General features: G+C 70.8%; 52 protein-coding genes and 2 pseudogenes (2 of these 54 only partly in view). 30 read left to right on the plus strand and 24 right to left on the minus strand.

What is annotated here, in order from left to right; all coding sequences use genetic code 11:
• Positions 1-410: the final stretch of a DUF2786 domain-containing protein gene (locus ACWEFL_RS17150; RefSeq protein ID WP_451712837.1), read on the plus strand. Its footprint begins 823 nt before the window's first position; the window shows 410 of its 1,233 coding nt (coding positions 824-1,233); its start codon lies off the left edge, out of view; it ends in the stop codon at positions 408-410.
• A 115-nt stretch (positions 411-525) separates the two neighbouring features.
• Here ACWEFL_RS17150 and ACWEFL_RS17155 read toward each other — a convergent pair whose 3' ends face one another.
• The 4 genes from ACWEFL_RS17155 to ACWEFL_RS17170 all read right to left on the minus strand — a co-directional run bounded on the left by ACWEFL_RS17155 (position 526) and on the right by ACWEFL_RS17170 (position 4,556).
• Positions 526-1,803, minus strand: coding sequence for an FAD-dependent oxidoreductase (locus tag ACWEFL_RS17155; RefSeq protein ID WP_451713038.1), 1,278 nt, complete (start codon positions 1,801-1,803; stop codon positions 526-528).
• 103 nt (positions 1,804-1,906) lie between these two features.
• Positions 1,907-2,560: a maleylpyruvate isomerase N-terminal domain-containing protein gene (locus ACWEFL_RS17160; RefSeq protein WP_451712840.1), complete on the minus strand. Its 654-nt coding sequence runs from the start codon at positions 2,558-2,560 to the stop codon at positions 1,907-1,909.
• Positions 2,557-3,396 (minus strand): fumarylacetoacetate hydrolase family protein, encoded by an 840-nt coding sequence (locus ACWEFL_RS17165; protein WP_451712842.1) that lies wholly within the window; start codon positions 3,394-3,396, stop codon positions 2,557-2,559. Before ACWEFL_RS17165 ends, ACWEFL_RS17160 begins: the two co-directional genes overlap by 4 nt.
• On the minus strand, positions 3,393-4,556 hold the full coding sequence (locus tag ACWEFL_RS17170; protein ID WP_451712844.1) for a cupin domain-containing protein: 1,164 nt from the start codon (positions 4,554-4,556) through the stop codon (positions 3,393-3,395). The genes ACWEFL_RS17165 and ACWEFL_RS17170 overlap by 4 nt, the downstream gene beginning before the upstream one ends.
• An 83-nt stretch (positions 4,557-4,639) precedes the next feature.
• On the opposite strand from ACWEFL_RS17170, the gene ACWEFL_RS17175 reads away from it, so the two are divergent.
• On the plus strand, positions 4,640-5,431 hold the full coding sequence (locus ACWEFL_RS17175; RefSeq protein ID WP_451712847.1) for an IclR family transcriptional regulator: 792 nt from the start codon (positions 4,640-4,642) through the stop codon (positions 5,429-5,431).
• An 83-nt stretch (positions 5,432-5,514) separates the two neighbouring features.
• On the opposite strand, the gene ACWEFL_RS17180 is transcribed toward ACWEFL_RS17175, so the two are convergent.
• The gene (locus ACWEFL_RS17180) at positions 5,515-6,357 is read right to left on the minus strand and encodes an IclR family transcriptional regulator (protein ID WP_451712850.1); all 843 of its coding nucleotides are present in this window, start codon (positions 6,355-6,357) and stop codon (positions 5,515-5,517) included.
• Between the two features lie 120 nt (positions 6,358-6,477).
• Between ACWEFL_RS17180 and ACWEFL_RS17185 the strand changes: the two genes are divergently transcribed.
• The 8 genes from ACWEFL_RS17185 to ACWEFL_RS17220 are packed head-to-tail and all read left to right on the plus strand — an operon-like array spanning position 6,478 to position 12,430.
• Positions 6,478-7,890: a Rieske 2Fe-2S domain-containing protein gene (locus ACWEFL_RS17185; RefSeq protein WP_451712852.1), complete on the plus strand. Its 1,413-nt coding sequence runs from the start codon at positions 6,478-6,480 to the stop codon at positions 7,888-7,890.
• Positions 7,891-7,892: 2 nt separating this feature from the next.
• Entirely contained in the window at positions 7,893-8,522 is a 630-nt protein-coding gene (locus ACWEFL_RS17190; RefSeq protein ID WP_451712854.1) for a 3-phenylpropionate/cinnamic acid dioxygenase subunit beta, read from the plus strand.
• Positions 8,519-8,833, plus strand: a complete 315-nt coding sequence (locus ACWEFL_RS17195) for a hypothetical protein (protein WP_451712856.1) — start codon at positions 8,519-8,521, stop codon at positions 8,831-8,833. Before ACWEFL_RS17190 ends, ACWEFL_RS17195 begins: the two co-directional genes overlap by 4 nt.
• Positions 8,830-9,615 (plus strand): 3-(cis-5,6-dihydroxycyclohexa-1,3-dien-1-yl)propanoate dehydrogenase, encoded by a 786-nt coding sequence (gene hcaB, locus ACWEFL_RS17200; RefSeq protein WP_451712857.1) that lies wholly within the window; start codon positions 8,830-8,832, stop codon positions 9,613-9,615. The genes ACWEFL_RS17195 and hcaB overlap by 4 nt, the downstream gene beginning before the upstream one ends.
• Positions 9,616-9,652: 37 nt before the next feature.
• Positions 9,653-9,850 (plus strand): ferredoxin, encoded by a 198-nt coding sequence (locus tag ACWEFL_RS17205; RefSeq protein WP_451712859.1) that lies wholly within the window; start codon positions 9,653-9,655, stop codon positions 9,848-9,850.
• Positions 9,847-11,217 carry an NAD(P)/FAD-dependent oxidoreductase gene (locus ACWEFL_RS17210; protein ID WP_451712862.1) on the plus strand — a complete coding sequence of 457 codons (1,371 nt, stop codon included), beginning with the start codon at positions 9,847-9,849 and terminating at the stop codon, positions 11,215-11,217. Before ACWEFL_RS17205 ends, ACWEFL_RS17210 begins: the two co-directional genes overlap by 4 nt.
• Positions 11,214-11,954: a class II aldolase/adducin family protein gene (locus tag ACWEFL_RS17215; RefSeq protein ID WP_451712864.1), complete on the plus strand. Its 741-nt coding sequence runs from the start codon at positions 11,214-11,216 to the stop codon at positions 11,952-11,954. The genes ACWEFL_RS17210 and ACWEFL_RS17215 overlap by 4 nt, the downstream gene beginning before the upstream one ends.
• A gap of 8 nt (positions 11,955-11,962) precedes the next feature.
• The gene (locus ACWEFL_RS17220; RefSeq protein ID WP_451712866.1) at positions 11,963-12,430 is read left to right on the plus strand and encodes a VOC family protein; all 468 of its coding nucleotides are present in this window, start codon (positions 11,963-11,965) and stop codon (positions 12,428-12,430) included.
• A 489-nt stretch (positions 12,431-12,919) separates the two neighbouring features.
• Here ACWEFL_RS17220 and ACWEFL_RS17225 read toward each other — a convergent pair whose 3' ends face one another.
• Complete coding sequence (locus ACWEFL_RS17225) at positions 12,920-14,284, minus strand: MFS transporter (RefSeq protein WP_451712868.1); 1,365 nt, start codon at positions 14,282-14,284, stop codon at positions 12,920-12,922.
• Positions 14,285-14,693: 409 nt separating this feature from the next.
• Between ACWEFL_RS17225 and ACWEFL_RS17230 the strand changes: the two genes are divergently transcribed.
• Together ACWEFL_RS17230 and ACWEFL_RS17235 are read left to right on the plus strand one after the other, a co-directional pair.
• The gene (locus ACWEFL_RS17230; protein ID WP_451712870.1) at positions 14,694-15,710 is read left to right on the plus strand and encodes a TAXI family TRAP transporter solute-binding subunit; all 1,017 of its coding nucleotides are present in this window, start codon (positions 14,694-14,696) and stop codon (positions 15,708-15,710) included.
• Positions 15,711-15,713: 3 nt separating this feature from the next.
• On the plus strand, positions 15,714-16,697 hold the full coding sequence (locus ACWEFL_RS17235) for a hypothetical protein (protein WP_451712872.1): 984 nt from the start codon (positions 15,714-15,716) through the stop codon (positions 16,695-16,697).
• A gap of 318 nt (positions 16,698-17,015) precedes the next feature.
• Here ACWEFL_RS17235 and ACWEFL_RS17240 read toward each other — a convergent pair whose 3' ends face one another.
• Positions 17,016-17,873 carry a serine peptidase gene (locus tag ACWEFL_RS17240; protein WP_451712874.1) on the minus strand — a complete coding sequence of 286 codons (858 nt, stop codon included), beginning with the start codon at positions 17,871-17,873 and terminating at the stop codon, positions 17,016-17,018.
• 103 nt (positions 17,874-17,976) lie between these two features.
• On the opposite strand from ACWEFL_RS17240, the gene ACWEFL_RS17245 reads away from it, so the two are divergent.
• Together ACWEFL_RS17245 and ACWEFL_RS17250 are read left to right on the plus strand one after the other, a co-directional pair.
• Positions 17,977-18,297, plus strand: coding sequence for a CU044_2847 family protein (locus ACWEFL_RS17245; RefSeq protein ID WP_451712876.1), 321 nt, complete (start codon positions 17,977-17,979; stop codon positions 18,295-18,297).
• Complete coding sequence (locus tag ACWEFL_RS17250) at positions 18,282-23,336, plus strand: hypothetical protein (RefSeq protein ID WP_451712879.1); 5,055 nt, start codon at positions 18,282-18,284, stop codon at positions 23,334-23,336. The genes ACWEFL_RS17245 and ACWEFL_RS17250 overlap by 16 nt, the downstream gene beginning before the upstream one ends.
• Before the next feature lie 63 nt (positions 23,337-23,399).
• Here the strand turns inward: ACWEFL_RS17250 and ACWEFL_RS17255 are convergent, their stop codons facing one another.
• The 5 genes from ACWEFL_RS17255 to ACWEFL_RS17275 form a co-directional block, all read right to left on the minus strand.
• The gene (locus ACWEFL_RS17255) at positions 23,400-23,606 is read right to left on the minus strand and encodes a hypothetical protein (protein ID WP_451712882.1); all 207 of its coding nucleotides are present in this window, start codon (positions 23,604-23,606) and stop codon (positions 23,400-23,402) included.
• Positions 23,603-23,965, minus strand: a complete 363-nt coding sequence (locus ACWEFL_RS17260; RefSeq protein ID WP_451712885.1) for a hypothetical protein — start codon at positions 23,963-23,965, stop codon at positions 23,603-23,605. Before ACWEFL_RS17260 ends, ACWEFL_RS17255 begins: the two co-directional genes overlap by 4 nt.
• Before the next feature lie 423 nt (positions 23,966-24,388).
• On the minus strand, positions 24,389-24,910 hold the full coding sequence (locus ACWEFL_RS17265) for a hypothetical protein (protein ID WP_451712887.1): 522 nt from the start codon (positions 24,908-24,910) through the stop codon (positions 24,389-24,391).
• Positions 24,907-25,188: a DUF7848 domain-containing protein gene (locus ACWEFL_RS17270; protein WP_451712890.1), complete on the minus strand. Its 282-nt coding sequence runs from the start codon at positions 25,186-25,188 to the stop codon at positions 24,907-24,909. The genes ACWEFL_RS17265 and ACWEFL_RS17270 overlap by 4 nt, the downstream gene beginning before the upstream one ends.
• A complete protein-coding gene (locus tag ACWEFL_RS17275) occupies positions 25,185-25,448 on the minus strand; it encodes a hypothetical protein (protein ID WP_451712893.1) in 264 nt (87 codons plus the stop codon). Before ACWEFL_RS17275 ends, ACWEFL_RS17270 begins: the two co-directional genes overlap by 4 nt.
• Before the next feature lie 92 nt (positions 25,449-25,540).
• Between ACWEFL_RS17275 and ACWEFL_RS17280 the strand changes: the two genes are divergently transcribed.
• From ACWEFL_RS17280 to ACWEFL_RS17290, 3 genes are all read left to right on the plus strand, one after another.
• Complete coding sequence (locus ACWEFL_RS17280) at positions 25,541-26,368, plus strand: helix-turn-helix domain-containing protein (protein ID WP_451712896.1); 828 nt, start codon at positions 25,541-25,543, stop codon at positions 26,366-26,368.
• Positions 26,365-26,565, plus strand: a complete 201-nt coding sequence (locus ACWEFL_RS17285) for a DUF397 domain-containing protein (RefSeq protein WP_451712899.1) — start codon at positions 26,365-26,367, stop codon at positions 26,563-26,565. The genes ACWEFL_RS17280 and ACWEFL_RS17285 overlap by 4 nt, the downstream gene beginning before the upstream one ends.
• Positions 26,566-27,934: 1,369 nt before the next feature.
• Positions 27,935-30,097 (plus strand): FUSC family protein, encoded by a 2,163-nt coding sequence (locus ACWEFL_RS17290; protein ID WP_451712901.1) that lies wholly within the window; start codon positions 27,935-27,937, stop codon positions 30,095-30,097.
• 244 nt (positions 30,098-30,341) lie between these two features.
• Here the strand turns inward: ACWEFL_RS17290 and ACWEFL_RS17295 are convergent, their stop codons facing one another.
• Positions 30,342-30,815, minus strand: coding sequence for a hypothetical protein (locus ACWEFL_RS17295; protein ID WP_451712904.1), 474 nt, complete (start codon positions 30,813-30,815; stop codon positions 30,342-30,344).
• Between the two features lie 862 nt (positions 30,816-31,677).
• Between ACWEFL_RS17295 and ACWEFL_RS17300 the strand changes: the two genes are divergently transcribed.
• Positions 31,678-31,920 carry a DUF397 domain-containing protein gene (locus ACWEFL_RS17300; protein ID WP_451713041.1) on the plus strand — a complete coding sequence of 81 codons (243 nt, stop codon included), beginning with the start codon at positions 31,678-31,680 and terminating at the stop codon, positions 31,918-31,920.
• A 319-nt stretch (positions 31,921-32,239) separates the two neighbouring features.
• Here ACWEFL_RS17300 and ACWEFL_RS17305 read toward each other — a convergent pair.
• Positions 32,240-32,356 (minus strand): annotated as a pseudogene (locus ACWEFL_RS17305) (ATP-binding protein); the annotation flags it as partial.
• 207 nt (positions 32,357-32,563) lie between these two features.
• Positions 32,564-32,980: pseudogene (locus ACWEFL_RS17310) on the minus strand (ATP-binding protein); the annotation flags it as partial.
• 337 nt (positions 32,981-33,317) lie between these two features.
• Here ACWEFL_RS17310 and ACWEFL_RS17315 point away from each other — a divergent pair.
• Together ACWEFL_RS17315 and ACWEFL_RS17320 are read left to right on the plus strand one after the other, a co-directional pair.
• Positions 33,318-34,199: a helix-turn-helix domain-containing protein gene (locus ACWEFL_RS17315; RefSeq protein WP_451712905.1), complete on the plus strand. Its 882-nt coding sequence runs from the start codon at positions 33,318-33,320 to the stop codon at positions 34,197-34,199.
• 163 nt (positions 34,200-34,362) lie between these two features.
• Positions 34,363-35,820 (plus strand): aldehyde dehydrogenase family protein, encoded by a 1,458-nt coding sequence (locus ACWEFL_RS17320; RefSeq protein ID WP_451712907.1) that lies wholly within the window; start codon positions 34,363-34,365, stop codon positions 35,818-35,820.
• A 162-nt stretch (positions 35,821-35,982) separates the two neighbouring features.
• Here ACWEFL_RS17320 and ACWEFL_RS17325 read toward each other — a convergent pair whose 3' ends face one another.
• Entirely contained in the window at positions 35,983-36,348 is a 366-nt protein-coding gene (locus ACWEFL_RS17325; protein ID WP_451712910.1) for a VOC family protein, read from the minus strand.
• 224 nt (positions 36,349-36,572) lie between these two features.
• Between ACWEFL_RS17325 and ACWEFL_RS17330 the strand changes: the two genes are divergently transcribed.
• From ACWEFL_RS17330 to ACWEFL_RS17340, 3 genes are all read left to right on the plus strand, one after another.
• The gene (locus tag ACWEFL_RS17330; protein WP_451712912.1) at positions 36,573-37,214 is read left to right on the plus strand and encodes a PadR family transcriptional regulator; all 642 of its coding nucleotides are present in this window, start codon (positions 36,573-36,575) and stop codon (positions 37,212-37,214) included.
• Between the two features lie 196 nt (positions 37,215-37,410).
• On the plus strand, positions 37,411-38,346 hold the full coding sequence (locus tag ACWEFL_RS17335; RefSeq protein WP_451712914.1) for an ATP-binding cassette domain-containing protein: 936 nt from the start codon (positions 37,411-37,413) through the stop codon (positions 38,344-38,346).
• The gene (locus ACWEFL_RS17340) at positions 38,343-39,119 is read left to right on the plus strand and encodes an ABC transporter permease (protein WP_451712917.1); all 777 of its coding nucleotides are present in this window, start codon (positions 38,343-38,345) and stop codon (positions 39,117-39,119) included. The genes ACWEFL_RS17335 and ACWEFL_RS17340 overlap by 4 nt, the downstream gene beginning before the upstream one ends.
• Before the next feature lie 192 nt (positions 39,120-39,311).
• Here ACWEFL_RS17340 and ACWEFL_RS17345 read toward each other — a convergent pair whose 3' ends face one another.
• Both ACWEFL_RS17345 and ACWEFL_RS17350 read right to left on the minus strand, forming a co-directional pair.
• A complete protein-coding gene (locus ACWEFL_RS17345; RefSeq protein WP_451712918.1) occupies positions 39,312-40,748 on the minus strand; it encodes a glutamate decarboxylase in 1,437 nt (478 codons plus the stop codon).
• 194 nt (positions 40,749-40,942) lie between these two features.
• Positions 40,943-41,311, minus strand: coding sequence for a YbjQ family protein (locus tag ACWEFL_RS17350; RefSeq protein ID WP_451713043.1), 369 nt, complete (start codon positions 41,309-41,311; stop codon positions 40,943-40,945).
• Between the two features lie 187 nt (positions 41,312-41,498).
• Here ACWEFL_RS17350 and ACWEFL_RS17355 point away from each other — a divergent pair, with 187 nt between their 5' ends.
• The gene (locus ACWEFL_RS17355; RefSeq protein ID WP_451712921.1) at positions 41,499-42,254 is read left to right on the plus strand and encodes a DedA family protein; all 756 of its coding nucleotides are present in this window, start codon (positions 41,499-41,501) and stop codon (positions 42,252-42,254) included.
• 246 nt (positions 42,255-42,500) lie between these two features.
• Here the strand turns inward: ACWEFL_RS17355 and ACWEFL_RS17360 are convergent, their stop codons facing one another.
• Together ACWEFL_RS17360 and ACWEFL_RS17365 are read right to left on the minus strand one after the other, a co-directional pair.
• On the minus strand, positions 42,501-44,420 hold the full coding sequence (locus ACWEFL_RS17360) for a threonine/serine exporter family protein (RefSeq protein WP_451712923.1): 1,920 nt from the start codon (positions 44,418-44,420) through the stop codon (positions 42,501-42,503).
• Between the two features lie 210 nt (positions 44,421-44,630).
• The gene (locus ACWEFL_RS17365) at positions 44,631-45,125 is read right to left on the minus strand and encodes an inorganic diphosphatase (protein WP_451713046.1); all 495 of its coding nucleotides are present in this window, start codon (positions 45,123-45,125) and stop codon (positions 44,631-44,633) included.
• A gap of 193 nt (positions 45,126-45,318) precedes the next feature.
• On the opposite strand from ACWEFL_RS17365, the gene dacB reads away from it, so the two are divergent.
• The 6 genes from dacB (at position 45,319) to folE (ending at position 53,315) form a co-directional block, all read left to right on the plus strand.
• Positions 45,319-46,746: a D-alanyl-D-alanine carboxypeptidase/D-alanyl-D-alanine endopeptidase gene (dacB, locus tag ACWEFL_RS17370; RefSeq protein WP_451712925.1), complete on the plus strand. Its 1,428-nt coding sequence runs from the start codon at positions 45,319-45,321 to the stop codon at positions 46,744-46,746.
• Positions 46,747-47,118: 372 nt separating this feature from the next.
• Positions 47,119-48,246: a zinc-dependent metalloprotease gene (locus ACWEFL_RS17375; RefSeq protein ID WP_451712928.1), complete on the plus strand. Its 1,128-nt coding sequence runs from the start codon at positions 47,119-47,121 to the stop codon at positions 48,244-48,246.
• 250 nt (positions 48,247-48,496) lie between these two features.
• Positions 48,497-49,720, plus strand: a complete 1,224-nt coding sequence (tilS, locus tag ACWEFL_RS17380; protein ID WP_451712930.1) for a tRNA lysidine(34) synthetase TilS — start codon at positions 48,497-48,499, stop codon at positions 49,718-49,720.
• Positions 49,721-49,822: 102 nt separating this feature from the next.
• A complete protein-coding gene (hpt, locus tag ACWEFL_RS17385) occupies positions 49,823-50,362 on the plus strand; it encodes a hypoxanthine phosphoribosyltransferase (protein ID WP_451713049.1) in 540 nt (179 codons plus the stop codon).
• A 206-nt stretch (positions 50,363-50,568) separates the two neighbouring features.
• Positions 50,569-52,578 (plus strand): ATP-dependent zinc metalloprotease FtsH, encoded by a 2,010-nt coding sequence (gene ftsH / locus ACWEFL_RS17390; RefSeq protein WP_451712932.1) that lies wholly within the window; start codon positions 50,569-50,571, stop codon positions 52,576-52,578.
• Between the two features lie 131 nt (positions 52,579-52,709).
• Complete coding sequence (folE, locus tag ACWEFL_RS17395; protein ID WP_451712935.1) at positions 52,710-53,315, plus strand: GTP cyclohydrolase I FolE; 606 nt, start codon at positions 52,710-52,712, stop codon at positions 53,313-53,315.
• 838 nt (positions 53,316-54,153) lie between these two features.
• Here the strand turns inward: folE and ACWEFL_RS17400 are convergent.
• The 4 genes from ACWEFL_RS17400 to ACWEFL_RS17415 form a co-directional block, all read right to left on the minus strand.
• A complete protein-coding gene (locus tag ACWEFL_RS17400; RefSeq protein ID WP_451712938.1) occupies positions 54,154-54,645 on the minus strand; it encodes a DUF3180 domain-containing protein in 492 nt (163 codons plus the stop codon).
• Positions 54,646-54,734: 89 nt separating this feature from the next.
• Positions 54,735-55,322 (minus strand): 2-amino-4-hydroxy-6-hydroxymethyldihydropteridine diphosphokinase, encoded by a 588-nt coding sequence (gene folK, locus ACWEFL_RS17405; RefSeq protein ID WP_451712941.1) that lies wholly within the window; start codon positions 55,320-55,322, stop codon positions 54,735-54,737.
• Positions 55,319-55,678: a dihydroneopterin aldolase gene (folB, locus tag ACWEFL_RS17410; RefSeq protein WP_451712943.1), complete on the minus strand. Its 360-nt coding sequence runs from the start codon at positions 55,676-55,678 to the stop codon at positions 55,319-55,321. Before folB ends, folK begins: the two co-directional genes overlap by 4 nt.
• 285 nt (positions 55,679-55,963) lie before the next feature.
• Positions 55,964-56,143, minus strand: partial view of a nuclear transport factor 2 family protein gene (locus ACWEFL_RS17415; protein WP_451712946.1) — the end only. 273 nt of this gene lie beyond the right edge of the window; only the last 180 of its 453 coding nucleotides appear in the window; its start codon lies off the right edge, out of view — the gene reads right to left on this strand; its stop codon occupies positions 55,964-55,966.

Raw genomic sequence — 56,143 nt, forward strand, 5'->3', positions numbered from 1 at the left:
TGCTCGTCCAGGGCACGGCCGCCATGACCCGCGCCGAGGCGACCCAGCGCGCGGGTGGACGCAGGCGTACGAAGACCTTCCGCCAGTCCTTCCTGCTCTCCTACGCGGCCCGCCTGGGCGAACGCCTCACGGCGGCGGCGCGGACCGTCGCCGCCCCCGCCGATCTACTGCCCGTGCTCGCGACCAGGGAGATCGCCGTCACCTCGCGTACGGAGGAACTGTTCCCGCGTACCACCTCGACCCGCGTCCGGGGCGCGGGCGACGAGGCCGGCTGGGTGGAGGGGCGGGCGGCGGCGGACAGCGCCAGGGTCTCCGGGGACCGGCGCGCCGTGAACGCCCGGCCCGCGCGCCGGGAACGAGGCAGGGAACGAGGCAGGGAACGAGGAGGGCCGGCCGCGGACCACCGCTGATCCGCGTGTCGGCGTCCGCGACCGTCACTCCTTCTCGGCCGCCGGTGAGCGGTGCCGAGGCCGCCGAGACCGCACTGATGCGCGGGCGGATCCCCTCTGTGGCGGCCCCCCGCCCTCATACCGTCACGGAGTCCAGCGCGATCGTGCGGAACATCGCCGGCTCCTCGCCGGGCGTCAGGGCCGTGGGGCCGTAGATCCAGTCCATGAAGGCGTAGTCGTCGGTCCGGCGGGCGCGGAGCACGGCGTTGCGCTGCTCCCGTTTGATGCCGACGTGGTGCCACAGGTCACCCCAGGAGCGGGCGGTGAGGACCACCCGGCGGCAGTGCTCGGGGCGTACGGCCTCGTAGGCGGCCAGGGCCGTGTCCCAGTCGACGCCGGATCCGGTACCGGAGCGCCGGGGCCGCTGCGCGGCCACGTGCTCGGCGAGTACCCAGCCGTCCTCGATCGCCATCACAGCGCCCTGGGCCATGTACTGGAGGGGCGGATGGGCGGCGTCGCCGAGGAGGGCGATACGGCCGGTCACCCACTTCATGAGGGGGTCGCGGTCGAACATCCGCCACCACCGGTCCCGCCACATCAGCGGCAGCCCCCGCTGGACCTGGTCGCATGTGCCCTCGAAGGCGCGGTCGAGTTCGTCCGGGGTGCCCCAGTCGTCCTGGCCGGCGAGGGCCTTCGGCGACCGGAACACCGCGACCTGGTTGAGCATCGTGCCGCCGCGCAGCGGGTACCGGACGAAGTGGCAGTGCGGGCCGACGTACAGGACGACATCCCCCTCGGGTACGTCGTCCTCGTGTACCTCCTCGATGGGGACCGCGCCGCGATACGCGACGTAGGCCGAGTTCACGGGCTCGTCGTCGATGAGCAGTGCCCGTGCGACCGAGTGGAGCCCGTCCGCGGCGAGGACGACCTCGGCCTCGTCGTGGCGGCCGTCGGCCAGGGTGACGCGCGCGCCGCCCGGCAGGTTCTCGTATGCCACCGCCCGTGCCCCGGTGACCAGTTCCACGCCCGCCCGGCGGCAGGCGCGCAGCAGGACGCCGTGCAGGTCGCTGCGGTGCATCACCAGGTAGGGGAAGCCGTAACGGCGTTCCAGGTCCTTGAGGTCCACGCGGGTCAGGGTGCTTCCGTCCAGCGCGTCCTTCATCAGCATCTGCTCGGGGAGGACGCCGAGCCGGGCGGCCTCGTCCAGGAGTCCGTACGCGTGCAGGATCCGGGTGCAGTTCGGGGCGAGTTGCAGGCCCGCCCCGACCTCGCCGAACTCCGGTGCCTGCTCGTAGAGGCGGACGCGAAGGCCCTGCCGGGTGAGTGCCAGCGCGGCCGAGAGACCGCCGATCCCGCCGCCGATCACCAGGACGTCCGGACGGGGTGCGGCGGTGGCCGTGGCTGTGGTGTTCATGTCGTCGTCTCTGGTGTCCATGTCGTTTCTCTTCCGCTGTCCCTCGGCCTGTCCCGGCCTGTCGTCCGGGCTTCCTCCCGGCGCCGGCGCCGTACTCGTCGGGTCACAGCCACGGCGGCAGCCGCTCGGCCGGCAGACCGTCGGCCGTCGTCACCCCGGTGTACGGGCGGCCCGCCAGATACGCGGTGATCTCCGCGTCGTCGCCGTGGACGGTTGGCACGCCGTCGCCCCGCCTGGCGCGGATGTCGTCGCGGAGTGCGGTACGGAACTCCTCGGGCAGGTCGGCGAACCGGACACCGGTGCCGAGGTCGACGGCGTGCACCATGACCTCCCTCGCCCGCAGCCACGGCACCTCGGCGGCGGGCACGGTCCGCTGCTGGGCGGTGACCACCTCCGTCCGCCAGTGCGCCTCGGACAGGTCGGCCATCGCCTGGGCCAGCGCCGTGGCGGACTCCTCGAACCGGGCGGTCAGCAGGTCGGCGGGCAACCGCGCGCCCGACGCGATGTCCGCCAGCCGCTCCTCCGGCGAGCCGTACATCGGGGTGGGTTCGCCGGTGCGGGCCCAGCGCACCAGGTTGTGCAGGCCGCGGGCGTTGCCCGCCAGATGGGCCACGACATGCTTGCGGCTCCAGCCGGGCAGCGACGAGGGAGCCTCGTACGAGGTCTCGTCGAGGCCCGCCAGCGCCTCGCGGCACAGGTCCGTGCCTACGGCCGTCCAGGCCAGGGCCTGCCGGAGGGTTCTCGTCCCGGTCCTCATCGGGCCCCCTCGGCCACGACGCGGTTCTCCAGGCGGCCCAGCCCCTCGATCTCGGTGACCACGATGTCGCCCGGCCGGAGATACAGCTGCGGGTCCCTGGCGTGGCCCACACCGCCCGGGGTGCCGGTGGCGATGACGTCGCCGGGGTCGAGCCGGATCACGGTCGAGACGTAGCGGATGAGGTCGACCGGGTCGAAGAGCAGGTCGGCGGTGTTGTCCTGCTGCACGACCTGCCCGTTGACCTCGCAGCGGATGCCCAGCGCGGGGCGTGCGCCACCCACCTCGTCGGGGGTGACGAGGAAGGGGCCGAGCGGTGTGGTGGAGTCCCAGTTCTTGCCCTGGAGCCATTCACGGGTGCGGAACTGCCAGTCCCGGCAGGTGATGTCGTTGAGGACGGTGAAGCCCGCGATGGCGGCCTCGGCCCGGGTCTCGTCGGCGCGGCGGACCGGGCGGCCCACGACCACGGCGAGTTCGGCCTCCCAGTCGAACTGCTCCGTCTCCACCGGACGCCGGATGTCGTCGGCGGCGCCGATGAGCGTATCGGCGAACTTCGCGAAGAGCGTGGGGTGTTCCGGCAGGTCCCGGCCCATCTCCGTGATGTGCTGACGGTAGTTCAGTCCCACACAGACGATCTTGCCCGGCCGGGGGACCAGCGGGGCGAGATCGGTACCGGTGGCCGGGTACCGGCGTCCGTCTGCCGTCGCCGCGGTCTCAAGACCGCCCGGCGAGGCCAGTACGGCGCCCACGTCCGGCTGCCCCAGATCGACCAGGGAGTCGTCCTCGACGCGTACGGCCCTGGTGGCGCCGTCGCCGAGACGGAGGGTGGCGAGTTTCATGCGGGGGTCTCCTCGGTCAGGGTGCGGAAGAGTCGGAGTCGGGTGAAGATCGGGGCGTCGCTGAACTGGAACAGGTCCAGCGCGCCGGAGTCGGAGTCGGACGGCGAGGCGTCGGACCGGATCGACAGCGGCTGCCAGGACGGGACGACGAACAGGTCGCCGCGCCCCACCGACCAGGAGAAGTCGCCCACCGTGACCCGGCCGGAGCCGTCGAACACCTGGTAGACGGAGGAGCCCGTCTCCCGGCGCGGAGCCGTCTCGGTGCCGCTGCGGACGCGGTGGAACTGGGCGCGGATGGTCGGCAGGACGTCTTCGGCGGTCGCGGGGTCGGTGTAGCGCACCAGGGCGTGACCGGGCTCGACCGTACCGGGGTGACCGCGCCGCTCCAGTTCCAGCTGTCCGGCCAGCGCGGCGTCCGTGTCCTCCCAGCGGTAGCGCAGCAGCGGGGTGCCGGCGCCCCCCGCCCGGCGCTCGAACTGCGACACGGGTACGAGTCCCGGGTGACCCCACAGGAGTTCCGCGCGTGAGCGGTCGGGTGCCGTACGTTCCTCCGCCGACAGCGCGTCCCGTCCGAAGTCGAAGAACTGTGCCTCGATGTCGTACTGGAAGGGAATGTCCAGGCCGTCGATCCAGGCCATCGGCCGGTCGGCCGCGTTGTGGTGCGCGTGCCAGTTCAGCCCGGCCTGCGGCAGGAAGTCGCCGCGCCGCATCGGCACCGGATCGCCCTCCACCACCGTCCACACGCCCTCGCCCTCCACGACGAACCGGAAGGCGTTCTGGCTGTGCCGGTGCTCGGGCGCGTCCTCGCCGGGCATCAGGTACTGGATGGCCGCCCACAGCGTGGGGGTGGCGTACGGGCGGCCGCCCAGGCTCGGGTTGGCCAGCGCTATCGCCCGCCGCTCGCCGCCCCGGCCGACCGGCACCAGATCACCGGAGCGGCCCGCCAGATCGAGCAGCGTCCGCCACTCCCATCGGTGCGGTCGCGCCTTCGACATGGGGTGGCCGGGCATCAGATCCCCGATCCGGGTCCACAGCGGCACCAGCAGGGCCTTCTCGAAACCGCGGTAGAGATCCTCCAGCTCGGGGCTGACCGGTGGCTGGTCCGGCCCCTCCCGGGCGGTCAGGGAGACGGGGGAGACCACGTCGTCGTGTGTGCTCATACGGCGACGATGACGCAGATTCTCTGATCTGAGATAGTGGATTCTGGCTTGCAGAATTATGGGGGTAGTAGGAAGGGGCCGGTGTGCCTGTGCCATCCAAGCCGGTGAGGAATCCGCCGGCGTACGGCATCGCCAGCGTGGACCACGCCCTGCGACTGGCGGCGATCCTTCAGGTCGAGGGAGCGCTCACGGTGGCCGAGGCCGCCCGCAGGCTCGGTGTGGCCCGCTCCAGCGCCCACCGGCTGCTGTCCACCCTGGTCTACCGTGACTTCGCCGCGCAGAACGCGGACCGCAGCTATCGGGCCGGGCCCGTCCTGGAACTGGCCGGCACGGCGCGATCGGACGTCTCGGCCCTGCGCGCCGCCTCGCTCGACCCGCTGCGCGCCCTCGTCGACACCCTCGGCGAGACCGCGAATCTGAGCATCCGGACCGTCCGGACCGTCCGGTTCATCGCCTCGGTCGAATGCGACCGGGCGCTGCGGGTCGGCAGCCGCGAGGGCATGGTCTTCCCCGCGCACCAGGTCAGCGGCGGGCTCGTGATGCTCGCCGCGCTCACCGACGAGGCGCTGGGCGATCTGTACGCGAACGGGGTGTCCGACGGGGCCGAGGAGCTCCCCGACCTCATGGAGCTGCGGGCCACGCTCAGGGCCGTCCGGAAGTCGGGCATCGCCATCAACCTCGGGCGCTCCGAACAGGGCCTCGTCGCCGTCGGGCATGCCGTGACGGACGGGAGCGGGGCCACCGTCGCCGCCGTGTCCGTCTCCCTGCCGAGCGTGCGGTACTCGGCGGCCCGGATGCGGGAGATCGTGCCCGCGCTGGCGAGGGCCGCGGAGAGGATCTCCGAGGGAGCGGCACCTGCCCGCCCGTCTCGGTGAAGCCCCGCGCCCACTTCAGCGAGGCCCCCGTGCCCGTCTCGGTGAAGCCCCGCGCCCGCTTCAGCGAAGCCTCTGCGACCGCCTCAGTGAAGCACCGACCCCGCCTCCTCCACCGTCCGGCGCAGCACCTCGCTGATCCGGCGGAGGTCGGTCCGGTTCATCCGGCTGACCGGGACGGACACATTGAACGCCATCCGCAGGGCGCCGCCCTGCGCCGGGAGGGCGGCGGCGACCGAGGCGACGCCCTCCTCGCTCTCCTCGCTGCTGGTGGCGTACCCGAGCCTGCGCACCATCTCCACCTCGCTCTCCAGCTCGGAGCGGTGCCGGATGGAGTTGGGGGTCAGGCCCTCGAGTTCCTCCTCGGGGTACAGCCGGCGCAGCTCCTCCAGCGACAGCTGGGACAGCATCGACTTGCCGGTGGAGGTGCAGTGCGCGGGCATGGACCGGCCCAGGCGGGAGGCGACGCGTACCGCGCGGGGGCTCTCGATCGAGTCGATGAAGCGCACCGTGGTGCCTTCCAGGACGCCCAGGTGGACCGTCTCCGACAGCTCGGTGTTGAGCTGGTCCAGATAGGGGTGGAGGGCCTCGCGCACATCGAAGCGCTGGAGGATGGAGAGGGCCACGCCGGTCAGCGCCGCGCCGGGCACATACGCCTTCCCCCGCTCGGCCTGGCGGATGAAGCCCCGGTAATGAAGCATCGCCAGCAGCCGGTGCGCGGTGGAGGTGGCCACTCCCAGGTAGCTCGCGACATCGGTCAGCCGCAGCTCGCTGCGCTCCCCGAGGAGCAGCAGGATCTTGAGGGCGTTGTCCACCGACTCGATCGGGTACTGGGGCTCCGGACCGCTGACGGGTGCCGCCTTCGGCAGCGCCCTCGGTGCCCCCTCCGATGCCGCCTCCGGTACCGCCTCCTCCTCGTGTTTCTTCATAGCAGAAGGCTACGCCACCGGGAGGGGGCCTCAACCCCCTTTCGTTGACGCCCCGAGGAGTATTTGTTCTACTAGGCAGAGTCAGTATCTGCTGAAAAGAAATTAGCCGGAAAGGTCGCCATGACCGACCACGCCGAGATGTTCGACGACGTACGCCAGGGGATGATCCCCGCGTACATCTACAACGACGAAGCGGTCTTCGAACTGGAGAAGGAGCGGCTGTTCAGCCGGGCCTGGATGTTCGTGGGCCATGAGTCCGAGATACCGCAGCCGGGCGACTACGTCGTGCGGCGCGTGCTGGAGGACTCGTTCATCGTGACGCGGGACGAGAAGGGCGAGATCCACGCCCACTTCAACATGTGTCTGCACCGCGGTATGCAGGTGTGCCGGGCGGAGATGGGCAACGCCTCGCACTTCCGCTGCCCGTACCACGGTTGGTCCTACCGCAACGACGGCCGGATCGTGGGCCTGCCCTTCCACCAGGAGGCGTACGGCGGCGAGGCGGGTTTCCGGCGCAAGGGGCAGCGGCTGCTGCCCGCCCCGAGCCTCGACACCTACAACGGCCTGATCTTCATCAGCCTGGACCCCGCCGCCCCGCCCCTGCGCGACTTCCTGGGCGACTTCGCCTTCTACCTGGACTACTACACCCGGCAGAGCCCCAGCGGCATCGAGCTGCGCGGCCCCCAGCGGTGGCGGGTCAAGGCGAACTGGAAGATCGGTGCCGAGAACTTCGCCGGGGACATGTACCACACCCCCCAGACCCACACCAGCGTCGTGGAGATCGGGCTGTTCCGGGAGCCGAAGGCCGAGAAGCGCAAGGACGGCTGCACCTACTGGGCGGGCAACGGCGGCGGTACGACGTACAAACTGCCACCGGGAACGCTGGAGGACCGGCTGCGCTACGTCGGCTACCCCGACGAGATGATCGAGCGGATGAAGACCTCCTGGTCGGCCGACCAGCTCAGGGTGATCGGCGACGACGGCTTCATGATCTCGGCCGCCTCCGTGTTCCCCAATCTCAGCCTGGTGCACAACTGGCCCCGCGTGGCCGACAGCGAGGACGTCCTGCCGTTCATCTCCATCCGGCAGTGGCAGCCCGTCAGTGAGGACGAGACCGAGGTCCTGTCCTGGTTCGCGGTCGACGCCGAGGCCCCGCAGGAGTTCAAGGACCTGTCCTACAAGGCGTATCTGATGTGCTTCGGCTCGACGGGCATGTTCGAGCAGGACGACGTGGAGAACTGGGTCTCGCTGACCAACACCGCGGCCGGCTCGATGGCCCGCAGGCTCCTGCTCAACAGCCGTATGGGCGTCCTCGAGGACGGCACCGAGGTGGTTCCCGCGCTGACACCCGAGCAGTTCGCCGGGCCGGGAGTCGCCCGCACCGGATACGGCGAGTACAACCAGCGCGAGCTGCTCAACCGGTGGGCCGACCACCTGAGCGAACCGGCCGAGGCGGCGGCGGCCGTCGCGGTCGGGGGCCCCGCCCCCGCGCCGGCCGGGCCCGACAGTCACCCGGTCGCCAAGGAGGCATGACGATGACGACCACGCAGTCAAGAACGTACCGGGACACCACCCCCGCCGCCGCGCACGCGGACACCCACTCCGCCCGGTCCGTCCTGGGCGCCGGGGCGTCCCGTCTCCAGCGCACCGGCCGCACGATCCCCTTCGGGGACGCCCGCCATCTGCTGGCCCACCAGTGGCTGGTCGACGAGGCGTACACCCTCGACGCGCAGGACTACGAGGAGTGGCTCGGGCTGCTCACCGACGACATCCACTACCTGATGCCCGTCCGGGTGACCACCGCGCTGGGCTCGGGCTTCGACACGGCGCCCGGCATGGCGCACTTCGACGAGGACAAGTACTCGCTGTCGCGGCGGGTGGCGCGGTTCCGGACCGAGCACGCCTGGACCGAGGACCCGCCGTCCCGGCTGCGCCACCATGTGACCAACGTGCGCACCTTCGCCACCGACGACGAGGACCATCTCGTCGTGGACTCCGGGATACTGCTCTACCGCAGCCGGGGCGATGTCCGGGAGGCCGCCCAGGTCTCCGCCGGCCGTGAGGATCTGCTGCGGCGCACCGCCGACGGCTGGCAGCTGGCCCGCCGGACCATCCTCGTGGACGACTCCGTGATCCGGATGCAGAATCTGGCGATCTTCCTATGAGGCTGCACTGGAGCGGCGAAGAGGAGGACGCGCGCGCCGCGCGGCGGGCGGCGGCCCAGCGGGCCGAGCTGGTGGCCCGCACCACCGGCGAATCCCTCACCCTCGGCAACGAGTTCTCCGAGGTCAGGGTGAGCCTGGTCGAGACCCGCAACGGATCCCGGCTGCTGATCGAGTCCACCCGCTCCGGACAGTGGGTCGCCCTGTGCCCGCTGGAACTGGAGGCCATCACCTGGCAGAACACGGCCACGTTCTCGGCGATGATCGGCACCCCCTTCGGGCCGATGGTGACGGAGACGGAGGAGGCGCCGTGAGCGGCTGGGTCGAGGGCAAACGCGCCCTCGTCGTCGGCGCCGGCTCGGGGATCGGCCGTGCCGTCGTGGACGCGTTCCGCGCCGAGGGCGCCCGGGTCGCGGCGCTGGAACTCGACCCGGCCAAATGCCGGGCCCTGCGCGAGGCCGCGCCCGATGTGCCGGTCACCGAGGGCGACGCCACCACGCGGGACGCCAATGAGCGGGCGGTGGCCCGAGCGGTCTCGGAGTTCGGAGGACTGGACGTCCTCATCAACTGCGTCGGCGTCTTCGACTACTACCAGGGCGTGACGGAACTCGACGCGGAGATCATCGACACGGCGTTCACCGAGATGTTCGCCGTCAACGTCAAGACCCATCTGCACTCCGTCAAGGCCGCCCTGCCCGCCCTGCGGGCCTCCCGGGGATCGGTGATCCTCACCGAGTCGACCTCCGGCTACTTCCCCGGCCGGGGCGGCGTCCTGTACGTGGCGTCGAAGTTCGCCGTACGCGGACTGGTCACCGCCCTCGCCCATGAACTCGCCCCCGACATCAGGGTCAACGGCGTCGCACCGGGCGGCACCCTCAACACCGACCTGCGCGGCCTGGACAGCCTCGGCCTGGGCGCCCGCAGCCTCGGTGACACACCCGGCCGCGCCGGGGAACTGGCCGACCGGGTCCCCCTCAAGGTGGCCCTCTCCGGCACCGATCACGCCTGGAGCTATGTGTTCCTCGCCTCCGACCGGGCCCGCGGCATCACCGGCGGAGCCGTCCATCCGGACGGCGGCATCGGCGTCAAGTCCTGAACCCCCTCACCACCCCAGCACGGAAAGGAGCCGGATCATGCCTGTACTCAAAGCGGACTACGGCATGTGCCAGGGATACGCGAACTGCGTGGTCGCGGCCCCCGACACCTACGACATCGACGACGACGGCGTGGTCGTCCTGCTCAAGGACACGGTCGACGCACAGGACCTGCCCCGGATCCGGGAGGCGGCACGAAGCTGCCCGGTGTCGGTGCTGACGATCGAGGACGCATGAGCGGCACCGTGGTCGTCGTCGGAGCCTCGGTGGCCGGTGTCCGCGCCGCCCAGGCGCTGCGCGGCGAAGGGTACGAAGGACAGATCGTCCTCGTCGGAGCCGAGCCCGAACTGCCCTACGACAAGCCCCCGCTGACCAAGCAACTGCTCTCCGGCACCTGGGACACCGACCGGATCACCCTGCTCACGGAGTCCGAGGCGGCGACCCTCGGCATCCGGCTCAGGCTCGGGGTCGCCGCCCGGCGCCTCGACCCGGAGAACCGCCGGGTCCTGCTCGCCGACGGCAGCAGCCTCGACTACGACACCTGCCTCATCGCCACAGGCGCCGCCGCCAGGCCATCGCCCTGGCCGGTCGCCTCCGGTGTGCACGTCGTGCGGGGTCTCGGCGACAGCCGCGCCCTGCGCGCCGAACTGCGGCGCGGTGGCCCGGTGGTGGTCGTGGGGGCCGGCTTCATCGGCGCCGAGGTGGCCTCCACCGCGCTCCGGTACGGATGCGCCGTCACCCTCGTCGACCCCCAGCCGATCCCCATGAGCCGCCTCCTCGGCCCGGGGGTGGGCCGCTACTTCAACGAGCTGCATTCGCGCCATGGGGTCACCACCCGATTCGGAACCGGCGTACGGGCCGTCCACGGCGAGGCCGGCGACCTGCGTGTGGAGCTGACCGACGGCGCCACCCTCGCTGCGGCGACCGTGGTCGTCGGCATCGGCGCCGTACCGAACGACGGATGGCTGGCCTCCTCCGGACTGGCGCTGGACGACGGGGTGGTCTGCGACCAGTACGGCCGTGCGGGCGGCAGACCGGACGTCTTCGCCGCCGGGGACGTGGCCCGGTGGTTCAGCCCGCGACACCAGGAGCACATACGGGTGGAGCACTGGACCAGCGCCGTCGACCAGGCCGTCTGCGCCGCCCACAACATCACCCACCCCGATTCCCCGCGCACCGACTCCGCCCCGGAGTACGTCTGGAGCGACCAGTACGACTGGAAGATCCAGATCGTGGGCGCCCCGGCACGGGCGGTGGGGCACCACCTGATCGGCACGCTGTCCGGCGCCGACGCCCGGGGTGCCGCGATCTACCACGACACGGCCGGTGACCTGTGCGGCGCGGTGACCGTCAACTGGCCCCGCGCCCTGGTCGAATGCCGCCGCCTCGCCGCCGTCGGCACGCGCGCGGAAGTCGCCCTGGACCGCCTGCGCGCACTCGCGGCCGGAACCGCGTCCGCGGCCGGATCCGCGTCCGCGGCCGGGTCCACGTCCGCCGCCGGAACCGCGTCCGCCGCCGTGAGCGGGTCCGTCCCCGGAGCGACATCCGCCACCGGTACCGCCTCCCCCGCCGGTACCGCCTCCCCCGCCGGAGCGGTGACATGACCCCCCGGCCCCACGCCGAGCTGCGGCGGCTGGTCTCCGACGCGTGCCGGGTGCTCGCCGTGCGAGGACTCGCGGACGGCATCCTGGGCCATGTCAGCCTCCGTGTCGGCGGCGACGCGCTGCTCGTCCGCTGCCGCGGCCCGCGGGAACGCGGCCTGCTCCATACGACGCCGGACGACATCCACCTCGTGGATCTGGAGGGCGCACCGGCCGGACCCGGGGAGCTGGACGGCGGATGGGCTCCGCCGAACGAGCTTCCCCTGCACACCGAGGTCCTGCGTCGGCGGCCCGATGTCGAGGCGGTGGTGCACGTCCACCCCCCGGCCGTCGTCGCCGCCGACCTCGCCGGTCTGGCCATCCGCCCGATCGTCGGGGCGTACGACATTCCGGGCACCCGGACGGCTCTGCTGGGGGTGCCGGTCTACCCCCGCGGGGTGCTGGTCCGGGACCGCCGGCTCGCCGGGGAGATGACCGAGGCGCTGGGGGACCGGCCCGCCGTGATCCTGCGCGCCCACGGTCTCACCAGCACCGGCGCCAGTGTGCAGGAGGCCGTGCTGCGGGCCGTCTCCATCGACGGCATCGCGCGGCTCTCCCTGGACATCGTCAAGGCCGGCGGCACCCTGACCGATCTCCCGGGGGACGATCTGGCCGAACTGCCCGACCTGGGAGACACCTTCAACCTGGCGACGGCCTGGCGGCACGAGATCAGCCGCTGCCCGTCCGCCCCACACCCATAAGGAGCCTCATGACCATCACGCTCAACCACACCATCGTGGCCTGCCGCGACAAGCGAGAGTCGGCGGAGTTCCTCGCCACCATCCTCGGCCTCACCGCATCGGATCAGTGGGGCCCCTTCATCTCCGTCGTCGTCCCCCCGGTGGCGCTCGACTTCATCGACGTCACCGACTACCAGGCCGCCACCTCCGACACCGTCCAGCCCCAGCACTACGCCTTCCTCATGGACGAGGAGGAGTTCGACGGAGCCTTCGACCGCATCAAGGCGGCGGGCGTCGAGTACTTCGCGGACCAGTTCCTGGAGGAGGCCGGCCAGATCAACCACCACTACGGCGGGCGCGGTGTCTACTTCCGTGACCCCAGCGGGCACATCATCGAGTGCCTCACCCAGCCCTACAGCGGGACTCCGCACGGCGCGGAGAAGGGACGGTGGACCGGGGCGCTCGACCAGGCGTCCGGGGCCCCGGACCCGCAGTAGTCCGGCGAACCGGAGGCCGGGCAGGAGCCGCCGCACGGCGGGTCCTGCCCGGCCTCTGCCGTGCCCGCCTCGTCCTGCCTCGTCCTGCCTCGCCCCCTTCCCGCCCTGCCCCTTCCCGCCCTGCCCCTTCCCGGCCCGTCTCGCCCCGGCCGGACCACGAGGCCATGGAGCTTCCCTACGTTGCGACGGCGGCGGCGGGGTGACAGCGCGGCCCCTCGGGTCCGGGGGTGTCCCCGCGGACCGGGAGAACGGCGGAGGCGGCGCCCGCGACCCGGACCCGTCCCGGAGGAGGGGTCCGGCTCACCGAGGCGCCGCCGATTCGGAGCGGGGCGGCCGGATCGGCCGCAGTACGTGACCCGTGAAACGCCTGTGGAGCCCGCGTAAGACCCGGCAAGCCGGGCAGTGGGTGATGAAGCAGGAACCACCCGAAGGCCGCCGCTTGACAACGGCGGCCAGGCGGGAATCTCCCGGCCTCAGCCGGGAGAGACGTCAATCGGTGCTCTGCCGGACGGGAGTACGGGGGGCGGTGGCGGCCGGTTCGGCGACCGTGCCGTGCAGATCGCGCCGCGTGCCCTCCCGCGCGAACGGGATGACCAGCAGGCCGAGCAGGAAGCCGCCCGCGGTCAGCAGCGCGACCGGCGCGTACCCGTGCTGTTCGGAGAGCGCGACCGCGATGAGGGGGATGACCCCGCCACCCAGCGTGCCGCCGACCTGGTAGGCGAGGGACGACCCGGTGTAGCGGTGCTCGGTGTCGAACATCTCGGAGATGAACGCGGCCACGGGCCCGTAGACCAGCGCCTGGACCACCGCGAGGCCGAGGATGTACCCGGTGAACAGCAGTACGGACGAGCCGGACGAGATCATCCAGAAGACGGGGAAGGCCGCGACCAGCCCCAGTGCGGCACCGGTCAGCAGGATCTTGCGCCTGCCGACCCGGTCGGAGAGATGGGAACAGAGGGGAATGAGACCGACCTGGAGGATCGCCCCGACCGACAGCGCGGTGAGCGCGCCCGATCGGCTGTGGCCGCCGTCCGTCGTCGCCAGGGTGAGGCCGTAGGAGGTCAGCAGCCCGGTGTTGGCCGAGGCGCTCAGGGTGCCGAAGATGCAGATCAGCACCGCGCGCCAGTGCCGGGTCAGCACATTGCGGAGCGGGGCCGCCGCGTTCTTGCGTGCCTCGCCCGTGGCCTGCAGCTCGGCGAACAGCGGCGATTCGATCATCCGCATCCGGATGACCAGGCCGATCACGGTGAGCACCGTGCCGATCAGGAAGGGGATACGCCAGCCCCAGGCGAGGAAGTCCTCCTCCGGCATCAGCCCGAACAGCGCGAGCATCGCGGAGGCGAGCACCGAGCCGCTCGGCGCTCCCATGTTGACGAACGAGGCGACGAAGCCGCGCCGCTCTCCGGGTGCCGTCTCGACACTGATGGAGACGGATCCGCCCCAGTCGCCGCCGACCGCGAGGCCCTGGACGATCCGGATCGCGACGAGCAGGACGGGTGCCCACAGGCCGATGGTCGAGTAGGCGGGAAGGACGCCGATCAGGCCCGTGGCCGCCCCGGTGATCCCGAGGGTGACCAGCAGAATGCGGCGGCGGCCGTAGCGGTCCCCGAGCAGGCCGAAGATGACGCCGCCGAGGGGGCGCGCCAGATAGCCCGCGAGCAGGGTGGCGAAGGCCAGGATGGTCCCGGTGCCCGAGTCGACGGGACCGAAGAAGATCTTTCCGAAGACGAGGGCGGCGGCGGCCGTGTAGATCAGGAAGTCGTAGTACTCGATCGTCGTGCCGAAGTAGCTGGACAGCATCACCGTGCGCACGTCGGACTTGCGAGGCAATGCCCGAGGGCTCTGCTCGGTCATGGGGTCTCCAAAGGGAATGCGCGGCCGGGCGCGCCGAAGGCGTACAGGGAGGGTGGTGCCCTTCGCTGTTCCGTCCAGGGGCGAATCGCGGCGACGCGTAGGGGAGGGGTCTCTCCGCGGACGGCCCCCGGTGGAAGGTTGATTCCTTCTCGTCGCGCGATCGAGGCCGTCGTCTCTGCTTTCTTCACTCTCTTCTCTGTTCTACAGAGTCGCGCTCTGGAGTTGTTTACCTCACACCCCAGCACCCGTCAACAGGTTCGCCTGATGCTTGACCAACTCGACAAACCGGGTGCAAGGTTTCCTGTGCAGCAGAAGTCTATTCTGTTATGTAGAAATAACTACCTCGGTGCACTCGCTCGGCACCGGACCGGACCGCGCCGGACCGGTCCGGACCGCCGGAGGAGAATCCATGGAACAGTCGAGAGCGAAGGGAATCGGGTTCATGAAAGATCTGACGGAGGCCGTTCACCTGCGCATGCTGGGCGCGGGCCAGAACTGGATGGATGTCACCAGCCTCGCGGCGGTGGGCATGGCCGGTTACTACAGCCCGTTCCCGCCCGGTTCCACGGCGGCGGCCATCACGGGCAACCCCGGCGAGATGTGCATGAAGGCTCCGCAGCTCGTCGCGGACGGCGAGTACGACATGGCGGTGACCACACCGCTGTGGTACGTGCGGATGGCGATCGAAGGGCGCGGACCGTTCACCGAGCCCCTGCCCCTGAGCGTCGTGGCGGTGTTCCCGCACGACGACCGGCTGGCGTTCGCCGTTCGCCGGGAGACTGGACTGACGAGCCTGAACGACATCCGTGAACAGAAGTACCCGCTGCGGCTGTCCATGCCGACTCCGGAGATGCACCACCCGGCGGGCTGGGTGATCGACGAGATCCTGGGCCGGTACGGGATCACCCGCGACGACATCGAGAGCTGGGGCGGCGAGATCCTCCACGACCGCCCCCAGGCGATGAACTCGGCCACGGAACCGCCGGTCGATCCCACCTTCGACGCGGTCTTCGACGAGGCGTTCATGACCCGGCGCTGGCGGCGCATCGCGGAAGCACACGACCTGCGATTCCTGCCGGTCGACGACGAGGTGCTGGCGCACTGCGAGACGCTGGGCATGGAACGCGGCGTCATCGAGCGGGGCCGGCAGCGCGGGGTCGACGACGATGTGCCCACGGTCGACTTCAGCGGCTGGGCGCTCATCTGCCGGTCCGACCTGCACGAACGGATCGCCTACATCACCGCGTCCGCACTCGACGCCAAGTCGGCCGAGATCTCCGCACGCTTCACCGGCGACTTCGCCGCCATGACGCAGCCGCTCGACCTCTCCCTGCTGACCGACACCGACCTGCCGATCCACCCCGGTGCGCAGGCGTACTACGACGAGCGCCGCGAGTCGCTCGCGCGGACCGGCGAGGAGCGCTAGGCCATGCCGGAGGAGACGAGCCGTCAGGACACCCTCGTACTGAGCCGTGCGGACGTCGAGGACCTCCTCGACCTGCGCCAGGCGATGCGGGTGACCGAGGACGCCCTGCGCGAACAGGCCGCGGGGCTGGTGGTGGCACAGGCGCCGACGCACCTCGACGTCGGCGCCGGGGCGCTGCGCGTCGTCAGCGGCGCGCTGACCGGGTCCGGACACATGGGTCTGCGGGCCTCCGGAGCACAGGCCCTCGCCTCGGACGACGGAGCCGCCCTGCTCTTCGACTCCGGGACGGGCGCGTTGCTGAGCGTCCTCGCCTACCCCTTCGCACGGCTGCGGACAGCGGCCATGTTCGGCCTCGCGACCGATGTGCTCGCCCCAACGGGCGCCCGGCGCCTGGCGATGGTGGGGACCGGCCGGAACGCCCTGGGCCTCATCCAGGCGGCCTCCCTGGTCCGCGAGATCGAGCACGTCAGCGTCTACGGCCGCGACGAGCAGCGCCGCGCCCGGTTCGCCGCGGCGGTCACCGACGAGCTGGGCATCACCGCCGAGACCTCGGAGTCCCTCCAGGGCGCGACCAGGGACGCCGAGATCGTCTTCGTCTCGACGAACAGCAAGCGGCCCGTCCTGCACCACGGCGACATCGCCCGCGGCGCGTTCGTGGCCGGCATGGGCACGCCCTGCGAATTCGGGGAGGACCTCTATCTCGGCGCCGACCAGGTCGTCGTCACCGCGGTGGAACACGAGCGGCACTTCGCCGACGTATGGCGCGACGGCTCGGTACGCAGCACCTTGGCGGACCTGGACGACACCGGCAAGCTCCGCTGGAACGCCGTGCTGGAACTCGGCACGATCATCGCCGACAAACGCCACTGCGAAGGCACCACGGTGTTCCGGGAGTCCTCCGGCGGCTACGGCGACATCGCCTTCGCCGCGTGGGTGTACGCCAAGGCCCGCGAGACGGGGCGCGGTACGGAGGTGGCGTTCACGTAGGGCGGGCCGGCGGACGGGATCAGGGAGGCTCGCCGTACCGGTCCGGGTGGCGCTCGATGACCGCGGTCGAGGCCCCTTCCGCGACCACGGCGGTCGTCGTCATGCCGGAGACCTCCGGTCCGCCCGCACCGCGGCCGGCCACTCCCCGGCCGCGGTCCGGCTGAACCGGCGGTGGTCCGGTTGAACCGGCGGTGGTCCGGTTGAACCGGCGGCGGACGGCGGCGGCGCGTTCGACCCGGCGGACGTTCTGTCCACTGCCCGGCGCGCCCGCCACGTCACCGCCCGCCGGCACCGCCCGCCGTCACCACCGTGGAAGGTTCACTCCCCGGCGCGCGCCAACTCCTCGCCCAGCGCGGCCGCCAGAGGGTCGGACCGCAGATAGTTCGCCGCCAGGTGGAAGTCGAACGCGTGGATGCTGTCGTGGTGGTCCGCCGACACCCCGCTGAAGGCGCGGGCGACCCCGCCCTTCGGGAGGGCGACCAGGTCACCCACATCCGCGATGTTCACCCAGCGCCGCACGGAAGGCGGGCGCGCCCCCGACTCCCGTACCGGCGAGGGAAGCAGACGGGGAAAGACGGCGTGCGGAAGCGCCAGGGGGGAGCCGAGGGTGATCAGCAGATCCACCGGCTCCCCCTCGTGCGCCCACAGGGCCTCGTACGCGACGACCGACCCCAGCGAGTGCGCGATCACGACGCGCGGAGCGTGCTCGGTCAGCGCCAGGGAGACCGCGGAACGGGCCTCCACGCGCGGACGGTCCTCCGGCCCCCGCAGATAGACGGCCACCTCGGTGAAGAAACGGGCGACGAACGCCTCCACCAACGCCGGCGCGAGCCGATCCCGTGCCGCCACCCAGGCGAGGGCCTGCCGGAGCGGCCAGGTGGTGTAGCCCATGGGGACCTCCTCGGGCAGCTCCTGCTCGGTCAGCCAGGCGCGTACCCACTCCTCGGCGTCCGGGCTCAATTCCTCCAGCGTCGGCGCATCGCCGGGGCTCTGCTCGCCCGGCTCGCGCAGCAGATCCGCGTAGTAGGCGACGGCGACATCGCACCGCGCCACCGACGGCCCGAAGGGGCCACGCCCCAGGTGCCGTCGCCAGATGGCGGCCAGCTCCGCACGCGCCTGCGCGGCGGTCGCGCCCGCCCGGTGATTCCCCACCCCGTGTACGCCCAGAATGCGCATCCCGATCTCCTCCCCGATCCCCAACAGTGCTTTCGCACCGCTATGTTGGGCGCTGTCGCACCTGTCCTGGCCGATCCGCCCAGCCGCCCGAAGAAGGAGAACGATGCGCGAGGTATCCCGGTTCCGGCTGATGGACGGCAGCGTCGTGAACATGCAAGTGGACGCGGACGACGCCCTCGACGTCGGATTCAGGGACCACCGGGGTCATTACGAGTCGAGGACGACGCTCGGCGCGGCGACCCGGTCCATCGGGATGGCGGTCTCCGAGGTGGTGCACAATCTGATCAATCCGAGCGGTCCGCGGCGGCCGACGGAGCTGGTGATCGAGTTCAACGTGCGCCTCGACGCGGAGACCGGCGCGACGATCGTCAAGAACGTCGAGGACGGGCACTTCCATATCAAGGCCACGTGGGACGGGAACTGAGGGACGGCTCCGCCCGTATGACCAGCGGTCCCACATTTCCGTTCACGCCACCGGTCACACAGCCGGCCGAACCCCCGCTCGCGGCCGGGGCCGTGCCCCAGGCCGCCGCCCCGGCCACGGACCACGCGGTGGTCGTCGCCGTCGGCTCCTTTCGACACGGTACGTCGGCCACCAGCACGTCCGGTATGTCGACAAACGGCGCAACGACAAACGGCGCAACGGCCGACGGCGCAACGGCCGACGGCACAACAGCAGGCAGCGCAACGGCCAACGGCACCGGCGCAACCGACGGAACCCACCCGCCCCACCCACCCCACCCGACAGCGGAGGCCGACGAGTTCGAGGAAACACCGCTCGTCGGCGCCACCGGCTTCCCGGAACTGGACTTCGCCCATGAGCGGGGCACGGCGGTCGGCGACTCCCTCACCGCGCTCGGCTACCGGCTGCACGGCGGCGCGGTCCTCACCGACCCCACCCTCGCCCTGGCCCGTACCTCCCTCGACGACGCCGTACGACGCACGCCCGCCGACGGCGGACTGGTGGTCCATCTCATCAGCCACGGCCACACCGACCCCTCCGGATCCCTCCGTATCGCGCTGGCGGACAGCGGCCCGGACGGCGGGCTCGACGTCGAGTCCTGGCTGCGCGACCTGGAGCGCGAGGAGCGACCGGCGGCGCTCATCATGCTGGACGTCTGCCATGCGGGAGCCGCCGTCCGCTGGCAGTGGAACAACTGGTCCATGCGGCTGCGGGCCGAGGCGCGGAGCGCGCGTGCCCGCCGGGCCTGGGTGCTCGCGGCGGCGGCCCCGGAGGAGAAGGCGTTCAACGGCCGCTTCAGCGAGGCCGTCGCCTCGGTGCTGAAACGCCTGCACGCCGACGGACTGGAGACGGACTCCTCGCTGGAGTACGTGCCCGTCTCCCACGTGGCCAGGGAGATACGGACCACGCTCGACCGGCTCTGGCGCGACGCGAAGGGAGTGCCGCAGCATCTGGACAGCACCCCGCTCGCGCTGGGGGAGGAGCCCGCGCTCCGGCTGTTCCGCAACCCCCGCTTCGCTCCCACCCCGCTCGCGCGGCTGCGGCTGGGCGCGGAGGACTCCTTGCGCGGCTTCCTCGCCGAACTCGACCCGGTCCTCGACGCGTACCACTACATCACCCGCGCGTTCGGCGCTCGGGACGACTCCGTCGGCAGTTGTCTGTTCAGCGGGCGGACCGCCGAACTGGACGTACTCACGCCGTGGTTGAACAGCGCCTCGCCCTCCCCTTCCCTGGTCGTGGTCACCGGCGGCCCCGGCACCGGGAAGTCCGCGCTCCTCGGCCTGCTCGTCTGCGCCGCACAACCCCGGCTGCGGTCGGCCCTGCTGCAACGGCTGCCTCCGGTGCGGTTGCCGGGACGGGCGACCGCCTTCGCCGCCGTGCACGCGCGCGGACGCGACGCCGTACAGCTCGCGGCGTCGATCGGGCGGCAACTGAAACTGCCGGAAACGGCGGCCGGGTGGACACCGGTCCGTCTGGTCGAGGCGCTGCGCCGACGGGCGGACCGGGGCCATCCGGTGGTCACCGTCGTCGTGGACGCCCTGGACGAGGCGGTGAGCCCCGCGGACGTCGTGGACCTGCTGCTGTTGCCGCTCTCCCGAACCGGGGGGAAGAAGGGCGGGCGTCCCGTCTGCCGCCTCCTGATCGGTACCCGTACCGTCGACGACGCCTCGGCCGTGGTGGACGGCGCCCGGCGGCACGGGCTCCTCCTCGACCTGGACGAGGCGGACCAGACCGTCCTGCGGGATGACGTGGCCGGGTTCGTACGGCGACATCTGGAGCTGTCTCCGCTGTACGACTCCGGGGCACAGGAGCCGCTGCGCGAGCGCCTCAGCGGCGAACTGGCGGCGGCGCTGGTCCCGGACGACGCGGATGCGGGAACGGATACGGGCACCGCAGGTACGGGTACGGGCGCGACCCAAACGGGCGGCACGGATACGGGCACGGGAAGGGACGCGGACACCGGCACCGGCACGGGAACGAGAACGAGAACGGGGGCGGATACGGGCACCACCCACGCGAACCGCCCCGGCCCGTATCTGCTGGCCCGCCTCTACCTCCACCAACTGCTCGACGCGGAGTACGCGATCGGCCTCTCCGGCATCGACGAGGTGATCAGCCGCGCACCCCGCACGATCGCCGACATGCTCGAACTGGACCTGGCCCGCATCGGCGATCCCTGGGCCCGCCCCCTCCTGGTCGCCATCGCCCATGCCAAGCACCCCGGAATCCCGGCGTCCCTCGCCCGTGTCATCGCGCCCGCGATGAACGGCGCGCCCGTCGCGGCCGGATCCGAGCCGAACGGCGTCCTCCCGGCAGCGTCCATCCCGGACGCCGCCGAGACCCTGGAACGGGTCGGGTTCTATCTGCGCCGTACCGCCGACCCGGAGGGGCCGACCCTCTACCGGCTCTTCCATCAGGAACTCGTCGACCACTTAAGGGTGTTGCCCGCCGCCGACGGCCGGAGCACGGCAGGCGGGGAGGTCGCGCACACTGTTCTGCGCACGCTGCTCTCACCGCTCCGCCGCGATCCCGAAGGGCCGGTCCAGTGGGGGCTCGCCCTGCCGTACCAGGCACGGCACGCGCTGGAGCACGCACGGGACGCCCGGCGGGCCGACGCCCTCGTCGCCGACCCCGAGTTCCTCATCCACACCGGCCCGCCCGCCGCCGCCCTGGACGATCTGAGCGATGAGGCCGCGCGGGAACTGGCCGCCGTCTACCGGATGTCGGGGGACCGCCACCGCGCGGCCGACCCGGTCGCCCGCCGTTCCGTCCTCGCGCTGGACGCGATGCGTTCGGGCCGGAGCGGCCTGGCCGCGCTGCTCGTCGGCGGCACGCGGGACATGGCCGACGGCACGGGCGGGAGTGTCGGCGGTACGGGCGACGGTACGGGCGGTCTCGGCGGGTGGTCCCCGCTGTGGGCGTCCGGTTCGGCCGGTGAGGAGGCCCCCGTAGCCCTGCTGAGAGGAGCCCCCGGCGCCGCCCGGTTCGTGACGATCGCGGTGCACGAGGGGCGGGCGATGGTGCTGGCCTCGGGGGTGGGATGGACCAGGACCTGGGACCTGGCGACGGCTCAGCAGATCTTTCTCGGCCGTTGGACGAGGATGCTGCGGCGGCGCGCCACCTTCCAACTGGCCGCAGACACACATGAGGAGGTGCTGCCGCCTCATGTCTCGCGGTTGCAGGGCCGGTTCCGAATCGGCCGGGGGACCTTCACGTTCTACCGGCCCGACGGCTCGAAGGTCCGGTTCTCCGGTGATTCCACGGGCGAACTGGCCATCGTGGACAACCGCGTGGGGGTGACGCCCGTGCACGGCGCGAGCACGCCCAGCTCCGAACCGCCCAGCTCCGAACCGGACGGCACCGAACCGGACGGCACCGGATCAGACGGCACCCAGACGGACGACGCCGCCCCGCACAGCGCCGACCCCACCAACCCAGCCGACGCGACGGTCCTCCCAGGCTTCCTGACAGCGGCCGCCGAGCAGAACGGCGAACCGCTGCTCGCCATCGCCCTCGACTCCGGCGAGATCCGGCTGCTGGACCTGGCCGGGCCACGACTCCTGCTGCCACCACGGCTGGCCTCCGACGGCGCCATGCACTCCCTCGCCCTGTACGCCACCGGGGAGGACCGGGCCGTGGTGCTCGCGGCCACCACGGCGGGGCCCGTGACTTGGGACGTTCCCCTCCGCGGCCAACCGTCCACCGCAGCCGCGGACCCGGCCGGTCCATCCCCGGAACCCTCGGCTCCGGAACCCCCCGACCCCCCGGCCTCCTCTGAGGAGTCCCGGCCCCCCTTCCTCCCCACAGCCGTGGCGCGCCCCGGCGACGGCCTGACTCAGGAACCCGGCCCGGTGACACTCGTCGCCAACCCGGAAGGCGGCCTGTTCGCCGCCGTGGCGACCGGGGGATCGGTCACGCTGCGACCGGTGGACGGGCACGGAGGCGACCGGATACTCGGCGGGTCGGCCCGTTCCCTCACCGCGCTCGGCTCGGCCGACCGGGACGGTCGCCCGCTCGTGGTCGGCGGCAGCGCGGACGGCACGCTCCGGGTATGGGACCTGAGCACCCCGCGCGCGCCGGAGGCCGGGATGCGCCACCCCGGCCCGGTCACGGCGGTGGCCAGGGGCTCGTTCGGCGGTCGCCGCGTTCTGTTCAGCGCCTCCGGCGACGAGGTCTGGGTGCGCGAACTGCTCACCGGCCGGACGGTGGGGCGGCTCGCGACCGGCCAAGTCGGGGTGACGGCACTGGCGTTCACCCGCCTCGGCCGCCGTCCGGTGCTTCTCACGGCGGGCGCGGACTGGACCGTACGGATCTGGGACGCGGAACGGCGTACCCCTGTGGGCCGTCCCCTCACCGGCTACGCGGGCCGGGTCGCCACTCTCGCGGTGGGGCGGCTGGAGGGCCGTCCGGTGGTGGCGACCGGAGGCGACGACAACGCCATCGCCGTATGGGATCTCCTCACCCAGTCGTTGATCGGCGAACACCCGACCGCGCACGACGCCCCGGTGACGGGCCTGGTCTTCACCTCGGGCGGCATCGGCACCTCGGGCGACGTCGGCGCGGCGCGGCTGGCCTCGTGTGGTGAGGACGGCGCCGTCCGCTTCTGGGAGCTGACCGCAGAGACGCTCGCGCAGCGCTCTGTCGCGTACTCACCGGCTGCGGTCACCTGCGCCGAGGCGGCTGACGGCCTGGTCCTGACCGGCGGGGCCGAACGTACGGTCCGGCTCTGGGACGCGGAATCCGGCGATCTCATGGGCGAGCCGCTGACGGGCCACTCGGGGGCGGTCTGCGGTCTGACGGTCGGCCGTTTCGCGGGCGTGCCCGCCGCCTTCACGCTCGGCACGGACGCGACCCTGCGGACCTGGGACCTCCACGGCCGTCCCCGCGCCGTCCTCGATCTCCCCTCGCCCGGCACCGGGCCGGTCTGGGCCGCGCCCGGCCGGATCGCCCTGGGCCTGGGGCGGGATCTGGTGGTGCTGGGCGAGACGCATGGCGGCTGACCGGCTGCCGTAGGGCGCTGCCCGCGTCGAAAGGGAGGTCTCTGTCCGGTATCTCCCGGCCCCTCACTGTGCGTCTGGGTCGAGTTCTCCGGGTTCGGGTGCGGGCAGGAGGCCGGGGGCGTGGACGGGACAGGCGTGGAGGGTGATGGGGGCTCCGCTGGTGCGGGGGACGTAGCGGACGGGGAGAGCGGCGCGGGTCCATGTGCCGCAGACGCAGCACTGGGCCCGGAAGCCCGGGTTCGGTTCGGAGGTGAGTGCGTCGCGGGTCATGCGGACACCCCCACCCGTGTCACGTCGGATGCGTCGAAGGGGAACGGCACGTCGTATCCGAGGGTCGCGGCCACGGCGGCGAGGCGGCGCTGCTGTTGTCGCCGTTTCCGCTGTGGTTCCCAGTCGGCTTCCTGTGCGGTGATCCAGTTCCGGAGGTATGGCGGGATGCGAGGCGGCCTGGGGGCGGGTGCGGTGCGGGCGAGGACGTGTACGGGGATGAGGGTGCGGGGCGCGCAGATGACGACCGGGCGGGGCCGGGAGGTCACGGGGGCGGCGCGGTGGCGTCCCCGAGGCGGGAACACGAGGTCCAGCACCCGTAGCAGGGCATGGGTGAGAGCACGGGCGATACGATCGGACATACGTCGGTCAGCTCCTCTGAGGCTGGTTCGGCGAGCCCCGATGGACCGTTGCTGCGGTCTGTCGGGGCGTTCTGACTTCCGAGAGCAGGGCTGTACGTCAAATCCGCCGAGCGCGACGCGTAGCCCCTGGTGAGACGCGTCCCGGTCCTGGGGCGGCCGGGACTGTCGTCTGGTCTTTTGCGGCTGGGGTGGGGGTGGGTGGCCCCGGCTTTTCCCGTCGGGGGCCGGGTAGGCCGGGGCCGGGAGCGGGCGGGTGCCCGTCTCCCCTTCCCTCGGTCCGTGTGGCGAGCACTGGCGGATCGAGGGGGCGGGCGCTCCGTGTGTTCCTCCGCGATGCCGTGCGGGCACCGCCACTCGGAGCGGGGTACTGAACCGGTCACGTCCGGCTGCCGTTCCATCAGCGGAGCCGGGCCGCCGGCCGATTCAGCACACCAGTGGAATGGAGGTGCGCTTCGTCAGGAACGGGATGCGCGGACGAAGCCCGCGATTTCGGCCGGGACCGGAATCGACTTCGGGGCCGTGCCCGCGCCCGTAGTGTGGGGGAGCCGGCGTGGGTGTGGTGGACCAGGCGGTGAGGACGTACACACCGCTGTGATCGCTCACGACCAGCAAGAAGGGCTCTCCGCCCGCCAACTGGCCGAGTGCTTTACGCAGTTCGCTGGACGAGTCCGCCCACTGCCGCAACAGAGCGGGCCCGTCCCCGAGCAAGAAGGTCAGGGAATACGGGACCGGCACCAGCGCCCCGGAATGGACGGGCCCTGCCTCGGGGTCGGGGTCGAGCCCGTCCGCGAGCCGTAACGCCTGCCCCCGCAGCCACCGCAGCACCCGCCCCGGATACGGACTGCTGAACACCCCGAGCACCACGCGCACCCGCCGCCCACTGCCACTCACCAGGCCCTCGGCGGTCACCTGAGCCCGGTAGGCCGGGGTGCTGGGCGGGGTCATGTGGTCACACCGGGCAGCGTGCGAGGGTCGGTTCCGGTGGGCGGGTCCCACTGCACGGTGTCGCACACGGTCCGCGCGTAACGGCGGTGGCCTGTGCGGCGGAAGTGGTACTCCGCCCACGCCTCGGCATCGTCCAGGGTCAGCCCCCGGCTGGTGCTCCCGGGCTCGGACTCGACCGCGCACGGCGGAGTGCCCGATACGCACTCGATGTGCACCCGGACCCCCTCGGACTCCACGTGCGTGAGCGTCCACAGCAACTGCCGGAAGGTACGGGTCATCCCCATGCGGCACCCCACCGACTGCTGTGCGCGTTCCGCTCGGCCAGCGCCGGGCGGAGTCGGTCCGTAGCGGTGGCGAGACGGATGTCCTCACGCGAGGCGGTCCACTCGACCCCGCCCCGAGGCGGGCGGAGGGAGTAGGGACCGTCACCGGGGCCCGTACCCGTGTCCATGACCACCCCCAGGGCATCCCTCGCGGTGTCGTACGCGAGGTCACCGACGCCGAGTTGGGACTGCTCCGCTGCGTTCTCGCCGGACATGACCACTCCTCTCCGTAGCGATTCCGCTACCAGGTGGGACAGGGTGGCCCTACGATGAGGATCTCTTCAACGTCCTAAGTGCGGAGGGAACGTTGGTAAACCGGAAGGAACTGAACCCCGAGAGCGGTCCGGAGGCCGCGTTCGGGGCGCGCTTACGCAGGGCACGGGAGGATCGAGGCTGGACCCAAGACGAGCTTGCGGCCCGGATGGGGTACACCGGGAGGCATGTCTCCGGGGTGGAAACTGCCAGCAAGTCACCAACCCGCCGGTTCGCAGCGAGTGCTGACGTTGCATTAGGAACAGCTACGTTCGAACGTGAGTGGCACGACATCCGCCATGGCGTGCTGCTGGAGGGCTTCCCGGAGTACGCCGGGTATGAGCGGCGTGCTGCGGAGATCCGGCTGTTCGAGACCGGCATGATCCCTGGGCTGCTCCAGACGCGGGACTATGCGGCGGCCATAGAGGAAAGTGTCGTCACGCATGGAACGATCACAACCGAACAGGCCGCAGAGCGAGTTGAGTTCCTGGCCGAACGGCAAGCCGCACTGGTGCGCCCCCTCCCGCCCGTTGTGATGGTGGTACTGGACGAGAGCTGCGTTCGCCGGTTGGTAGGGGGCCCCGAAGTAATGGATGCGCAGCTGGCGAGCCTGATTGAGTTCGCCGAGCAGCCGCACACCGTGCTTCAGCTCGCCCCATACAGTCTGGGCGAGCGCCGACCGTTCAAACGAGTGGTCAACCTGCTGACGATGGCAGATCGTTCAGTGATGTCGTATGTCGAGTCCGAGACCCAGGGACACCTGGACCGCGAACTCGCCTCGGTCCTGCCACTGGTCAGGACCTACCATCAGCTACAGGCCGTGTCGCTCTCGCAAGCGGCGTCCATAGAGATGATCAATCAGGTACGAAGGGGCATCTTGTGACGATCGAACCCCCCGTCTGGGTCAAATCCTCCTACAGCGGTCAAGGTGGCACCTGCGTCGAGTGGGCCCCCGCATACGCCTCCGCCACCGGCATAGTCCCCGTGCGGGACTCCAAGCGCCCTAACGGACCGGTCCTCATGGTCCCCCAGGACGCGTTCGCCGGACTGGTCACCCTCGCCCGGTCCACCGAACTGTAAACCCGCACACCCCGCGCCCCGCCGACCCCTTCCTCCGGCTCGGCGGGGCTGCTTCTTGCCGTGCGGCTCGTCTCGGAACCATCCCCACACGCGCGGGGAGCACCTGGTCCTGCGACAAGGGCTTGCCCGCGAGGTAGGACCATCCCCGGATGCGCGGGGAGCACGAGGCCAGGGTCGTCCCCAGCGAGACGAACAGAGGACCATCCCCGCATGCGCGGGGAGCAAGGCGAGGCCACCACCGCGACGCACTGCGACGGGGGACCATCCCCGCATGCGCGGGGAGCACTGTTGGGCAACGGACTGGCGGGAGCGCGGCATGGGACCATCCCCGCAAGCGCGGGGAGCACAATACCGGGACCAGGACCTTGATCAGGGTCGGGGGACCATCCCGCATGCGCGGGGAGCACGGCGGCATCGCCATGTGGCTGTGGAACGAGCAGGGACCATCCCCGCATGCGCGGGGAGCACGGGCCTCACGCGGGATGGGCGAGCATCGACGGGGGGACCATCCCCGCATGTGCGGGGAGCACCCGCGCGCCAGCTCGATTGCCGCGAGCGCGCCGGGACCATCCCCGCATGCGCGGGGAGCACGATCCGCTGGGCGTTGCGTACGAGCGGACGTCGGGGCCATCCCTGCATGCGCGGGGAGCACTCGGCGGGGTACGCCTTCGGGTTGTAGCGCCAGGGACCATCCCCGCATGCGCGGGGAGCACCTGGCCCGGTCGTCGGACGGGGTCTCGCTTCCGGGGCCATCCCCGCATGCGCGGGGAGCACCCGGGCGTCGTCATCGCCTTGACGATGTGCGGGGGGCCATCCCCGCGTGCGCGGGGAGCATGGACTTCCGGACGCCGACCCTCACTCCGAGTCGGGGCCATCCCCGCGTGCGCGGGGAGCATACTGCCCGACCTGCGGCGTTAGCGCGGTGAGGGGCGGTTCTCACACACTTTCGCCGGTTCCGGCAAAACGGACAACATGGCTCTCCATTTCCGCTGACGGGCAGTAATCAGTCGATGCCATCACGATATCTACTGACCTGAAGGCGATGCCGGTGATTGCGGGATGCGACTCCGGGTGGTCCTGTGCGTACTTCGGTCGCCCCCGGATCGGCCGTCGGTGCGTTCGGCCGGTAGCGGTAACGGCGCAGTTCGTCCGCGCGTCGGCCTCCGAAGGCGTTTGGGGCACCTGAGCCCCCCATCGCGCCGGACGCCTGAGCCTTGTCCCGGTACGGGACGTCCGAGACACCCGGCCGACCGGGGACACCCGCCCACCGACACCCCGGCGAGCCGCCCTCAGAGACCCACCCCACACCCACCCCGAACCTTCCTCGCATTTCATTCGAAACCGCCCCGATCTCCCTTACGCTCACTCCATGACCTGGCTCCGCGCGCTGAAGGAGACCGCGCGTTCAGGGCTCACGATCGAGCGGCGGCGGCTTGAGCCGCTGGTGGCTCTTCGAGGGGCTTGCGGGCTCGCGATCGTCGTCGGGGGCACACTCGCGCTCTTCGGGCCGGTCGTCGCCGTGAGTTCCGCGTTCGGCGCGTTCCAGGCGGCCATCGCCACCTTCCAGCGGAGCTGGCGGCCCCGGCCCGTGCTCGCGCTCGCGTCGGGCGGCAGCCTGGCGGTGTCGACGTTCATCGGGTATCTCACCGTCGGCCACCTCCCCCTCTTCCTCATGATGCTCGCGCTGTGGACGTTCACCGCCGGGCTCGCCTGGGCGGTCGGGCCCGCCGTCGGTGTGATCGCCGCCTCGAACGTCGCGATCATGCTGGTGACGATCACCCTGCCCACCTCGGTCGCCGCCGCCGCGGGCCACGGCGTGGTGATCGCGTTCGGCGGAGTGGTGCAGGCCGCGCTGATCGTGCTGTTCCCCGTGCGCCGCTGGGGCGCGCAGCGCGACGCGCTCGCCGACGCGCTGGCCGGGGAGGCGGACTACGCGAGGCGGCTCCGCCACGATCCCATCGCCCCCTTCGACCCGGCGCCCCTGATGCTCGCCCGGAACGCCGCTGCGGTCAGCCCGCGCCAGGCTCGCCGCAGACCGGCTGAGCTGCACGGGGCGCGCGGAATGGCCGAGCGGATCAGGCCGGTGCTGGCGTCGCTCGCGGACCCGGCACTCGGCGTGCCGACGGAAGGACCGGAGAGGGCCCGCGTACGCGAACTGCTCGCCGCCGCCGCGACCGTCCTCGACTCCGCCGCCCGTGCCATCCGACGCGGAGAACCGGTACGCACGCCCCCGCCCGCGCTCGCCGTGCTCAGGACCCCGGACACCGGAGCGATCCTCAGCGGTCCGCCCCGCAGGGCCGCACTCCGGCTCGTGGCCCTCCTCGAAGACGTGGTCGAGACGGCGGAAAGCGCAGGCGCGGCCGGGGGAGCGGGCACCGGTAGGGGTACACGCACGGCCACCGGCACGGACTCAAGCGCAGGCACGAACACAGGCACAGGCACAGGCACCACCGGCCGGGAAAGCCACCGCGACCGGCCCTCGCTCCTGCGCCTCCTCCCCGGAGCCCTCCGCTCGATGCGCGCCGAAGTTCACGCGGGCTCCCCGATCCTGCGGCACGCGCTGCGCGTCTCCACGGTCGTGGTCTGCGGCTTCCTCGTCGGCAACGCCCTCCCGCTGGGGCACGGCTACTGGGCGCCGATGGGCTCGGTCATGGTCATGCGCCCGGACTTCTCGCAGACGTACTCCCGCTCGGTCGCCCGCTTCGGCGGCACGCTGATCGGCGTCGGAGTGGCGACGGCCGTCCTGGAGACGGCGAACCCCGGCACGTATCTCTCCGCCGGCCTGGCGATCCTCTGCGCCTTCTGCACCTATCTCGTCCTGCGGACGGGCTACGCCGCGGCGAACACCTGCATCTCCGCGTATGTCGTGTTCCTGCTCGGCATGGGCGGTGAGGCCGCGGGCCAGACGGTTCCCGAACGCGTGCTGCTCACCCTCATCGGCGGGCTGCTGGCGATGCTCGCGTACGCCCTGTACCCGGCGTGGGAGACGCCCCGGCTGCGCCACCGGCTCGCCGACTGGCTGAAGGCCGACCTCCGTTACGCCGCAGCGGTGGTCGACCACTACGCACGCCCCGCCGAGACGGACGCCTCGAAGCAGGACATCCGCCGGGCGCTGCTGGCCGCACGGGACGCCCACGCGGTCTGGCTGGACGCGGTCGACAGGGCGACGCACGAGCCGGTACGCAGCCGTGGTCTCTCCCGCGCCACAGCCGAGGCCGCGCAGGAGGCGCTTACCAAACTCAGCCGGGGCGGCATGGTGATGGAGGCCCACCTACCCGGACGTGCGGATACCCCCGTCCCCGCTGCCGCCGCCCTCGCCGAGGCGTTGCGCCAGGACGCCGACCGGGCGGCCAGGGACGTACGGGAAGGTCGCGTCCCGCACTGGGACCGGATGCGGCAGGCGTGTGCGGCGTGGGAGAGGGAGCACGAGGTGCTGGACAGCGGGACCGCGCTGATCGCGGAGGCGCTGGAGGATCTGGCGGAGGCGTTCGGGGACGACGTTGACGTACGCGGTGGGGAGGTCGAGCCGTAGGACGCCGCCGTACGAAGGCACGAGGAGACCCGCCCCACGAAGGAACCGCCCGGCCCCGCCGCCCGACCGCCGTTGCCGCACGAGCGGACCACAACGCGCCCGAGGCGAGCGCCCCACAGCCCTCCGCACCGCGAGCCGGTACCGGAAACCGAAACCGGAAACCGAAACCGGGACCAGAGTTCAGAAACCCGGTCAGAAGCCGGACTCCGAAGCCGGACTCTGAAACCGGACTCAGGAACCAGACTCAGGAACCGGGCAGCTTCGGCAGATTCGTCGGCAGCTGCCCCACCTCCGCCTTGGTCAGCGAGTCCTCCTTGCCCGACTCCCACGAGATGACGAGCAGCTTCCCATTGCTGGACTTGATCGTTCCCATCGTCCGGTCCTTGTTCCCGTCCGTGCACTTCAAGGACAGCATCTGCTCTCCGTGGTCGACGACTTCGCCGGAGCAGACGCGTCCGTCGGCCGAGACCGCGGCCTTCGTACCGGCGACGGCGAGGCTCACGGGCTTGCCGTCGGTGAGGCCGGCCCAGGCGCCCTCGATGCTCTTGCCGCTGTCCGGGTCCTTCGAGGCGTCGGCCGGATCCGAGGCGGTCGGGCCGGTGGCGGTGTTCTCGCCCTTGGACGTGTCACCGCCGTCGCTCTCGCTGCCACAACCGGTCAGTACGAGAGCGACCGCGGCGGCGAGTCCGGCCGCGGCCATGGAAGTACGTACGCGCATGGGCTCTGTCCCCTGTGTGACGGTAAAGACCGCGCCAAGCTACCAGCACGCCGCAGATGGCTGGGAAGACATCGGGCGGGAGGGATCGCCCCGGACGGCGCTCACCCGACCGCGCCCGACGGCGCTCGACCGCACCCGACAGCGCCGACCGGCCGACCTCGGGGCGAGGAAGAGCCGACGGTCGCGCGGTCGCGTGACTTCCCACTTCCCCGTAGCAACTGAACGCGTCCGGTAGCTCACAGAGCGACGCCCTCGCCATGGTGAACCGCTTCTTTCGGCCCTTTTCGCTTTCTTCGGCTTCCTCTCGGGCCGGGGCTCCGCAGGCCGTGGAGCGCCCCGGACGGGCTGTAGTCGCCCTCTGCGGGGGCTCATCCCCGCCGATTCCCGGCCGGAGACGGATCACCGGAACCCGCTGACGCCGGTGCCGCGTCCGGTCCCCGGATTATCCGGAGGAGCGGAAACGGAAGTGCCCGCGTACGGGACCGGCGCATGCCGAAGGTCCTGTGAACCGGCCCCCAAGTCCGGCCCGACCAGCGGTAATGGGACTGTTACTTGGAAAGTGGAGCCTGAAGGGCGCGGCATGCGTCTCTCTCACATGGACAGGGGATTCGACCCGGTCGACCCGGCTCGGATGACCGCGTATCGGGTCATCGGCGGCGACCGTGCGCTCAGCTCCTTCCTGGCGTCGGAGAGTGCACCGGAGTCGCTGACCGGAGTGATCCGCCCGAGCCCTCGGTGCGTAACCGAAGCACCACCGGCAGTGCACGTGCATCTGCGCGTGCGAACGTCCATGCATTCGCATGTGAAACAGAGCTATGATCCCGACAGTTGACACATGCACCTTGTACTTCGGGAGCTACTCGTGCACCACGCGTACAACGGCATGGCGGCCACGGAGCTTCATGGGGTCGTCTGGCAGAAGAGCAGGCACAGCAACTCCCAGGGCTCGTGTGTGGAGTTCGCCAAACTGCCTGGTGGGAAGATCGCGATGCGCAATTCACGGCATCCCGACGGGCCCGCGCTCATCTACACGCCTGCCGAGATCGAAGCGATGATTCTCGGCGTGAAGGATGGGGAGTTCGACCACCTGATACCGGGAGCCTGACCGATCGCCACGTCGACGGCGGCGGGTCGCCGACAGGGCGGGAGCCCGGCCGGACGGGACGCCGACGGGGCGGCAAGCCGGGAGCGGGAAGCCGGCTGAGCCGAGCGGTCGGCCCCGAACGGCTGGCCCCGAGCGGTCGGTACCGGCACATCGCCGTCCGTCCCCGTCCCGACTGCTCGTCCCAGCCGCCCACAACTCCGTCAACAACGTCAGCAACGTCGATGACAAGGAGAAGCGGGCCCGCCCCCCGACAGCGATAGCCGGGCCCGCTCCCGGCTCAACGGGTCGGCCTACTCACCGGTTTTGACCGGCTGTCGGCTCAACTCAGCCTGAACAGCGCCCACACCACTTTGCCGTGCAGTGTCCCTGCGAGCGGGTGCCAGCCCCAGCTGTCGCTGAAAGAGTCCACCAGGAACAGGCCCCGGCCCGACTCGGCCGGACCGCACGGATCGGGAAACGCGGCCCCCTCGGCGAAAGATCCTTCATCGAAAGCCTCGTCACCGAAGGCGTCGTCACCGAACGAACCCTCTCCGACGGTTCCCTCCCCAGAGGTTCCCGTTCCCACGGGTCTCTCTCCGACGGGTCTGCCTCCGGCAACTCCCTCTCCGAGAGTGCCGTCCGCGAAGTCCCCTTCCGCGAAGTCCCCGTCCCCGAAAGCCCCGCCTCCGTACGGCCCCGCACCATTCCCCATCGCCCCCGGCCGCTCGCCGAACGAGGCTCCGGGACTCTGCGGACTCGGATCGCGCACCGCGCACACCAGTCGGCCCGGCCACCGCAGCAAGTGCAGCCGTACGGGCGGGTCCTGGATTTCCCTGTCCTCATCGGGCAGGGCGTGGCGCAGCGCGTTGGTGACGAGTTCGGACACGACCAGGGCGACATCGTCGAAGCGGTCGTCGAGGTTCCACTCACCGAGCGTCTGCCGGGTGAACGTCCGTGCCCCGCGCACCGCCTCGAAGCGGGCCGACAGCGAGCAGGCCGCCGAACCGGACGCCCTCGCGGGATCGATGGGGGGAAGGCCCTGCCTTAAAGGCTTGAGCATGGTCGATCCATTCGTCCCCATGCGAGGCACTCCCGGGAATCGCGGCTGTGACGCTTCAAGACAAACGAGCATGCAGGTGCGTGGGGACCATGGTTCCGAATGCGTACGGCAGATGCAAGGGCAGATGCACGTGCACGCGCCCGTCCTGTCCGCTCCCGCCCGGATTCTTGGTCATTTCTTCCTCTCATCTGTTTCATGGGCTTCCCAAGTGCTTCCCATTTCTGTAATCGAATGAGTACGGGGTGGAGTGTTTTGGTGGCAGAATCCCGCACTTGGGGCTATGGGATGCCTCAGGCTGTAGGGGACCGGAGGAACCGGCACACGCTGGACGAGCAGAAGGACGAGGAGGGTTGGAGTCGTGACCGCAGGCGAGTCGTGGGCCGAAGGGCCGGGTGGCGGATCCGTGGTGCGGCGCATCCTGTTGGGCTCGCAGCTGAGGAGGCTGCGCGAATCGCGCGGCATCACCCGTGAGGCGGCCGGCTACTCGATCCGCGCATCAGAGTCAAAGATCAGCCGCATGGAGTTGGGTCGTGTGAGTTTCAAGGCGAGGGATGTCGAAGACCTGCTGACGCTCTACGGAGTCGCCGACGAGACCGAGCGGGGCGCGCTGCTCGCCCTGGTCAAGGAGGCCAATATCGCCGGGTGGTGGCACAGCTACGGCGATGTGCTGCCCGGCTGGTTTCAGACATATGTGGGGCTGGAGGCCGCGGCCTCGCTCATCCGGATCTACGAGGTCCAGTTCGTGCACGGTCTTCTCCAGACCGAGTCGTACGCCCACGCCGTCGTCGAACGCAACACACCCAGCGGCAACCAGGCGGACATCGACCGCCGGGTCGCGCTCCGGCTGGAGCGCCAGAAGCTGCTCGTCTCCGAGCGCGCCCCGCAGGTCCACGCCGTGCTGGACGAGGCCGCGCTGCGCCGCCCGTACGGCGATCGCTCCGTGATGCAGGGGCAGTTGAGGCATCTGATCGAGATCTCGGAGCAGCCGAACGTCACGCTCCAGGTGATGCCCTTCAGCTTCGGCGGGCACGCGGGCGAGAGCGGGGCCTTCAGCATGCTGCGCTTCCCGGAGTCGGACCTCTCCGACATCGTCTATCTGGAGCAGCTCACCAGCGCGCTGTATGTGGACAAGAGGGAGGAAGTCGCCCAGTACGGAAAGGTGCTGGAGCGGCTCCAGGAAGACAGCCCCGACCCGGCCGAGAGCCGGGACATACTGCGCGGTCTGCTTCAGCTCACCTGACTCAAATACGCGTGACCTGCGGTCAGTTCGCCGACATGTGGTCGTGGTCTACTCCAACTCGGGTACAGCGCAGCTATAGTGACGTGACATCAGGCATCCCTAGTTCCTGACGGCTCCCGGCACTCCTGTATCTGAGGTATCTGAGGGTAAGGAATCGGATCTCATGTCCTTGTTCACCGAGCTGGCCCACCAGTACATCGACGGCGAGTGGAGGCCCGGGAGCGGTTCCTGGGACATCATCGACTTCAACCCGTACAACGGGGAGAAGCTGGCCTCGATACCCGTCGCCACGGCGGCCGAGGTGGACCAGGCGTATCGCGCGGCCGAGCGAGCGCAGGTGGCCTGGGGCGAGACCAATCCGTACGCCCGGCGGGCCATCTTCGAGAACGCCCTGCGCATCATCGGGGAACGCGAGGCGGAGATCACCGAGGCGATCATCGCCGAACTGGGCGGCACCCACCTCAAGGCGGGTTTCGAGCTGCATCTCGCCAAGGAGTTCCTGCGCGAGGCGATTCAGCTGGCGCTGCGGCCTGAAGGAAGGATTCTTCCCTCGCCGGTCGACGGCAAGGAGAACCGCGTCTACCGGCTGCCCGTCGGCGTCGTCGGGGTCATCAGCCCCTTCAACTTCCCCTTCCTCCTCTCCATCAAGTCGGTCGCGCCCTCACTGGCGCTCGGCAACGCGGTCGTCCTCAAGCCGCACCAGAACACCCCGATCTGCGGTGGAGCGCTGGTGGGCAAGGTCTTCGAGGAAGCCGGCCTGCCGCCCGGTCTGCTGAACGTCGTCATCACGGACATAGCGGAGATAGGCGACGCGCTGATCGAGCACCCGGTCCCGAAGGCGATCTCCTTCACCGGCTCCGACGCGGTGGGCCAGCATGTCGCCACCGTCTGCGCCGCCAATTTCAAGCGGGCGATCCTGGAGCTCGGCGGCAACAGCGCGCTCATAGTCCTGGACGACGCGGATATCGACTACGCGGTCGATGCGGCGGTTTTCAGCCGTTTCGTACACCAGGGTCAGGTCTGTATGGCGGCGAACCGCGTCCTCGTGGACCGGAAGGTCGAGAAGGAGTTCACGGAGAAGTTCGTCGCCAAGGTGCGCTCGCTCAAGGTGGGCGACCCGGCCGACCCGACGACCCACATAGGCCCGCTCATCAACTCCCGGCAGGCGGACGCCGTCACCTCGCTCGTCGAGCAGACGGTCGAGTCCGGCGCGACCGCGCTGCTGCACGGCGGCTCCGAGGGCAATCTGGTGGAGCCGTCGGTGCTCACGGGCGTCGCGACCGACTCTCCGGTGCTGGGGCAGGAGATCTTCGGCCCGGTCGCGTTGATCCTGCCGTTCGACGGAGAGGACGAGGCGGTCAAGATCGCCAACGACACTCCGTACGGGCTGAGCGGAGCCGTGCACACCGCCGATGTCGAGCGGGGAGTGGCGGTCGCCAAGCGGATCAACACCGGCATGATCCACATCAATGACAGCACGGTCCACGACGAGCCCATCGTGCCCTTCGGCGGCGAGAAGCACTCCGGCAGCGGCCGTCTGAACGGCGAGTCGATGATCGAGGCGTTCACCACCCAGAAGTGGATCTCGGTGCAGCACGGCCGCTCGCACTTCCCCTTCTGAGGACGCCCGGTTCTGAGGACGCCCGGTTCTGAGAGCACTCGGTTCTGAGAACGCCCGGCTTCCCGTCGAGGGCGCGCCCGGCTCCCCCTCCGAGGGCGCCCGACCTCGTCGGGCGCCCCGCCCACCGGCAACAGCAGCAGGAGGAGGTCGCGGTCCGCGCGATCAGCCCGCCGGGCAGACCCGAATGAGGTTGCCGTCGGGGTCGGTGACGGCGAAGGTGCGGCCGTAGCCCGAGTCGTTCGGTTCCTCGAGGACCGTCACCTCCTTGGCGCGCCACTGCTCGTAGACCGCGTCGATCGCGGCGGCGTCGCCCGGAAGCATGAGTCCGATCTCGGACGTGCGCTGGGTCGCGGGCGTCACGTTGTCGCCGTGCCCGCTCCACAGCGCGAACAGCACTCCGGGCGCCACCTCGAACGCCACATAGTCCGGCACTGTGACGGTCGGCTTGATGTCGAACAGGTCGCTGTAGAAGCGCGTGGACCGTTCGATGTCGGTCACATAGACAAGGAACAGGTTGGGGTTCGCCATGGTGTTGCCTCTCCTTCGATCCGGACAGCGGCCCGCGTCGGCAGCGGGCCGCCACGGCGGCGACACTGGCGCATAAACATGACACTTGCCGTCATGTTTTTGCGAAGGCGAGGTGGATCAGCACGGGTCATGTCCGCTGGAGCGGTGTGTTGACGCTCAGGGACAGCTCTTAGTCAAAATTGAATAGAGTGGCCGAGGTCAAGAAGAGAAGGGAACCCCGGCCGATGTCAGCGATCCGTCTGCTGGTCCTGGGAGCCGTACGTCAGCACGGACGGGCGCACGGCTATCAGGTCCGGAACGACCTGGAGTACTGGGGCGCGCACGAGTGGTCCACCGCCAAGCCCGGCTCCATCTACCACGCGCTCAAGCAGATGGCGAAGCAGGGGCTGCTGCGTGCCCACGAGATCGCGCCGTCGACGGCAGGCGGCCCGCCGCGCACCGAGTACGAGGTCACCGACCGGGGGACCGAGGAGTTCTTCCGTCTCCTGCGGGAGGCGCTGACCGCCTACGACCAGAAGATGGACACCCTCACGGCGGCCGTCGGCTTCATCGTCGAACTGCCGCGGGAGGAGGCGGTGGCGCTGCTGAAGGAGCGGATCCAGGGGATGCGGGAGTGGCGGTCGGCGGTGACCGAGTACTACACACCCGAGGAGGGGCCCGAGCAACTCGGGCACATCGGCGAGATCATGAACCTCTGGGTGGCGTCGTCGGACTCCGGGGTGGAGTGGACGCGTGGCCTGATCGAGCGGATCGAGGGCGGGGCGTACGCGTTCGCCGGGGAGGGGCAGCCGTTCGTCGCGGTCCTCGGCGAGGGCGAGAAGAACCCGTACGCGACGGGCGTACCGCACAAGGGGGACCGGGAGTAAGCCGTGACCGGCCCGGTGGCCGGATCCTGACACCTTCTCCAATCTGACGTCTTGTCCGATTCACCGGCCCCCAGGTAGTAAAGTTTGACTAATCAGAAAACCCCGACTACGGTGCCCGGTTCCAGTAATCAAGTTTGATTACCCATCGGTAGTCAAGTTTGATTACTTGGTCCGATGGAGACAGTCGAGGAGAGCGATGACGGACACGATCGTGCTCGAAGGTGTACGGAAGCGGTACGGCGAGAAGCGGGCCCTGGACGGACTCGATCTGAGCGTGGGCCGAGGCACGGTCCACGGAGTTCTCGGACCCAACGGCGCGGGCAAGACCACCGCCGTACGGATCATGTCGACCCTGCTCCGCCACGACGAGGGCGTGGTGCGCGTCGCGGGCCGCGATGTGCGGAAGGACCCCGGCGAGGTACGGCGGCGGATCGGGCTCCTCGGACAGCACGCGGCGCTGGACGAGGAACTCGGCGGCCGGCAGAACCTGGAGATGTTCGGACGGCTCCACCACCTCGGCGCCCGCCGGGCCGGAGCGCGGGCCGATGAACTTCTCGCCCGTTTCGGGCTCGCCGACACCGGAGCCAAGGCGGTCGAGCAGTACAGCGGCGGTATGCGCAGGCGGCTGGATCTCGCCGCCTCCCTGATCACCGAGCCCGAGGTGCTGTTCCTGGACGAGCCCACGACCGGGCTCGATCCGCGCGGACGCGCCGAGGTGTGGGGCGCGGTCCGCTCGCTGGTCGGCGCGGGCACGACCGTCCTGCTGACGACCCAGTATCTGGAGGAGGCCGACCAGCTGGCCGACCGTATCTCCGTCATCGACGCGGGCCGGGTCGTCGCGGACGGCACCGCCGACCAGCTCAAGGCGGAGCTGGGCGGCGACCGGATCGACGTCGTTCTGAGGGACGCGGCGGATCTCGCCGTCGTGGCCGCGCTGCTCCCCTTCGAGAGTGAACTGACGCTCGACAAGGACCGCCGGCTGCTCAGCGCCCCCGTCCGCGACCGGATGGCCGCGCTCACCGAGACCGTACGGGCCCTGGAGTCGGCCGGTATCGAGGCCGAGGACATCGCGGTCCGCCGCCCGACGCTCGACGAGGTCTTTCTGCACCTCACCAAGGAGGCCGCCGTATGAGTTCCTACGTACTGACCGACTCGTGGACCATGACGCGCCGGGAACTCGCCCACTGGGCCCGCCGGCCCATGCAGGTGGCCGTCGGGCTCGTCTTCCCGGTGATGATGCTGCTGATGTTCGCCTATCTGATCGGCGGCGGACGGGGTGTCCAGGGCGAGTACATCAGCTACCTGCTGCCCGGAATGCTCGCGCTGACCATGGCCTTCGGCCTGGAGGCGACGATGACGAACGTCACCCAGGACCTCAACAAGGGCGTCATCGACCGGTTCCGCTCGATGCCCATGGCCGACTCCGCGGTCCTCATCGGCCGCAGCGTCGCCGACATGCTCGAATCGGTGGTCGGCTTGGCCCTGATGATCGGCGTCGGTTACGCGATCGGCTGGCGCTGGGGCGGCGGCCCCGGAGCGCTGGCGGCGGCGGTCGGGCTGCTGCTTCTGCTGCGGTTCGCCATGCTCTGGATCGGCATCCACCTGGCGATGGTGGCCGGCAGGCCCGAGATGGTGCAGACGGTCCAGATCCTCGTCTGGCCGGTCAGTTTCCTCTCCACCGCGTTCGCCTCACCGGCCTCCATGCCGGGCTGGCTCGGCGCGGTGGTCGAGTGGAACCCGATGTCGGCGACCGCGACGGCGGTACGCGACCTCGCGGGCATCGCCGCCCCCACCGACTCCTGGGCCTCCACGCACGCGGGACTGCTGGCGGTGGTCTGGCCGCTGATCCTGCTGGCGGTGTTCTTCCCCTGGGCGGTCGGCCGTTTCCGCGCCTTGAGCGAGTAGGCGCACGTGAACGACTGAACGGCTGAGCGACTGAACGGCTGAACGGCTGAACGGCTGAGCGACTGAGCGGCTGAGCAGGCGAGCCCCTGAGCCTGCCTGCCTGCCTGCCTGCCGGTCGGTCCGTCGGTGAGCGCGTCAGCCCCACCGGCCCGGCGGGTGCGCACACCTCGGCCCAACCAAGAGGCTCACCCCTCAGTGGTGGAACGCCGTCGCCAGCGACGGGTCCTTGCCCAGCGGCTCCGACTGCCCCCGTAGATCCGGAAGGAGTCGTTCCAGGTCCTCCATCAGCAGCTCCGCGAGATCCTCGGAGAAGCCGTTGCGGCAGACGACCCGGAGTACCGAGAGATCCTCGCGATGAGCGGGGAACGTGTACGCGGGGACCAGCCAGCCGTGTTCCCGCAGGCGTCGGGAGACGTCGAAGACATCGAAGTTCTTCACACCGGGCGCGGTGGTGACGGCGAAGACCGGCAACTCGTCGCCGTGGGTGAGGAGCCGGAAGTCGTCGTACGAACCGAACCTCCGGGCCAGTCCGGTCGCCACGTCCCGCGACGTCTGCTGCACCGCCCGGTATCCCTCACGTCCCAGCCGCAGGAACGTGTAGTACTGGGCGACGACCTGCGCGCCCGGCCGGGAGAAGTTGAGGGCGAAGGTGGGCATGTCCCCGCCGAGATAGTTCACCCGGAAGACCAGGTCGTCGGGGAGTTCGTCGGCCGAGCGCCAGAGCGCCCAGCCGACGCCCGGATAGACCAGTCCGTACTTGTGCCCGGAGGTGTTGATCGAGGAGACCCTGGGCAGCCGGAAGTCCCAGACCAGGTCCTCGTCGACGAAGGGCGCGACCATCGCGCCCGAAGCGCCGTCGACATGGACGGGGATGTCCAGTCCGGAGCGTTCCTGGAGTGCGTCCAGCGCGGCGCAGATGTCGGCGACGGGCTCGTACGACCCGTCGAAGGTGGAGCCGAGCACGGCGACGACCCCGATGGTGTTCTCGTCGCAGAGCGCGGTGGCGGCCTGCGGGTCGAGATGGAATCGGTCGCCCTCCATCGGGACGAGCCGCGCCTCCACCTCCCAGAAGTTGCAGAACTTCTCCCAGCAGACCTGCACATTGACGCCCATGACGAGATTGGGACGCGCGCTGGTGGGATACCGGTCCGCGTTCCGCGCCCTCCAGCGGCGTTTGAGCGCCATCCCGGCGAGCATGCACGCCTCGCTGGACCCTGTGGTCGAACAGCCGACGGTCGCCGACGGATCCGGGGCGTTCCACAGATCCGCGAGCATGGCCACGCACCGCCGCTCCAGCTCGGCGGTGCGCGGATACTCGTCCTTGTCGATCATGTTCTTGTCTCGGCACTCGTTCATCAGCTCGCCCGCCTGGGGTTCCATCCAGGTCGTGACGAACGTGGCGAGGTTGAGACGGGAGTTGCCGTCGAGCATCAGTTCGTCGTGGACGAGCCGGTACGCGGTCACCGGCGGCACCGGTCCATCGGGCATGCGGTGCGTCGGCGGGGCCGACGTCATCCCGCTGACCGGGTCGGCCTCCCCGTAGAACGGATTGAGGGAGAGCCTCCGCACCTCCCGCTCCCGCTCGGTCTCCTCGCCGGAGACGGTTCCCGCACCCTGGTGCAGTGGCATTCGATTCGCCCGCCTTTCGGTGTCCCGTCGCAACCAAACCCCGTCCCGTACGGCATCAGCTCTCAGGCTCATACGGGCGCCCGGCCCCCGCAACGCGAGGACCGGGCGCGATCGGTGTCCCACGGGGCTCATCGGCCTTCCCCACGGGGCTCATCGACCTGTCGCGCGGGGGTCAGGGGTGTGCCGCGCGGGGGTCAGGGGCGTGGCGCGATCACCGCCGCCGTGCCGTACGCGCACACCTCCGTGCCCACGTCGGCCGCCTCCGTGACATCGAAACGGAACATCAGCACCGCGTTCGCACCGCGCGCGCGGGCCTGCTCGATCAGTCGTTCCATCGCCTGGTTGCGGGTCTCCACCAGGGTCTTGGTCAGCCCCTTCAGCTCGCCGCCGATCATCGACTTGAGCCCCGCGCCTATCTGGCTGCCGAGGTGGCGGGAGCGCACGGTGAGACCGAAGACCTCGCCGATGATCTGCTGTACCTGATAGCCCGGCACATCGTTCGTCGTGACGACCAGTACCTCGGGGTGCGGCTCCTGTCCGCCGCCGAAGTCCGCGATGCCCATATTCATCCGCCTTCCCTCGCCGCCGGCGCGGCGCCATTGACGGACAGCTTTGTACCGGTGCGGGCACAGTGCATCCTGAGAGGGCCCGCGGAACGCGGAACAGGCACGATGCGTTGGTAAATTTGGCCAGACGGCCGACATCGTCGCAGGCCGATCGACCGCCCCGAGACTCAGGAGCCCGGATCTCGTGACTACCCTTGCGCTCGGACCGAGCTGGCTGGACCCGGACTATCTGATCGGCACGTTCGGTCTGATCGGCGTCCTGATCATCGTCTTCGCCGAGTCCGGTCTGCTCATCGGATTCTTCCTGCCGGGCGACTCCCTGCTCTTCACCACCGGCCTCCTCGTGACCTCCGGCACCCTCGACACGCTGCCCCTGTGGGCGGTGTGCGTCCTGATCGTGCTGGCCGCGATCGCGGGCGACCAAGTGGGTTACCTCTTCGGCCGCAAAGTGGGCCCCGCGCTCTTCAAGAAGCCCGACTCCCGCCTTTTCAAGCAGGAGAACGTGGAGAAGGCGCACGAGTTCTTCGAGAAGTACGGTCCGAAGTCGCTGGTCCTCGCCCGCTTCGTCCCCATCGTGCGGACGTTCACGCCGATCATCGCCGGTGTCAGCCGGATGAACTACCGCTCGTTCATCACGTTCAACATCGTCGGCGGCATCCTGTGGGGCGCGGGTGTCACCCTGCTCGGCGCGGCCCTCGGCAAGATCGACTTCGTGCATCAGCACATCGAGAAGATCCTGATCCTCATCGTGCTCCTCTCGGTGCTGCCGATCGTGATCGAGGTCCTGCGGGCCCGCTCCCAGGGCAAGAAGGAGGCGGCCCGGTCCGCCACGGCGGTTTCCAGGGGTGGCCCCTCCGCGCAGAGCGGCGCTCAGAGCGAGGAGCAGGGCCCGACCCGGACCCCGCCCCCGGTCCAGCGGGGCCGTCACGCCAAGCGCTGACCCGCGCGGGGCCCGCCCGTACGACCCCCTCGCCCTCTTCCGCTCCCTCTTCGCACCACGGCACACACCGGCAGAGCCGCGCCCCGTTCCCGAACGGGCGCGGCTCTCCGCGTACGGGGGCGGCGACGCGGGACGCGCGGAGGGTCTAGTAATGCCAGAGGGGCCGACGATGGCGATACGGCAGACGGCCGGAACTCGCCGCTCCCCGGCGCGGAACGAAGCGGAACGAAGGGATCCGCGGATGGGTCAGAACCCGCGGGTCCGCTTGGCCGCCTTGCGGCGGGCCGGGTCGCCCGCCCCCGGCACTCTCAGGAACAGCCGGAACATCTCGCTCCCGAGGTTCACGCCGACCGCGATGGCCAGCGCCAGCGCCGCCGCCTTGGAGAGCGAGGCGAGACCGGTGTTCAGATCGCCCCGCGCGATCGCCAGCAGTCCGAAGTACGTGGCGCTTCCCGGCAGCAGCGGCCCGATCGCGGCCGTGACGTACGGCAGCGCCGACGCGAACCGGTAGCGCGAGAGCATCTGCCCGAACAGGCCCACCAGACCCGCCGCGACGGCGGTGGCGGCGACCGGCGGAAGATCCGCGGTGAGCGCGAGCGCGCCGTACACCGACCAGGCGACCCCGCCGTTCAACGTCACCAGCAGCACGGTGTCCCGCTCCTGCTGGAGCAGTACGGCGAAGCACAGCGACAGCGCCATCGCCGCCAGCAGTTGCACCTCCGGGCGTTCCACGGTGTGCAGGGCCGTCTCAGGGGTGAGCGCCGCGCCCAGCGCGAGCCCCAGATAGAGCACGCTCAGCACCCCGATGACGATCCCGACGATCAGATAGCCGACCTCCAGCAGCCGGGCGGCGGCGGTGATGTAGAAGCCGGTCAGACCGTCCTGGACGCCCGCGACCAGCGCCCGTCCGGGGATCAGGGCGAACAGCCCGCCGGTGATCACCGCCGAGGCGCGGACGTCGAGCGATGACAGGGTCAGGGCGACCCCCATCGCGGCCGGCGGCAGGGCAGCCGCCACGAACTGGTAGAACTCCGGCAGCCCGCGACCGGCGCACAGCCAGGCCAGCCGGTCGCCCAGCATGGCGCCGATCGCCGCGGCCAGGAACACCAGCACATCACCGCCGACCAGCACGGACGCCGCCCCGGCCAGCAGCCCGCCCGCCACGGTGAGCGCCCAGCCGGGGAACGGGTGCCGGTTGCGGCGGATCTCCGCCAGCCGGCGGTAGGCGTCCTCCAGCGAGATCTCGGAGTCCGGCGAACTGATGTCATGGACCAGCCGGAAGACGGCCGCCAGCCGGGTGTAGTCGGTGCCCCGGCGGCGTACGGTGCGATTCGCCGTCACCGGGTCGTCCACCAGCGACGGCTGATAGGTGATCGACAGCAGGGTGAAGGTGACGGTCGGCTCGCAGCGGTCGAGTCCGTACGACCGCGAGATGGCGAACATGGCCGCCTCGACGTCCTCGGCGCCCTCGCCGCCCGCCAGCAGCAGCTCTCCGATACGGAGCGTCAGGTCGAGCACGCGCGGTACGGCGGGACCCTCGCCCTCCTGCCGCTGCACGGTCTCCGGCACCGGCCGCTCGCCCACCGGCATCCGCAGCATGGTCCGCATCCGGTCCTGCCAGGGCGCGTCCTTGGTCAGCGTGACCTTGGGGACGCCCTCGGCGGGGGTGAACGCGGGGGGCGAGTGCCGGGCGCTGTAGGTGGAGGGCGGGGCGAAGGCGGAACCTTCCGGCCCGGCCGCTCCCGCGCTCTCCGCCACGCCCGTGGGGGTCGCGAACTCGGAGGTGGGCTGGTCCTCTTCGACGGCTTCGGGGGGCGCGACCCCGTCCGGAATCGCGAACTCCGACGTCGGCTGGTCCTCACCGGCCGCCGGGGAACGTCCTGCGGGTGGCGACGGCGCCGGAGTCGAGGCCGCGAACCCGCCGCGCGCCTCGTCGGAACGGGGCTTTCGCTCACCCGGACCGGACTCCGCCGGTTCCCCGGACTCCGCCTCCGCCCGTTCCCCGGACGCCGCGTACTCCTCCGCCTGCTCGGGCGCCGCGTACTCCTCGGGTTCCCCGGACCTCTCCGGCTGCTCCGGCGCTGCGGGCCGTTCGGGCTGCTCGCCGTCCGGCCGTACGCCGCCCGACCGCTCGCCCTCCCGCTCCGGACGCTCCGGCTCCGCCACCACGTGCCGTCCTCGCTCCCTCTCGTCTCCCGTCGGTGTCAGCCCAGTATGTGCGGGGACCACCGGTCGTACGAATCCGTGATCCACCCACGTGTGCCCCGCGTCCGCGCGGCCACGCACGGCGGGCGGGACACCCCCTGGGTGTCCCGCCCGCCGCCGGCCTCGCCGGCCGGTCGCAGTGCCCGTCCGGCCGGTCGCAGTGCTACGCGCTCAGTGCCCGCCGCCCTGCGCCTCCAGGCGCTTGTAGGACGCCTCGATCTCGGCCTCGGCCTCGGTGCGGCCGACCCAGTTCGCGCCCTCGACGGACTTGCCGGGCTCCAGGTCCTTGTAGACCTCGAAGAAGTGCTGGATCTCCAGACGGTCGAACTCGGAGACGTGGTGGATGTCGCGGAGGTGCTCCACGCGCGGGTCGGACGCCGGAACGCAGAGCAGCTTGTCGTCGCCGCCCGCCTCGTCGGTCATCCGGAACATCCCGATCGCGCGGCACTTGATCAGACAGCCGGGGAACGTCGGCTCGTCAAGGATCACGAGGGCGTCCAGCGGGTCGCCGTCCTCGCCGAGGGTGTTCTCGACGAAGCCGTAGTCGGCCGGGTAGCTGGTCGAGGTGAAGAGTCGACGGTCGAGGCGGATGCGGCCCGTCTCGTGGTCCACCTCGTACTTGTTCCGCGAACCCTTCGGGATCTCGATGGTGACGTCGAACTCCACGGGTGGCTCCTCCATGATCAACACATGAGTCTGGTGATGCTGTGCCCCTCCGGGCGATGACCCCCGGACCCCCAGCCGAAGGTCTGTCGGTGCCGACCGGGGTGCCATGCTCGCGGCAAGACGCAGTTCTGGTGGTTAAGTGTCCCTCACGCAGGTGTGTGATCGCGAAAGGGGCTGGTGCGAGGTGCCGGAGATGCCGATGATCAAGACATGGCAGCTCGCGGCGGGCGCCGCCGTGGTGGGCCTCGCCCTGGCCGCCGGGGCTGTGGCCGCGGCCGGACCCTGGGACTCGGGCCAGCGTAAGGCCGAACGGGAGTGGGCGGCCGACCGGGGTCCGACAGGTGGCACAGATCACCGCGGCTCGGCGGACGGGCGGCCCACGCCCGCCCCGAGGGCCCCAGGGGTGCTCACCGCCCTCGGCGGCCGACCGACCGCCGCTGCCGCCGCGCCCGGCCAGGCGGCCCCGGACGCGGGCGCGGACGCGCGGCTCGCCGGGGAACTCGGACCCCTGCTCGACGTCCCCGGCCTCGGACCCGTCCGTACCGCCTCGGTCGTCGACCTCGCGACGGGACGGCAGCTGTACGGGATGGGGGCCACGGCGCCGATGACCCCGGCCTCCACCATCAAGATCGCCACCGCCGCGGCCGCCCTGTCCGCGCTCGGCCCCGACCACCGCGTCCCCACCAGGGTCGTCGCCTCCGGCGAGGGCGGGAACACCGTCGTCACCCTGGTCGGCGGCGGCGACGCGAGCCTCGACACCGCCGCCCTGCGCCGACTCGCCGACAGCGCGGCCGCCGCCCTGAAATCGAGCGGAACCGCCTCCGTACGGCTGACGTACGACACCTCCCTCTACCGGGGCCCGCAACTCCACCCGATCGGTGTGAACGGCAACATCGCCGAGGTCACCCCGCTGATGGTCGATCAGGGACGGATCGACCCCAGAACCACCGGAGCGGCGGAACGCAGCGGCGACCCCGCCGGGGACGCGGCCCGGACCTTCGGGAAGCTGCTGGGGGAGCGGGGCGTCAAGACGACCGCCGAGCCCGCGCCCGGCACGCCCCCCACCGGAGCGCGGCGGATCGCCGAGTCCTTCTCCGTTCCGGTCTCCGCGCTGGTCGAACGAATGCTGACCGAAAGCGACAACGACATCGCCGAGTCCCTCGCCCGACAGACCGCCCTCGCGACCGGCGAGGAGGCGAGCTTCGCGGGCGCGGGCCGGGCCGTACGGAACCAACTGGCCCGGCTGAAGGTCCCCTTGGCCGGTGCGCGGTTCGCCGACGGCAGCGGCCTGGATCGCGCGGACCGGGTCTCGGCCGGGCTGCTCACCGCGCTGCTGACCCGGGCCGCCGATCCGGCACGCCCCGGACTGCGCCCGGTTCTCACCGGTCTGCCGGTCGCCGGATTCACCGGGACCCTGGAGTCGCGTTACACGGAGAAGTCGCCCGGCACCGGCCTGGTCCGCGCCAAGACGGGCACGCTGACGGGGGTGAACTCCCTGTCCGGCACGGTCGTCGACCCGGACGGCCGACTCCTCGCCTTCGCCTTCCTCGCGGGCGAGACACCGTCGCGGGACGCGGCCCAGTCGGCCCTGGACGGGCTCGCGGCGGCGCTGGCGTCATGACCGTACGCGCCGGGCGTCCGGAACCGATCCGGAGCGGACGCCCGGCGTACCCGTCACCCGCCTGAGCACCCACCGCGGACCGCTACGGCGGTACCGGCACCACTGAACACGGACTCCGAACCCCTCGTGCCCCACCCCGGAGCGAACCCCGGTCCGCCCTCCGCCCCCACCCGGATCCCGCCCCTGAGCCGACCCCGAGCGCACCCGGATCCCCCTGATCCGCCCCTGAACGGACCCTCGACCCCACCCCCGACCCCACCCCGATCCGGCCGCCGATCCGGCCGCCGGTCCCGCCCGGAACCCGTCGCGCCGGGACCGGGTTCGTCGGGTCACACCCCACCGCCCCGCGGGCCCACCACGTACCGTTGACGCATGACGAGCATCGGTGGTGCCGAGATGGTCGACTGGAATCTCGCCGTGGCGACCGCGACCCGCTTCGTGCGGCCCGGTCCCGACGTGACCAAGGACGAGGCGCGCGCAGTCGTCGCCGAGCTGCGGCGGCATGCCAGGGCCTCCGAGGAGCATGTGCGGGGCTTCACCCGCATGATCCCCGCGAACCACGAACCGGAGGACACCCCCGTCCTCGTCGTGGACCGGGCCGGCTGGGTCAGGGCGAACGTCGCGGGCTTCCGCGAACTGCTCAAACCGCTGCTGGACAAGATGCAGGAACGCCGTTCGGGCGGCCCCACGGGCGCGGTGCTGGGCGCGGTCGGCGGCAAGGTCACCGGCGTCGAGCTGGGCATGCTGCTGTCGTTCCTGGCCTCGCGGGTACTCGGACAGTACGAGACGTTCGCCCCCGCCACCCGTGAGCTGCCCGCGGGCAACGGCGGCGGACGCCTCCTCCTGGTCGCCCCCAACATCGTCCATGTGGAGCGCGAGCTGGAGGTCGACCCGCACGATTTCCGCCTCTGGGTCTGTCTGCACGAGGAGACCCACCGCACCCAGTTCACCGGGGTGCCGTGGCTCCGCGACCATCTGGAGGGAGAGATCCAGTCGTTCCTCGGGCAGACCGAGGTCGACCCCATGACCGTGCTGGAGCGGCTGCGGGAAGCCGCCCAGTCCCTGTCCGGGGCCCGCCCGGAGGGGGAGGAGAACGAGAACGGCCGCTCGATCGTCGAGCTGGTGCAGACGCCCGCACAGCGCGAGATCCTCGGCCGGCTGACCGCCGTCATGTCCCTCCTGGAGGGCCACGCGGACTTCGTGATGGACGGCGTGGGGCCCGACGTGGTGCGCTCGGTCGCCGAGATCCGGGAGAAGTTCCAGCAGCGCAGGGCCCGTGGCGCGAGCCGGCTGGACGTGGCGCTGCGCAAGCTGCTGGGCCTCGACGCCAAGCTGCGCCAGTACCGCGACGGCGAGCGATTCGTGCGGGCCGTCGTGGAGGAGGTCGGCATGGACGGCTTCAACCGGGTGTGGACCTCCCCGAACACCCTCCCCACCAAGGCGGAGATCGCTAAACCGGCGGACTGGGTCGCACGGGTGCACCGCAAGGCGGATTCGTGACCCTCAGTGGTCCGTGCGCCCTCCCGGAAGCGAAGAGACGCCCCCTGGGAGGGCACAGCATCACCCATCCGAGGGACCGTAGGCGCTGGGATAGGCGTGCAATGCTCGGGGAACGGCTCGGTTCTGTCACCATCGACGCACTCTGAGTGACTGAACTCCGAGTGGCCGGACCCGGAGACGTTCGCTGCTCCGGTCTCCGGCCGAGGCAGCACCGAGGCACCCCCCAAACTCTTCACGAAGGGCACCGGACATGGGTCCCCATCCTGCGGTCGCGGCGATACGCCTGGCGGTCCGCCGCGTACTCCACGACGTACTGACCGAACACGCCGAGCGGTGCGCGCGCCTGAGTCACGCGGCCTCCTCCCCGCGCCAGGAGCGCCCGGGAGCCGCCCGATCCGACGCGCCCCCGGCCCCCTCCCGCCACGAGGCCCGTCACCCGGCCTCCCCGGCCTCCTCGCCATTCCCCACCTCCCCGCGCTCCGGCGCCCCCGCGGCCTCCGCCCTGCCGCGCCCGTCGACCTCCTCATCGGGACGGCTGCCCGGCCTCCCCGCCGGCGTCCCCGCCCCCCTCGTCCTCGTGGCCTGCTCCGGCGGGTCCGACTCGATGGCCCTCGCCTCCGCCCTCGCCTTCGAGGCCCCCAAACTCTCCGTCCGCGCCGGCGGCGTCACCGTCGACCACGGCCTCCAGGACGGCTCCGACCTGCGCGCCGCCGAGGTCGCGAGCCGTCTCGCCGCCATGGGCCTGGACCCCGTCGAGTCCGTCTCCGTCCGCGTCGGCCGTGACGGCGGCCCCGAGGCCGCCGCCAGAGACGCCCGCTACGGAGCCCTCGACGCCGCCGCCGAACGCCACGGCGCCGCGGCCGTACTGCTCGGCCACACCCGCGACGACCAGGCGGAGACCGTCCTGCTGGGTCTCGCGCGGGGCTCCGGGATCCGCTCGCTGTCCGGGATGGCCGCCGTGTCCGGGACGTACGGCCGCTACCGCCGCCCCTTCCTCCAGCTCGACCGCCAGACCGTGCGCAAGGCGTGCATGGTCCAATCGCTGCCCGTCTGGGACGACCCCCACAACGCCGACCCCGCCTACACGCGCTCACGGCTGCGCCACGAAGGACTGCCCGCCCTGGAGAAGGCGCTCGGCAAGGGCGTCGTCGAGGCCCTCGCCCGTACCGCGCAGCTCTCCCGCGACGACGCCGACGCCCTCGACACCTGGGCCGCCGACGTGGACTCCTCCGTACGGGACGAGGCCGGACAGCTGGAGTGCGCCAAGCTGTACGCGCTGCCGCCCGCCGTGCGCCGACGGGTGCTGCGCCGGGCCGTGATCGACGCCGGCGCTCCCGCCGGTTCGCTGTTCGCCCGTCACGTCGAGGAAGTGGACCGGCTGATCACCGGCTGGCGGGGCCAGGGAGCCATCAATCTGCCGGGCCGCGTCGAGGCGCGGCGGCAGAGTGGCAGACTGGTCATCCGGCAAGGCTGACGAGGTCGCGGCGCGAATACCGCGGCCGACGTCATCCGGGAGCCCTTCCACCGGGGCGTCCGGACCCCGGCGAGAGAAAGCGACCGCGTGAACGAGAAGGACATGGGCACCGACCTCCAGTCGGTGCTCATCACCAAGGAAGAGATCGACGCGAAACTGGCGGAGCTGGCCGCGAAGATCGACGCTGAGTACGCGGGCAGGGATCTTCTCCTCGTCGGTGTCCTCAAGGGCGCCGTCATGGTGATGGCGGATCTGGCGCGCGCGCTCTCCACCCCGGTCACCATGGACTGGATGGCGGTCTCCTCGTACGGCGCGGGCACCCAGTCCTCCGGCGTCGTCCGGATTCTCAAGGACCTCGACACCGACATCAAGGGCCGTCACGTCCTGATCGTCGAGGACATCATCGACTCCGGGCTCACGCTTTCGTGGCTGCTCTCCAACCTCGGATCGCGCGAGCCCGCCTCCATCGAGGTGTGCACTCTGCTCCGTAAGCCGGATGCCGCGAAGGTCGCGATCGACGTGAAGTGGATCGGCTTCGACATTCCGAATGAGTTCGTTGTCGGTTATGGGCTTGATTACTCGGAGAAGTACCGCAATCTTCCTTTCGTCGGCACGCTCGCGCCGCATGTCTACGGTGGCTGACAACCCTTGCCACCTGCGCCGATACCACGGCACACCCCAGCGGGAACCAAGCGGGCCCTCTCGCCGTTGAAGCATGGGAGGACGGGTTTGTCAGCCGGAGCGTGCGGTCACGGTCGCGATGCTGAGGTACCGTCCGAAGAACAGTCTTTTCTCACAGCAGCATTTACCTACGGGCAGGAGGGACGGGGCGATTCCGCTCCGTATGGATGGACGTGAAGCGATACTTCCGTGGGCCGGTCATGTGGATCGTGCTGGCCGTCCTCGCCGTGGTCGTGGTGATGCAAGTCGTCAACTCGTCGGGCGGCTATAAGACGGTCGACACCGGCCAAGTGATCCAGGCGATCGACAGGAACCAGGCCAATGAAGTCCGACTGACCACCGGCGACGATCAGATCATCAAGGTCGATCTCAAGGACGGCCAGAAGGTCGACGGCAAGGACAAGATCCAGGCGAGCTACATCGGCACCCAGGGCGCCGACCTCGCGACGAAGCTGCAGCAGAAGTTCGAGGCCGGTGACATCCCTAAGGGGTACACGGTCTCGCCGACGAAGCAGAGCCCGTTCCTCTCGATTCTGCTTTCGCTGCTGCCCTTCGTGCTGATCGTGCTGGTCTTCCTGTTCCTGATGAATCAGATGCAGGGCGGCGGCTCCCGAGTGATGCAGTTCGGGAAGTCCAAGGCCAAGCTGATCACCAAGGACACTCCCAAGACGACCTTCGCCGATGTGGCGGGGGCCGATGAAGCCGTCGAGGAACTCCACGAGATCAAGGAGTTCCTCCAGGAGCCGGCGAAGTTCCAGGCCGTCGGCGCGAAGATCCCCAAGGGCGTGCTGCTGTACGGTCCGCCCGGCACGGGCAAGACCCTGCTCGCGCGCGCCGTCGCCGGCGAGGCGGGCGTCCCCTTCTACTCCATCTCCGGTTCCGACTTCGTCGAGATGTTCGTCGGCGTCGGCGCCTCCCGAGTGCGCGACCTCTTCGAGCAGGCCAAGGCGAACGCTCCGGCGATCGTCTTCGTCGACGAGATCGACGCCGTCGGCCGGCACCGCGGCGCGGGCCTCGGCGGCGGTCACGACGAGCGCGAGCAGACGCTGAACCAGCTCCTCGTCGAGATGGACGGCTTCGACGTGAAGGGCGGCGTGATCCTGATCGCCGCCACGAACCGGCCCGACATCCTCGACCCGGCGCTGCTGCGTCCCGGCCGCTTCGACCGGCAGATCGCCGTCGACCGCCCCGACATGCAGGGCCGTCTGGAGATCCTCAAGGTCCACCAGAAGGGCAAGCCGGTCGCCCCGGACGTCGACCTCGGCGCCGTCGCCCGTCGCACGCCCGGCTTCACCGGCGCGGACCTGTCGAATGTGCTGAACGAGGCCGCGCTGCTCACCGCGCGTACCGACAAGAAGCTCGTCGACAACCAGGCGCTGGACGAGGCGATCGACCGCGTGGTCGCGGGCCCGCAGAAGCGGACCCGGATCATGTCGGAGAAGGAGAAGAAGATCACCGCGTACCACGAGGGCGGCCACGCCCTGGTCGCGGCGGCTTCCCCGAACTCCGACCCGGTCCACAAGATCACGATTCTGTCCCGCGGCCGGGCCCTCGGATACACGATGGTCCTCCCCGACGAGGACAAGTACTCGACCACGCGGAACGAGATGCTCGACCAGCTGGCGTACATGCTGGGCGGGCGCGCGGCCGAGGAGCTGGTCTTCCACGACCCGACCACGGGCGCGGCGAACGACATCGAGAAGGCGACGGCCACGGCCCGCGCGATGGTCACGCAGTACGGCATGACCGAGCGGCTCGGCGCGATCAAGTTCGGCGGCGACAACACCGAGCCCTTCCTGGGCCGGGAGATGTCACACCCGCGGGACTACTCCGAAGAGGTCGCCGCGCTGGTCGACGAAGAGGTCAAGAAGCTCATCGAGACCGCGCACAACGAGGCGTGGGAGATCCTCGTCGAGAACCGTGACGTCCTCGACAACCTGGTGCTCCAGCTTCTGGAGAAGGAGACGCTGGGCAAGGAGCAGATCGCCGAGATCTTCTCGACGATCGTGAAGCGCCCGGCCCGCCCGGCGTGGACCGGCTCCGCCCGCCGTACCCCCTCCACCCGCCCGCCGGTCCTCTCCCCCAAGGAGCTGGCCCTCACCAACGGTGCCAACGGCACGCCGACGGAGACCGGGCCCGGCGTGGAGATCGGCCCGGAGGAGCGTCCCGAAAGCTGACGCTGTCTCCCTGGTCACACCCGTACCGGGATGGCTGCCGCGTCCCCCCAGGTTCTAGCCTGGGGGGACGCGGCATTCGTATGACCGTCGTCGCATGACCGCGCAGTGCGGAGCAGAGGAACGAGGCACAGATGACCAACCCGGTGACACTGGACGGCGAGGGCACGATCGGCGAGTTCGACGAGAAGCGTGCCGAGAACGCCATTCGCGAACTCCTCATCGCGGTCGGGGAGGACCCGGACCGCGAGGGGCTGCGGGAGACGCCGGCGCGGGTGGCCCGTGCGTACAAGGAGATATTCGCCGGGCTGCGGCAGCAGCCCTCCGACGTTCTGACCACGACGTTCGACCTCGGTCACGACGAGCTGGTCCTGGTGAAGGACATCGAGGTGATGAGTTCCTGCGAACACCATCTCGTTCCCTTCGTGGGCGTCGCCCACGTCGGCTACATCCCCTCCTCCGACGGCAAGATCACGGGCCTCTCCAAGCTGGCCCGCCTCGTCGACGTCTTCGCCCGCCGCCCCCAGGTCCAGGAACGCCTCACCACCCAGATCGCGGATTCGCTGATGGAGATTCTCGAACCTCGCGGTGTCATCGTCGTCGTGGAATGCGAGCACATGTGCATGACCATGCGCGGCGTCCGCAAGCCCGGCGCGAAGACGATCACCTCCGCGGTCCGCGGCCAACTCCGCCACCCGGCCACCCGCAACGAGGCCATGAGCCTGATCATGGCCCGCTGACCCCCCGCCCCTGCCTGCTCCCCAGGCCCCGAGCCTCACCCCAGGGGCCCGAGTTTCGCGACTCTGGCAATCCCCGGGGGCGTGCCGTTCTTGCCCCCTCTGGGAGGGGCGGGAGCCTCACCTTGATCCCGAGTTTCACGACTCTGGCAATCCCCGGGGGCGGGCCGTTCTGGTCCCCTTCTGGCAGCGGGCGGGAGCCTCACCCCAGGGGCCCGAGTTTCGCGACACCGGCAAAACCGCGAGAGCGGGCCGTTCTTGTCTCCCCCAGTAGGGGGTGTGCAGGGTCGTCCCCGCAGGGGATCGGCGGCAAGTCCGGGGTTCCCGTACGAGACACCTGTATGCCGCCGACCCCGAGGAGTCGAGCCCGGAGGACCCCCGAACCCGAACCGAACAAGACCCCGCGCCCCTCGCGGCAGCAAGCGACCCGCACCCGACAAGCCCCCACACTCCTTGCGGCAGCGGGCAACCCGCACTCGACGAGTGCCCGCGCGCCCTGCGACGGCAGGCGCCCCGAGGGACCCGAGTTTCGCGTTTCCGGCGAACTCCGGGGGTGGGCCGTTCCCGTCCGCCTCTGGGAGGGGGTGTGCAGGGTCGTCCCCGCAGGGGATCGGCGGCAAGTTCGGGGTTCGTGACTGTTGTGCCTGTATGCCGCCGACCCCGAGGAGTCGAGCCCGGAGGACCCCCGGACCCGAACGGGACGAGCCCTCACGCCCCTTGCGGCAGCAGGCAACCCGCATTGCACGAGCGCCCGCACCACCCGCGCCCGCAGGCAACCCGCACCACCGCGCCCGCAAGCAACCCGCACCCCCCCGCGCGGCCAAGCGCCCCGCGCCCCGCGCTACGCGTGCACGTGCCCCCGCCCCGAAGGCCCGTTCTCAGGGTCCTCGGGGAGTTTGCAGACCCGTTCGAGGAACAGCGCCGCCGCGATCACCGCGATCCCCGCCAGCACCGAGAAGCCCGCGTAAATCGCCTGGTCCCGACGGGCGGGAATGTCCAGGGACCCCAGGAGAAAGACCCCCACGCCGCCGTACATTCCGGACACCAGCGCCGCCACCAACGCACTCGCCTGCCCGAAGACGACCGCTCGCGCCGCCATGAGCGGCTCGACCCCCTTGGCACCCGGCCGCCGCTCCCGCTGCGCCTTGAGGCGGGACCGCAGGGACAGCGCCGTCGCCGTCAGGATCGCCGCGATCACGGCGAGCACGATCGGCGCGGCCAGCGGCACGCTCGGCAGCGTGCCGAACGTCTCCCACAGACGCGCGCCCGCCCACGACAGCACCCCCGCCCCGGCGAAGAGACCGGCCAGCACCCCGAGCCGTAGCTGCTTCACCGAGAGCACACGTCCTTCCCCTGCTTGCGTCTGCGTCTACTGCTGCGTCTACTGGTGTTTCCGCCGCTGACGGTAGAGCCTAACGATTCCTACTCGGGCAGTCGCAGTTCCAGGTCGGCACGGGCGGAAACGCCCTCCCGACCGACCCCGTCCAGCAGCCCCGCGACCGGTCCCTGTCCCGGAATCTGCGCGTCCGGGTCCACGTCGTGCCAGGGTGCGAGCACAAAGGCCCGTTGGTGCGCTCGCGGATGGGGCAGTGTCAGCGAAGGGTCGTCCGAGACGACGTCCGCGTACGCCACGATGTCGACGTCTATCGTGCGCGGGCTCCACCTCTCCTCCCGCACCCGTTCGAACGCTTCCTCGATCGCCTGCCCGCGCTCCAGGAGTGACTGAGGCGGAAGGGTGGTCTTCACGACGACCACCGCGTTGAAGTAGGAGGGCTGGGAGCCGGGGTCCACGCCCCACGGCTCGGTCTCGTAGACGGGGGACACGGCCTTGACGCGGAGACCGGGAGTGTCCTCCAGCGCGTCGATCGCGCCCTGGAGGGTCTCCAGCCGGTTGCCGAGGTTCGATCCGAGGGAGATGACGGCCCGCCGGGGGTTGGACAGGGTGACGTCGGCCGCGTCGACCTGCTCCACGACGGACGCGGGCACGGGCTGGACAGTGGGGTCGCTCATACACGGCTCCGGTTGATCGTCACGGTCACATCGTCGAACGGCACCGTGATCGGAGCGTCCGGTTTGTGCACGACGACCTCGACCTCCTCGACGCCGTCGTGCTTCAGGCACTGCTGTGCGATCCGCTCCGCCAGCGTCTCGATCAGGTCGACCGGGTCGCCCTCGACGACGGCGACGACCTCCTCCGCCACGATGCCGTAGTGCACGGTCTTCGCCAGGTCGTCGTGGGCGGCGGCGGGCCGGGTGTCGAGACCGAGGACCAGATCCACGATGAAGGTCTGGCCCTCCTCGCGCTCCCTGGGGAAGACGCCATGGTGCCCGCGGGCCTTGAGGCCGCGCAGCGCGACACGATCCACGCGAATCACTCCTGCTGTCGTAGGTCTGAGGGCATCCGGTCGCGCATGCGCGACCCCTCTGCCCCCTTTGAATCTACCTGCGAGCACTGACACCCCTTGCCCATGGGTGGCCAACAGAGGGACGGCCCGTGGCCGCGTGGCACTCCCACGCCTCGGCCCGGCGCCCCGAAAGGCGGCCACGTCGGACCCCGCCGCCGGACGACCCCCGTGCCCAGTGCCGCCGGACGACCCCCGTGCCCAGTGCCGACCGCGCCGGGACGGAAGCGCGCGCTCCACCGAGCCGGCTCAGGACGTGGACTCTTCCTCCGGGCCGTCTTCCTCGTCGGTCTCCGTCAGTACGGGAGACCCGTGGTGCGACCAGAGCTTCCAGCCTTCAGGGGTGCGCAGAAACACATTCGTGGCGACCACGAGCTGCCCGACGAGGGGTCCCAGCTCCCCGGCCTCCTCCGCCGGACCGCCGCTGAG

This window comes from Streptomyces sp. NPDC004838 (genome assembly GCF_053600955.1).

Bases quoted from the DNA above. Each gene is read 5' to 3' on its own strand.
- ACWEFL_RS17265 (WP_451712887.1), bottom strand. From the start codon at position 24,910: ATGACCCCGCCCAGCACCCCGGCCTACCGGGCTCAGGTGACCGCCGAG.
- ACWEFL_RS17225 (WP_451712868.1), bottom strand. From the start codon at position 14,284: ATGACCGAGCAGAGCCCTCGGGCATTGCCTCGCAAGTCCGACGTGCGC.
- ACWEFL_RS17260 (WP_451712885.1), bottom strand. From the start codon at position 23,965: ATGTCCGATCGTATCGCCCGTGCTCTCACCCATGCCCTGCTACGGGTG.
- tilS (WP_451712930.1), top strand. From the start codon at position 48,497: ATGGGTCCCCATCCTGCGGTCGCGGCGATACGCCTGGCGGTCCGCCGC.
- ACWEFL_RS17170 (WP_451712844.1), bottom strand. From the start codon at position 4,556: ATGAGCACACACGACGACGTGGTCTCCCCCGTCTCCCTGACCGCCCGG.
- ACWEFL_RS17190 (WP_451712854.1), top strand. From the start codon at position 7,893: ATGACGACCACGCAGTCAAGAACGTACCGGGACACCACCCCCGCCGCC.
- ACWEFL_RS17180 (WP_451712850.1), bottom strand. From the start codon at position 6,357: ATGAAGAAACACGAGGAGGAGGCGGTACCGGAGGCGGCATCGGAGGGG.
- folK (WP_451712941.1), bottom strand. From the start codon at position 55,322: ATGAGCGACCCCACTGTCCAGCCCGTGCCCGCGTCCGTCGTGGAGCAG.
- ACWEFL_RS17185 (WP_451712852.1), top strand. From the start codon at position 6,478: ATGACCGACCACGCCGAGATGTTCGACGACGTACGCCAGGGGATGATC.
- ACWEFL_RS17340 (WP_451712917.1), top strand. From the start codon at position 38,343: ATGAGTTCCTACGTACTGACCGACTCGTGGACCATGACGCGCCGGGAA.
- ACWEFL_RS17270 (WP_451712890.1), bottom strand. From the start codon at position 25,188: ATGACCCGTACCTTCCGGCAGTTGCTGTGGACGCTCACGCACGTGGAG.
- ACWEFL_RS17210 (WP_451712862.1), top strand. From the start codon at position 9,847: ATGAGCGGCACCGTGGTCGTCGTCGGAGCCTCGGTGGCCGGTGTCCGC.
- ACWEFL_RS17215 (WP_451712864.1), top strand. From the start codon at position 11,214: ATGACCCCCCGGCCCCACGCCGAGCTGCGGCGGCTGGTCTCCGACGCG.
- ACWEFL_RS17330 (WP_451712912.1), top strand. From the start codon at position 36,573: ATGTCAGCGATCCGTCTGCTGGTCCTGGGAGCCGTACGTCAGCACGGA.
- ACWEFL_RS17155 (WP_451713038.1), bottom strand. From the start codon at position 1,803: ATGAACACCACAGCCACGGCCACCGCCGCACCCCGTCCGGACGTCCTG.
- ACWEFL_RS17325 (WP_451712910.1), bottom strand. From the start codon at position 36,348: ATGGCGAACCCCAACCTGTTCCTTGTCTATGTGACCGACATCGAACGG.
- ACWEFL_RS17335 (WP_451712914.1), top strand. From the start codon at position 37,411: ATGACGGACACGATCGTGCTCGAAGGTGTACGGAAGCGGTACGGCGAG.
- ACWEFL_RS17290 (WP_451712901.1), top strand. From the start codon at position 27,935: ATGACCTGGCTCCGCGCGCTGAAGGAGACCGCGCGTTCAGGGCTCACG.
- ACWEFL_RS17220 (WP_451712866.1), top strand. From the start codon at position 11,963: ATGACCATCACGCTCAACCACACCATCGTGGCCTGCCGCGACAAGCGA.
- ACWEFL_RS17165 (WP_451712842.1), bottom strand. From the start codon at position 3,396: ATGAAACTCGCCACCCTCCGTCTCGGCGACGGCGCCACCAGGGCCGTA.
- ACWEFL_RS17255 (WP_451712882.1), bottom strand. From the start codon at position 23,606: ATGACCCGCGACGCACTCACCTCCGAACCGAACCCGGGCTTCCGGGCC.
- ACWEFL_RS17320 (WP_451712907.1), top strand. From the start codon at position 34,363: ATGTCCTTGTTCACCGAGCTGGCCCACCAGTACATCGACGGCGAGTGG.
- hpt (WP_451713049.1), top strand. From the start codon at position 49,823: ATGGGCACCGACCTCCAGTCGGTGCTCATCACCAAGGAAGAGATCGAC.
- folE (WP_451712935.1), top strand. From the start codon at position 52,710: ATGACCAACCCGGTGACACTGGACGGCGAGGGCACGATCGGCGAGTTC.
- ACWEFL_RS17295 (WP_451712904.1), bottom strand. From the start codon at position 30,815: ATGCGCGTACGTACTTCCATGGCCGCGGCCGGACTCGCCGCCGCGGTC.
- ACWEFL_RS17245 (WP_451712876.1), top strand. From the start codon at position 17,977: ATGCGCGAGGTATCCCGGTTCCGGCTGATGGACGGCAGCGTCGTGAAC.
- ACWEFL_RS17375 (WP_451712928.1), top strand. From the start codon at position 47,119: ATGACGAGCATCGGTGGTGCCGAGATGGTCGACTGGAATCTCGCCGTG.
- ACWEFL_RS17230 (WP_451712870.1), top strand. From the start codon at position 14,694: ATGGAACAGTCGAGAGCGAAGGGAATCGGGTTCATGAAAGATCTGACG.
- ACWEFL_RS17345 (WP_451712918.1), bottom strand. From the start codon at position 40,748: ATGCCACTGCACCAGGGTGCGGGAACCGTCTCCGGCGAGGAGACCGAG.
- ACWEFL_RS17205 (WP_451712859.1), top strand. From the start codon at position 9,653: ATGCCTGTACTCAAAGCGGACTACGGCATGTGCCAGGGATACGCGAAC.
- ACWEFL_RS17160 (WP_451712840.1), bottom strand. From the start codon at position 2,560: ATGAGGACCGGGACGAGAACCCTCCGGCAGGCCCTGGCCTGGACGGCC.
- ACWEFL_RS17240 (WP_451712874.1), bottom strand. From the start codon at position 17,873: ATGCGCATTCTGGGCGTACACGGGGTGGGGAATCACCGGGCGGGCGCG.
- dacB (WP_451712925.1), top strand. From the start codon at position 45,319: ATGCCGATGATCAAGACATGGCAGCTCGCGGCGGGCGCCGCCGTGGTG.
- ACWEFL_RS17275 (WP_451712893.1), bottom strand. From the start codon at position 25,448: ATGTCCGGCGAGAACGCAGCGGAGCAGTCCCAACTCGGCGTCGGTGAC.
- ACWEFL_RS17235 (WP_451712872.1), top strand. From the start codon at position 15,714: ATGCCGGAGGAGACGAGCCGTCAGGACACCCTCGTACTGAGCCGTGCG.
- ACWEFL_RS17350 (WP_451713043.1), bottom strand. From the start codon at position 41,311: ATGGGCATCGCGGACTTCGGCGGCGGACAGGAGCCGCACCCCGAGGTA.
- ACWEFL_RS17195 (WP_451712856.1), top strand. From the start codon at position 8,519: ATGAGGCTGCACTGGAGCGGCGAAGAGGAGGACGCGCGCGCCGCGCGG.
- ftsH (WP_451712932.1), top strand. From the start codon at position 50,569: ATGGACGTGAAGCGATACTTCCGTGGGCCGGTCATGTGGATCGTGCTG.